The 53,242-nt window shown below is 54.1% G+C and carries 69 protein-coding genes, 1 tRNA gene, 1 other RNA gene and 1 pseudogene (2 of these 72 only partly in view); 8 read left to right on the top strand and 64 right to left on the bottom strand.

The window, feature by feature from the left end; translation table 11 throughout:
• From WBP50_RS05845 to WBP50_RS05875, 7 genes are all read right to left on the bottom strand, one after another.
• Positions 1–400, bottom strand: the 5' portion of a protein-coding gene (locus WBP50_RS05845) for a succinate dehydrogenase/fumarate reductase iron-sulfur subunit (RefSeq protein WP_423932380.1). Its footprint begins 374 nt before the window's first position; the window shows 400 of its 774 coding nt (coding positions 1–400); it begins with the start codon at positions 398–400; the stop codon falls past the left edge of the window.
• 11 nt (positions 401–411) lie between these two features.
• Positions 412–2,352 carry a fumarate reductase/succinate dehydrogenase flavoprotein subunit gene (locus tag WBP50_RS05850; RefSeq protein ID WP_423932381.1) on the bottom strand — a complete coding sequence of 647 codons (1,941 nt, stop codon included), beginning with the start codon at positions 2,350–2,352 and terminating at the stop codon, positions 412–414.
• A 49-nt stretch (positions 2,353–2,401) separates the two neighbouring features.
• A complete protein-coding gene (locus tag WBP50_RS05855; RefSeq protein ID WP_423932383.1) occupies positions 2,402–3,064 on the bottom strand; it encodes a succinate dehydrogenase cytochrome b subunit in 663 nt (220 codons plus the stop codon).
• Positions 3,065–3,163: 99 nt separating this feature from the next.
• Entirely contained in the window at positions 3,164–3,877 is a 714-nt protein-coding gene (locus WBP50_RS05860) for a cyclase family protein (protein WP_423932385.1), read from the bottom strand.
• A 115-nt stretch (positions 3,878–3,992) separates the two neighbouring features.
• Positions 3,993–5,504, bottom strand: a complete 1,512-nt coding sequence (locus tag WBP50_RS05865) for an alkaline phosphatase (RefSeq protein WP_423932387.1) — start codon at positions 5,502–5,504, stop codon at positions 3,993–3,995.
• Between the two features lie 64 nt (positions 5,505–5,568).
• On the bottom strand, positions 5,569–6,186 hold the full coding sequence (locus WBP50_RS05870; protein WP_423932388.1) for an acyloxyacyl hydrolase: 618 nt from the start codon (positions 6,184–6,186) through the stop codon (positions 5,569–5,571).
• 36 nt (positions 6,187–6,222) lie between these two features.
• On the bottom strand, positions 6,223–7,011 hold the full coding sequence (locus WBP50_RS05875) for an alpha/beta hydrolase (RefSeq protein ID WP_423932389.1): 789 nt from the start codon (positions 7,009–7,011) through the stop codon (positions 6,223–6,225).
• Between the two features lie 141 nt (positions 7,012–7,152).
• Here WBP50_RS05875 and WBP50_RS05880 point away from each other — a divergent pair, with 141 nt between their 5' ends.
• Positions 7,153–7,662, top strand: a complete 510-nt coding sequence (locus WBP50_RS05880) for a septal ring lytic transglycosylase RlpA family protein (protein WP_423932391.1) — start codon at positions 7,153–7,155, stop codon at positions 7,660–7,662.
• Positions 7,663–7,763: 101 nt separating this feature from the next.
• Here the strand turns inward: WBP50_RS05880 and WBP50_RS05885 are convergent, their stop codons facing one another.
• The 6 genes from WBP50_RS05885 to WBP50_RS05910 form a co-directional block, all read right to left on the bottom strand.
• Positions 7,764–8,648 carry a hypothetical protein gene (locus WBP50_RS05885; RefSeq protein ID WP_423932392.1) on the bottom strand — a complete coding sequence of 295 codons (885 nt, stop codon included), beginning with the start codon at positions 8,646–8,648 and terminating at the stop codon, positions 7,764–7,766.
• A 275-nt stretch (positions 8,649–8,923) separates the two neighbouring features.
• A complete protein-coding gene (locus tag WBP50_RS05890) occupies positions 8,924–9,331 on the bottom strand; it encodes a hypothetical protein (RefSeq protein ID WP_423932393.1) in 408 nt (135 codons plus the stop codon).
• Positions 9,332–9,781: 450 nt separating this feature from the next.
• Positions 9,782–10,294, bottom strand: coding sequence for a GNAT family N-acetyltransferase (locus WBP50_RS05895; protein ID WP_423932395.1), 513 nt, complete (start codon positions 10,292–10,294; stop codon positions 9,782–9,784).
• An 84-nt stretch (positions 10,295–10,378) separates the two neighbouring features.
• On the bottom strand, positions 10,379–10,870 hold the full coding sequence (locus tag WBP50_RS05900) for a DinB family protein (protein ID WP_423932397.1): 492 nt from the start codon (positions 10,868–10,870) through the stop codon (positions 10,379–10,381).
• Positions 10,871–10,975: 105 nt separating this feature from the next.
• Positions 10,976–11,941, bottom strand: a complete 966-nt coding sequence (locus WBP50_RS05905) for a transposase (protein ID WP_423932399.1) — start codon at positions 11,939–11,941, stop codon at positions 10,976–10,978.
• Complete coding sequence (locus WBP50_RS05910) at positions 11,893–12,351, bottom strand: tyrosine-type recombinase/integrase (RefSeq protein WP_423932401.1); 459 nt, start codon at positions 12,349–12,351, stop codon at positions 11,893–11,895. The genes WBP50_RS05905 and WBP50_RS05910 overlap by 49 nt, the downstream gene beginning before the upstream one ends.
• 288 nt (positions 12,352–12,639) lie before the next feature.
• Here WBP50_RS05910 and WBP50_RS05915 point away from each other — a divergent pair, with 288 nt between their 5' ends.
• A complete protein-coding gene (locus WBP50_RS05915; protein ID WP_423932402.1) occupies positions 12,640–13,038 on the top strand; it encodes a hypothetical protein in 399 nt (132 codons plus the stop codon).
• 59 nt (positions 13,039–13,097) lie between these two features.
• Complete coding sequence (locus WBP50_RS05920) at positions 13,098–13,832, top strand: endonuclease NucS domain-containing protein (RefSeq protein WP_423932403.1); 735 nt, start codon at positions 13,098–13,100, stop codon at positions 13,830–13,832.
• A 19-nt stretch (positions 13,833–13,851) separates the two neighbouring features.
• On the opposite strand, the gene WBP50_RS05925 is transcribed toward WBP50_RS05920, so the two are convergent.
• Positions 13,852–14,136, bottom strand: coding sequence for a zincin-like metallopeptidase domain-containing protein (locus WBP50_RS05925; RefSeq protein ID WP_423932494.1), 285 nt, complete (start codon positions 14,134–14,136; stop codon positions 13,852–13,854).
• On the opposite strand from WBP50_RS05925, the pseudogene WBP50_RS05930 reads away from it, so the two are divergent.
• Positions 14,026–14,307 (top strand): annotated as a pseudogene (locus WBP50_RS05930) (integrase core domain-containing protein); the annotation flags it as partial. The gene WBP50_RS05925 and the pseudogene WBP50_RS05930 sit on opposite strands and share 111 nt — an antisense overlap.
• Positions 14,308–14,327: 20 nt before the next feature.
• Here WBP50_RS05930 and WBP50_RS05935 read toward each other — a convergent pair.
• The 5 genes from WBP50_RS05935 to ffs form a co-directional block, all read right to left on the bottom strand.
• A complete protein-coding gene (locus WBP50_RS05935) occupies positions 14,328–14,549 on the bottom strand; it encodes a DUF4411 family protein (protein ID WP_423932404.1) in 222 nt (73 codons plus the stop codon).
• On the bottom strand, positions 14,477–15,628 hold the full coding sequence (locus WBP50_RS05940) for an ImmA/IrrE family metallo-endopeptidase (protein ID WP_423932406.1): 1,152 nt from the start codon (positions 15,626–15,628) through the stop codon (positions 14,477–14,479). Before WBP50_RS05940 ends, WBP50_RS05935 begins: the two co-directional genes overlap by 73 nt.
• 273 nt (positions 15,629–15,901) lie before the next feature.
• Positions 15,902–16,570, bottom strand: a complete 669-nt coding sequence (gene fsa / locus WBP50_RS05945) for a fructose-6-phosphate aldolase (RefSeq protein WP_423932408.1) — start codon at positions 16,568–16,570, stop codon at positions 15,902–15,904.
• 28 nt (positions 16,571–16,598) lie between these two features.
• A complete protein-coding gene (locus tag WBP50_RS05950; protein WP_423932410.1) occupies positions 16,599–17,648 on the bottom strand; it encodes a 1,9-bis(guanidino)-5-aza-nonane synthase in 1,050 nt (349 codons plus the stop codon).
• A gap of 37 nt (positions 17,649–17,685) precedes the next feature.
• Positions 17,686–17,784, bottom strand: an RNA gene (gene ffs / locus WBP50_RS05955) — signal recognition particle sRNA small type.
• Between the two features lie 254 nt (positions 17,785–18,038).
• On the opposite strand from ffs, the gene trpS reads away from it, so the two are divergent.
• The 3 genes from trpS to argS are packed head-to-tail and all read left to right on the top strand — an operon-like array spanning position 18,039 to position 21,477.
• On the top strand, positions 18,039–19,061 hold the full coding sequence (gene trpS, locus WBP50_RS05960; protein ID WP_423932412.1) for a tryptophan--tRNA ligase: 1,023 nt from the start codon (positions 18,039–18,041) through the stop codon (positions 19,059–19,061).
• 49 nt (positions 19,062–19,110) lie between these two features.
• Complete coding sequence (locus tag WBP50_RS05965; RefSeq protein ID WP_423932413.1) at positions 19,111–19,812, top strand: beta-phosphoglucomutase family hydrolase; 702 nt, start codon at positions 19,111–19,113, stop codon at positions 19,810–19,812.
• A 9-nt stretch (positions 19,813–19,821) separates the two neighbouring features.
• Positions 19,822–21,477, top strand: a complete 1,656-nt coding sequence (argS, locus tag WBP50_RS05970) for an arginine--tRNA ligase (RefSeq protein ID WP_423932414.1) — start codon at positions 19,822–19,824, stop codon at positions 21,475–21,477.
• 27 nt (positions 21,478–21,504) lie between these two features.
• Here the strand turns inward: argS and nadD are convergent, their stop codons facing one another.
• The 36 genes from nadD to WBP50_RS06150 form a co-directional block, all read right to left on the bottom strand.
• Positions 21,505–22,095 (bottom strand): nicotinate (nicotinamide) nucleotide adenylyltransferase, encoded by a 591-nt coding sequence (nadD, locus tag WBP50_RS05975; RefSeq protein ID WP_423932416.1) that lies wholly within the window; start codon positions 22,093–22,095, stop codon positions 21,505–21,507.
• A 10-nt stretch (positions 22,096–22,105) separates the two neighbouring features.
• Positions 22,106–22,966: an outer membrane protein assembly factor BamD gene (locus tag WBP50_RS05980; RefSeq protein WP_423932417.1), complete on the bottom strand. Its 861-nt coding sequence runs from the start codon at positions 22,964–22,966 to the stop codon at positions 22,106–22,108.
• Between the two features lie 380 nt (positions 22,967–23,346).
• Positions 23,347–23,820 (bottom strand): hypothetical protein, encoded by a 474-nt coding sequence (locus WBP50_RS05985; RefSeq protein WP_423932419.1) that lies wholly within the window; start codon positions 23,818–23,820, stop codon positions 23,347–23,349.
• Positions 23,821–24,260: 440 nt separating this feature from the next.
• On the bottom strand, positions 24,261–24,527 hold the full coding sequence (locus tag WBP50_RS05990; RefSeq protein WP_423932421.1) for a hypothetical protein: 267 nt from the start codon (positions 24,525–24,527) through the stop codon (positions 24,261–24,263).
• Positions 24,521–26,293, bottom strand: a complete 1,773-nt coding sequence (locus WBP50_RS05995) for a hypothetical protein (protein WP_423932422.1) — start codon at positions 26,291–26,293, stop codon at positions 24,521–24,523. The genes WBP50_RS05990 and WBP50_RS05995 overlap by 7 nt, the downstream gene beginning before the upstream one ends.
• Before the next feature lie 8 nt (positions 26,294–26,301).
• Positions 26,302–26,688, bottom strand: coding sequence for a hypothetical protein (locus WBP50_RS06000; RefSeq protein ID WP_423932424.1), 387 nt, complete (start codon positions 26,686–26,688; stop codon positions 26,302–26,304).
• Between the two features lie 9 nt (positions 26,689–26,697).
• Entirely contained in the window at positions 26,698–26,958 is a 261-nt protein-coding gene (locus WBP50_RS06005; RefSeq protein WP_423932425.1) for a hypothetical protein, read from the bottom strand.
• Entirely contained in the window at positions 26,955–27,314 is a 360-nt protein-coding gene (locus WBP50_RS06010; protein ID WP_423932427.1) for a hypothetical protein, read from the bottom strand. Before WBP50_RS06010 ends, WBP50_RS06005 begins: the two co-directional genes overlap by 4 nt.
• The gene (locus WBP50_RS06015) at positions 27,307–27,663 is read right to left on the bottom strand and encodes a hypothetical protein (RefSeq protein ID WP_423932428.1); all 357 of its coding nucleotides are present in this window, start codon (positions 27,661–27,663) and stop codon (positions 27,307–27,309) included. Before WBP50_RS06015 ends, WBP50_RS06010 begins: the two co-directional genes overlap by 8 nt.
• 23 nt (positions 27,664–27,686) lie before the next feature.
• Positions 27,687–28,574, bottom strand: a complete 888-nt coding sequence (locus WBP50_RS06020) for an N-acetylmuramidase domain-containing protein (RefSeq protein WP_423932429.1) — start codon at positions 28,572–28,574, stop codon at positions 27,687–27,689.
• A gap of 103 nt (positions 28,575–28,677) precedes the next feature.
• Positions 28,678–28,896: a hypothetical protein gene (locus WBP50_RS06025; RefSeq protein ID WP_423932431.1), complete on the bottom strand. Its 219-nt coding sequence runs from the start codon at positions 28,894–28,896 to the stop codon at positions 28,678–28,680.
• Complete coding sequence (locus WBP50_RS06030) at positions 28,896–29,492, bottom strand: hypothetical protein (RefSeq protein WP_423932433.1); 597 nt, start codon at positions 29,490–29,492, stop codon at positions 28,896–28,898. Before WBP50_RS06030 ends, WBP50_RS06025 begins: the two co-directional genes overlap by 1 nt.
• A gap of 14 nt (positions 29,493–29,506) precedes the next feature.
• Positions 29,507–30,358 carry a hypothetical protein gene (locus tag WBP50_RS06035; protein WP_423932435.1) on the bottom strand — a complete coding sequence of 284 codons (852 nt, stop codon included), beginning with the start codon at positions 30,356–30,358 and terminating at the stop codon, positions 29,507–29,509.
• Positions 30,359–31,201, bottom strand: coding sequence for a hypothetical protein (locus WBP50_RS06040; RefSeq protein WP_423932437.1), 843 nt, complete (start codon positions 31,199–31,201; stop codon positions 30,359–30,361).
• Positions 31,198–32,340 (bottom strand): hypothetical protein, encoded by a 1,143-nt coding sequence (locus tag WBP50_RS06045; protein WP_423932438.1) that lies wholly within the window; start codon positions 32,338–32,340, stop codon positions 31,198–31,200. The genes WBP50_RS06040 and WBP50_RS06045 overlap by 4 nt, the downstream gene beginning before the upstream one ends.
• On the bottom strand, positions 32,340–35,204 hold the full coding sequence (locus WBP50_RS06050; RefSeq protein ID WP_423932440.1) for a hypothetical protein: 2,865 nt from the start codon (positions 35,202–35,204) through the stop codon (positions 32,340–32,342). The genes WBP50_RS06045 and WBP50_RS06050 overlap by 1 nt, the downstream gene beginning before the upstream one ends.
• Positions 35,194–35,337, bottom strand: coding sequence for a hypothetical protein (locus tag WBP50_RS06055; protein WP_423932441.1), 144 nt, complete (start codon positions 35,335–35,337; stop codon positions 35,194–35,196). Before WBP50_RS06055 ends, WBP50_RS06050 begins: the two co-directional genes overlap by 11 nt.
• A 17-nt stretch (positions 35,338–35,354) precedes the next feature.
• Positions 35,355–35,699, bottom strand: a complete 345-nt coding sequence (locus WBP50_RS06060) for a hypothetical protein (protein ID WP_423932443.1) — start codon at positions 35,697–35,699, stop codon at positions 35,355–35,357.
• 46 nt (positions 35,700–35,745) lie between these two features.
• Positions 35,746–35,818 (bottom strand) — tRNA-Trp (locus WBP50_RS06065).
• Positions 35,819–35,827: 9 nt separating this feature from the next.
• On the bottom strand, positions 35,828–36,247 hold the full coding sequence (locus tag WBP50_RS06070) for a hypothetical protein (protein ID WP_423932445.1): 420 nt from the start codon (positions 36,245–36,247) through the stop codon (positions 35,828–35,830).
• Positions 36,248–36,393: 146 nt separating this feature from the next.
• Entirely contained in the window at positions 36,394–36,702 is a 309-nt protein-coding gene (locus WBP50_RS06075) for a hypothetical protein (RefSeq protein WP_423932447.1), read from the bottom strand.
• Between the two features lie 125 nt (positions 36,703–36,827).
• The gene (locus tag WBP50_RS06080) at positions 36,828–37,118 is read right to left on the bottom strand and encodes a head-tail joining protein (RefSeq protein ID WP_423932449.1); all 291 of its coding nucleotides are present in this window, start codon (positions 37,116–37,118) and stop codon (positions 36,828–36,830) included.
• The gene (locus WBP50_RS06085) at positions 37,118–37,336 is read right to left on the bottom strand and encodes a hypothetical protein (RefSeq protein WP_423932451.1); all 219 of its coding nucleotides are present in this window, start codon (positions 37,334–37,336) and stop codon (positions 37,118–37,120) included. Before WBP50_RS06085 ends, WBP50_RS06080 begins: the two co-directional genes overlap by 1 nt.
• A gap of 55 nt (positions 37,337–37,391) precedes the next feature.
• Positions 37,392–39,332, bottom strand: a complete 1,941-nt coding sequence (locus tag WBP50_RS06090) for a phage major capsid protein (RefSeq protein WP_423932452.1) — start codon at positions 39,330–39,332, stop codon at positions 37,392–37,394.
• Positions 39,319–40,953, bottom strand: a complete 1,635-nt coding sequence (locus WBP50_RS06095) for a phage portal protein (RefSeq protein ID WP_423932454.1) — start codon at positions 40,951–40,953, stop codon at positions 39,319–39,321. Before WBP50_RS06095 ends, WBP50_RS06090 begins: the two co-directional genes overlap by 14 nt.
• The gene (locus WBP50_RS06100) at positions 40,950–41,516 is read right to left on the bottom strand and encodes a hypothetical protein (protein ID WP_423932455.1); all 567 of its coding nucleotides are present in this window, start codon (positions 41,514–41,516) and stop codon (positions 40,950–40,952) included. The genes WBP50_RS06095 and WBP50_RS06100 overlap by 4 nt, the downstream gene beginning before the upstream one ends.
• Before the next feature lie 541 nt (positions 41,517–42,057).
• Entirely contained in the window at positions 42,058–42,744 is a 687-nt protein-coding gene (locus tag WBP50_RS06105) for a hypothetical protein (RefSeq protein ID WP_423932457.1), read from the bottom strand.
• Positions 42,744–43,061: a hypothetical protein gene (locus tag WBP50_RS06110; protein WP_423932459.1), complete on the bottom strand. Its 318-nt coding sequence runs from the start codon at positions 43,059–43,061 to the stop codon at positions 42,744–42,746. Before WBP50_RS06110 ends, WBP50_RS06105 begins: the two co-directional genes overlap by 1 nt.
• 2 nt (positions 43,062–43,063) lie before the next feature.
• Positions 43,064–43,357 carry an ASCH domain-containing protein gene (locus WBP50_RS06115; protein WP_423932461.1) on the bottom strand — a complete coding sequence of 98 codons (294 nt, stop codon included), beginning with the start codon at positions 43,355–43,357 and terminating at the stop codon, positions 43,064–43,066.
• Entirely contained in the window at positions 43,354–43,512 is a 159-nt protein-coding gene (locus WBP50_RS06120; protein WP_423932463.1) for a hypothetical protein, read from the bottom strand. Before WBP50_RS06120 ends, WBP50_RS06115 begins: the two co-directional genes overlap by 4 nt.
• Positions 43,509–44,237: a hypothetical protein gene (locus tag WBP50_RS06125; RefSeq protein WP_423932465.1), complete on the bottom strand. Its 729-nt coding sequence runs from the start codon at positions 44,235–44,237 to the stop codon at positions 43,509–43,511. Before WBP50_RS06125 ends, WBP50_RS06120 begins: the two co-directional genes overlap by 4 nt.
• A gap of 1 nt (position 44,238) precedes the next feature.
• A complete protein-coding gene (locus tag WBP50_RS06130; RefSeq protein ID WP_423932466.1) occupies positions 44,239–45,237 on the bottom strand; it encodes a phage Gp37/Gp68 family protein in 999 nt (332 codons plus the stop codon).
• 5 nt (positions 45,238–45,242) lie between these two features.
• On the bottom strand, positions 45,243–47,168 hold the full coding sequence (locus WBP50_RS06135; protein WP_423932467.1) for a phage terminase large subunit family protein: 1,926 nt from the start codon (positions 47,166–47,168) through the stop codon (positions 45,243–45,245).
• Between the two features lie 5 nt (positions 47,169–47,173).
• Complete coding sequence (locus tag WBP50_RS06140) at positions 47,174–47,413, bottom strand: hypothetical protein (protein WP_423932468.1); 240 nt, start codon at positions 47,411–47,413, stop codon at positions 47,174–47,176.
• Positions 47,389–47,721 carry a hypothetical protein gene (locus WBP50_RS06145; protein ID WP_423932470.1) on the bottom strand — a complete coding sequence of 111 codons (333 nt, stop codon included), beginning with the start codon at positions 47,719–47,721 and terminating at the stop codon, positions 47,389–47,391. Before WBP50_RS06145 ends, WBP50_RS06140 begins: the two co-directional genes overlap by 25 nt.
• Before the next feature lie 170 nt (positions 47,722–47,891).
• On the bottom strand, positions 47,892–48,353 hold the full coding sequence (locus WBP50_RS06150; RefSeq protein WP_423932471.1) for a hypothetical protein: 462 nt from the start codon (positions 48,351–48,353) through the stop codon (positions 47,892–47,894).
• Between the two features lie 149 nt (positions 48,354–48,502).
• On the opposite strand from WBP50_RS06150, the gene WBP50_RS06155 reads away from it, so the two are divergent.
• Positions 48,503–48,679, top strand: a complete 177-nt coding sequence (locus WBP50_RS06155; RefSeq protein WP_423932473.1) for a hypothetical protein — start codon at positions 48,503–48,505, stop codon at positions 48,677–48,679.
• 65 nt (positions 48,680–48,744) lie between these two features.
• Here the strand turns inward: WBP50_RS06155 and WBP50_RS06160 are convergent, their stop codons facing one another.
• From WBP50_RS06160 to WBP50_RS06200, 9 genes are all read right to left on the bottom strand, one after another.
• Positions 48,745–49,767: a DUF4373 domain-containing protein gene (locus tag WBP50_RS06160; RefSeq protein WP_423932474.1), complete on the bottom strand. Its 1,023-nt coding sequence runs from the start codon at positions 49,765–49,767 to the stop codon at positions 48,745–48,747.
• Positions 49,768–49,784: 17 nt separating this feature from the next.
• The gene (locus tag WBP50_RS06165; RefSeq protein WP_423932476.1) at positions 49,785–50,153 is read right to left on the bottom strand and encodes a DUF1064 domain-containing protein; all 369 of its coding nucleotides are present in this window, start codon (positions 50,151–50,153) and stop codon (positions 49,785–49,787) included.
• On the bottom strand, positions 50,150–51,691 hold the full coding sequence (locus WBP50_RS06170) for a DNA cytosine methyltransferase (RefSeq protein ID WP_423932477.1): 1,542 nt from the start codon (positions 51,689–51,691) through the stop codon (positions 50,150–50,152). The genes WBP50_RS06165 and WBP50_RS06170 overlap by 4 nt, the downstream gene beginning before the upstream one ends.
• A gap of 251 nt (positions 51,692–51,942) precedes the next feature.
• Entirely contained in the window at positions 51,943–52,122 is a 180-nt protein-coding gene (locus WBP50_RS06175; RefSeq protein WP_423932479.1) for a hypothetical protein, read from the bottom strand.
• Positions 52,123–52,287: 165 nt separating this feature from the next.
• Positions 52,288–52,437 (bottom strand): hypothetical protein, encoded by a 150-nt coding sequence (locus WBP50_RS06180; protein WP_423932481.1) that lies wholly within the window; start codon positions 52,435–52,437, stop codon positions 52,288–52,290.
• A 12-nt stretch (positions 52,438–52,449) separates the two neighbouring features.
• A complete protein-coding gene (locus WBP50_RS06185; RefSeq protein ID WP_423932483.1) occupies positions 52,450–52,797 on the bottom strand; it encodes a hypothetical protein in 348 nt (115 codons plus the stop codon).
• Complete coding sequence (locus WBP50_RS06190) at positions 52,794–53,006, bottom strand: hypothetical protein (RefSeq protein ID WP_423932485.1); 213 nt, start codon at positions 53,004–53,006, stop codon at positions 52,794–52,796. The genes WBP50_RS06185 and WBP50_RS06190 overlap by 4 nt, the downstream gene beginning before the upstream one ends.
• Positions 53,000–53,224 (bottom strand): hypothetical protein, encoded by a 225-nt coding sequence (locus WBP50_RS06195; protein WP_423932486.1) that lies wholly within the window; start codon positions 53,222–53,224, stop codon positions 53,000–53,002. Before WBP50_RS06195 ends, WBP50_RS06190 begins: the two co-directional genes overlap by 7 nt.
• On the bottom strand, positions 53,218–53,242 hold the end of the coding sequence (locus WBP50_RS06200; protein WP_423932487.1) for a helix-turn-helix transcriptional regulator. It continues 200 nt past the right edge of the window; 25 of the gene's 225 nt are visible here — the last part of the coding sequence; the start codon falls outside the window, past its right edge — the gene reads right to left on this strand; it ends in the stop codon at positions 53,218–53,220. The genes WBP50_RS06195 and WBP50_RS06200 overlap by 7 nt, the downstream gene beginning before the upstream one ends.

The raw sequence follows: 53,242 nt of genomic DNA on the forward strand, positions 1-53,242 counted from the left end.
AATTCACAGAAACATACCCGCCGGCCTGGATGATCCGGTCAAGAGCGCTTCTGTCAACCACAAGATCCCTTATGACAGGAAAAGCCTTCGCACGCCAGGGCTCTACATAGATGACATCTCCGTCGGCGAACGCCCGCATATGGAGCTGGCAGGTCGTAACGCCGCTGACCGGCCCGTGCGGGCGTCCGTTGATGTACAGACTGCAGGTGCCGCAGATGCCCTCCCGGCAGTCGTGGTCGAAAGCAACCGGATCTTCACCTTTCGAGATCAGCTGCTGGTTGAGAATATCAAGCATCTCGAAAAAAGAGATATCAGGCGAAATATCCCTGATCGAATAGGTGAGGATCTCCCCTCTTGCTGACGCATTTTTCTGTCGCCAGATCTTCAGCGTGAAATTCATAGTCCTGACTATTATTTATATGACCGTTGTGAAGGTTTGACCACATCGAAATGAAGTTCCTCGCGGTGCAGTTCCGCGGCCGTACCGCTCCCCTTGAACTCCCATGCGCCGGCAAACGAAAAATGCTCGTCATCACGCAGCGCCTCGCCGTCCGAAGTCTGGTACTCCTCCCTGAAATGACCACCGCAGGACTCGTTGCGCTGGAGGGCGTCGCGCACCATAAGTTCTCCGAGGTCGATGAAGTCGGCAACCCTGCACGCTTTCTCGAGTTCGGGATTGTACTCGTCCATACCCCCGGGAATGCGGACATTCCTGCCGTACTCATCCCTGAGATCGGCGATGAGGCCGAGCGCACGGTTGAGTCCCTGTTCGTTCCGGGCCATGCCGCAATACTCCCACATGATCTTTCCAAGACGACGGTGGAACTGATCTACCGACTCTCTGCCATTGGTATTTTTCAGCGCATGCAGCCTATCGGCAACCCCCTCGGCAGCGAGATCGAACTCGCTGCTGCCTGCGTCGAAACGAGGCGTGTGAATTTCGGCGGCGAGATAGTTGCTGATGGTATAGGGCAGAATGAAATACCCGTCCGCCAGACCCTGCATAAGCGCCGACGCGCCGAGCCGGTTCGCCCCGTGATCGGAAAAATTGCACTCGCCGATCGCGTACAGTCCTGGAACGGTTGTCATGAGATCGTAGTCGACCCAAAGCCCGCCCATGGTGTAGTGCACCGCAGGGTAGATCATCATCGGCGTTGCATAGGGGCTGTCGGCCACGATCTGTTCGTACATCTGGAAAAGATTTCCATAAAGCGCGTCGATGGTGTCGTGCCCTTTTCGCCTGATCGCGTCGGCGAAATCGAGAAATACGGCCGTACCGGTGCTGCTTACGCCGTAACCCGCATCGCACCGCTCCTTGGCGGCTCTCGAAGCCACATCGCGCGGCACGAGGTTGCCGAATGCCGGATAACGGCGCTCGAGATAGTAATCCCTGTCCTTGTCGGCTATATCCGAGGGTTTGATCTCGCCTTTCCGGAGACGGTCGACATCCTCCATGTTTGCCGGAACCCAGATGCGTCCGTCGTTGCGAAGACTCTCGCTCATCAGGGTGAGTTTCGACTGGAAATCTCCGTGAACCGGAATGCAGGTCGGATGAATCTGGGTAAATGCCGGGTTGGCGAACATCGCGCCTTTTCTGTAGGCGCTCCATGCCGGGGTAACGTTCGACCCCATGGCGTTTGTCGAAAGGTAAAACACGTTTCCGTACCCGCCGCTTGCAAGCACGACCGCATGGGCCGCGTGACGCTCGATTTCTCCGGTGACAAGGTTGCGGGCGATAATGCCGCGAGCCTTCCCGTCAACAAGAACGATATCGAGCACGTCCCGCCTGTTGCAGAGCGTAACGTTGCCTGCAGCAATCTGGCGGCTGAGTGAACTGTAGGCCCCGAGCAGCAGCTGCTGGCCGGTCTGGCCTCTGGCATAAAAGGTACGCGAAACCTGCGCGCCGCCGAATGAGCGGTTTGTAAGCAGCCCGCCGTACTCCCTTGCGAACGGGACTCCCTGGGCGACACAGAGATCGATGATCTGGTTGCTGACCTCTGCAAGACGATGGACATTCGCTTCGCGGGCCCGATAGTCTCCGCCCTTTATGGTGTCGTAAAAAAGCCTGTGAACGCTGTCCCCGTCGTTCGGATAGTTCTTGGCCGCGTTGATGCCTCCCTGTGCGGCGATACTGTGGGCGCGGCGAGGGGTATCCTGATAACAGAACACCTTGACGTTATAGCCGAGCTGGCCAAGCGTCGATGCAGCCGAAGCACCGGCAAGACCGGTACCGACAACGATAATGTCGAGCTTGCGTTTGTTGTTTGGATTTACCAGTCTGGAACCCGACTTGTAGGAAGTCCACTTTTCCGCTATCGGACCTTCAGGAATTCTGGCGTTGAGGCTTATCATTGAACGTGGTTTTTTTCAGTGAAAATCGCAGGGATTAGCAATTGTTAACCTATTTTATAAAGAGGAAATAGATCGGGATCACGCTGAAACCGACAGCGATCAGGACGGAATATGCCGTGCTGAAGAGTTTGATGGTGTCCATGTACTTGCTGTGGTTCCAGCCCATGGTCTGAAAAGCCGACTGGATGGCGTGGTTGAGATGAAAGCCGAGAAACGCGAAGCCGACGATGTAAACCAGGGAGTACCAGAAACTCGAGAACAGGTGAACGGTGATGGCGTAGAAATCGTGAGAGGAAATCCCGGCAGGAGGAGCGACAAGCCCGATCTTGACAAGGTAGTAATCGGCGAAGTGCAGCGCGAGAAAGACAAAGACGATGATGCCGCTGTGCAGCATGTACTTCGACAGAAAAGATGTTTCCGTCTTGTTTGGTATCGCATACGTGACCGGCCGGGAAACCCGGTTCTGCACGGAGACCAGCACTCCGTAGGCGATATGGAGAAGAAATCCCCCGAAAAGTACAATCTCGGAAACCCTGATGAGAGGATTCGTACCCATGAAGGCAGCCGCTTCGGAAAAAGCCCGGCCCCCGTCATTTTTGAGCAGCATCAGATTGATGCCGAGATGAACACAAAGAAAAGTTACCAGAAAAAGCCCTGCAAGCGCCATCATCACCTTTCTGGTGATTGACGAAAACAACAATAACTTGTTCATACTATGATTTTTCAGTGCACTGGAAAAGAACGCAAAAATACATCCATTGCCGCGTAAGGTAATACCATCTTTTTAGAAATGCAAACTAAAATCCATTCATCAATCCAGTAAGGCTACCGCCCTTACAGGAGAGGCTTCAGCCCCTTCGATCTTCAGAGGCAGACAGAAAAACTGAAAACCCGTCCCCAGCAGCCTCCGGTCCGGATAAACCAGATTCTCGACGATCAGCGTCCCGTTTGCAAGAAACAGGTTGTGCAGGGGATACTCCTCCGAATCGGAAGGATCGACCGAAACCATGTCAACCCCGATCCCTTTCAGCTGAAACCCGGCCAGCCAGGCAGCCGCTTCGGAGCTCAGTACGGGATAGCCGGAGAGGTATCGTTGTGTGCCCCAGTGCCGCCCCCATCCGGAATGCAGCAGCACGAAATCGGCACCCTCGATCAGGGGGCGGCTGGGCTGAATAAGGGCAAGAGGAATGATGCCTCCGGAAGCGCATGCCACATCGAGCGCCACGCCGCGGCCAATGAACCGCTCCGCACCGAAAGCATCAAGAGAGGGCGCACCGTCGGACATATGCAGGGGAAGATCGACATGGGTTCCGGTGTGGGAGGAAAAGGTGAGCAGCTGTTCGTTGAAGCCGTCGGCATCGATGGTTGCGAGCGAAACCGAGCCGGGCGGAGGAGTCCCCGGATAGCATGACATACCGGGGCCGATCGACCTCGTCAGGTCGACAACGCGCATGCCTTTTTCATGCATACGCGATATCTCCCGAAGCACCACAACCTGCAGCGCAATGCCGCTGCGGCGAAACACTCCCGACAGTCACAGCTCCCTCATATGATTTCATGATCAAGACCGGGCCGGATAAAAGAAACAACAACCGCAAATATAACGAACGTCCGGCGCAAAAACAGCCATGGATATCCCGTCACGGTCTTCCGCCAAAACGAGCCAGACGCATGATTTTTTCGGCAATGCCGGTATTGTCATAGCTGCCGCCGAACGCTTCAGCACCGGCGCCAGCCGCAAAAACCGGAACCGGAACCGCCGTATGGGCGTTGCTTGTCCAGCCGATGCCTGCCCTTGCATTCAGCATGCCGGTAACGGCCGAAGCAAAACGCTCCGCTCCGGGTCCGGAGTCCTCAGGCGTTGCGGGATAGGCCCCCCTGAGCATTTTCCGCTCCTGCACAGAAATCGCCAGTGCGGAATCGGGAGCCGCGTCGCCCAGACCGTAATACACCTTCACGCTGTCGAGCGCCATGGCAAAGGAGACGCTGCGGGTTTTCGTCCATGAAGCAACCATCTCGGAAAATCGCTGCCGCGAAACCTTCTGACGGCGCAGGAGCTGCAACCGGGATTCGTAACCCTGGGAAGCGTTGCCGAGCGAAAGACCGCCGCACTCATGATCGGCGGTCACCACAATGAGGGTCTCTGACGGGTGAACCCGGTAAAAAGCTACCGCCTCGGCAATGGCCTCATCGAAAGCCGCAACATCATGCGCAGCGGCGGCGGCGTCGTTGGCATGGCATGCCCAGTCGATCTTTCCTCCCTCGACCATCATGAAAAATCCGGCAGGGTTGTCGAGCAGCCTGATGCCCTGGCGGGTAAACTCGGCCAGAGAAAGATCCTCTTTCCGTCGATCCATGGCATAGCTCATCGCCGCCTTGCCGTCAAAACCGGTATATGCCCAGCAGGGTGTCCCCGGCAGCACGGAGAGCAGCTCATCCCGGCCTGTCGTCACCCGATAGCCGGCGGCTTTCATGACCGAAGGAATGTCCGGTTTGGCCGCCCCGCCCCTGAGCCGGTTATGCAAAAAATCGCCCTCGGCATAGCCTCCCCCGAAATAATCGAAACCGCTTGTTGCCATCTGCACGGCGATATCGTGGTAATTGCCTCTTCCGGCATTATGGGCGTAAAAACAGGCCGGGGTAGCATTGTCGATACCGACGCTGGACAGGATGCCCACCCGCATGCCTTTCTGTTTCGCCATCTCTGCGACGGTACGCAGGGTATCCCTGTGGTTGCTCCTCATCGAAATGGTGCCGATGGAGGTCTTGAATCCGGTCGAAAGAGCCGTTCCCGCAGCGCCGGAATCGGTGATGTAGCGATTTTCGGCATGGGTCGCGGTAATGCCGGTTACCGGCAAGCCTCCCATGGCAAGGCCTTTGTCCGGATCGAGTACCCCGTCGGAGAGCTTTACCTGCGCCAGGCCCATACCGTCTCCGATAAAGAGGAAAATGTATTTCGGGCGGGCGGAATAAGCACCCTTGTCGGGTACATGCACCAGCCCGGCGCTGCCTGTACATCCTGATCCCGAACCAATCAGAACCAGCATGAGCAGAACCAGAAGTTTCTGGAAAATCGCGGATGGTGATGTTCCGGGACGCGGCGCAATCATGGTTGTGTCCTGATTGGTTGAAAAGATGCAGAAAGGCGGCATTGACGCCGCCTTTCAACATAAGAAATCCCGCTGTTACGAATCGGTTACATCGACACGCCAAGTGTCAATAAAGCCACGAAAAACCCAGGACAAGTGCATTGGTGTTGATCCCGTCATTGGAACGGTCCGCAAGATCCGCATGGGAAAGATGTCTGAACCGGTACCCGCCGAACACCGCCATTGCCGGCGCAACCCGGTACTGCAGTCCGGCCCCGAACTGGTCGAGAAAATTGAATCCGGCCGCGCCCTGCTCCACGGTATCGATGCTGTAGTACATCGGCGCGACGCTGGCCTCAAGATAGAGCGCCAGAGGGCTTGCGATTTCGTGAAGGTAGCGCACACCCAGAGCGCATCCTGCCTCGACACCATCCTCAGGCCCGGAAACGGCATTGAGAAAGGGCTCGATCGTCAGCTGCAGGGTATTCCGGGAGCTCTTTATGCCCACCAGGCTGTTGGCGCTGAAACCAAGTCTCACGAATGCCGGGTAGACGGATATGTCCCCGGATTCACCTTTCAGAGAGCCCCATGCATAACCGGTTCCAATACCGATTTCATTGAGGCAGAGGCCGTTTTTCCCTTCATGCTGCACTATTTCAGCTGAAGCGGACGCCGGAACGGCCGCTGCGGATGAAAGAAAAAAAACCAGGAGAAGAGGGAAAAAAGAAGCGATACGGCAGTTCATGGTACAACGTTTTTTCGGGTTTAGGGTAGCTGACGGTTAACTGATACGTCCGGCATGCGGCGAATCGTGCTTCAGCCTGCCGGAAACAAAGGCAAGAATGGCTCTGAGGGCCTCTTCGCGCTCGCAGTCACAGAATATCTGATGCTCAGAGCGCTCCAGCCAGATGACCGATCGCTCTGCGTGGCTGGTGCCTATACGATTGAACAGCATTGCAACGCTTTCCGACCGTACCGTTGTCTCTCGCCGGTTCTGCAGGAGTATCACCGGAACGGTAACGCTCCCGAGCAGCGGCAGTGTCGCGCCGATCAGTTCGAACAGGGAGAGTATGGCATCGGTCGGCACCCATGCATACTGGGCGACACTGCCAAGATAGTCGGGTCCGGTGAAAACCGGTTTGATATCCCACCGTTTTATCACCCTGGCCAGCGGAGCCGCAGCAAAGTGGAAAGGCCTTCCGGGGGCGAGCAGGGAGGCAAGCCTGAGGGCGGGAGCAGCAAGAACAAGCGAATCAACCGTTCCGGCGAACTGAGCGGCAAGCCGGAGAGCAATCAGGCCGCCCATGCTGTGACCCACGATGATGATTTTATCGGCCTTTTCGGCAAGCGCCTGAAATGCCCGACAGGCATCAGCAATCCAGTCATGAAAGGTCACCCCCCTGAGCGCTTCGGGGGAAGAAGCTCCGTGACCGGAAAGAAGCGGCAGGCTTACCGGCAGACCGAGAGCCCGCAATGGTTTTTCAAGTATGGCGACACTCTCGGGCGTTGCGCTGAATCCGTGGATGATCAGGACGCCGACAGGAGCTTTCGCATGCTGTTGTTCAGCCATAACAGTGGAAAAAAGCCGGAAGAAAGGGTCTGTGCAAGCAAAGTGCTTTTTTAATTGAACGAAGAATATACGCCCGGAGCGGGAATTTTCCTGTGAAATAGCTATTATTTAAGAATAACCCATGCAAGAGGAGACGAATCAATGATGCGCAAAATCCTTTTTACGGCACTCATGGCGGCTGCCGTAGGGCTCAGCTCCTGCTCGACAAGCCGGGGTACTTTTTCATCGGGAAGCGGACGGCTGCTTTCACCGGAAGAGGCTTACCGTCTGGGAAAACTCAAGAACAAGCCCTATGTGATCGACGGCAAACGCTATGTCCCGATGGATTACAGGGAAACCAGCGGCTACCAGGAAATCGGCATCGCATCCTGGTACGGCCAGGAAACCCTCGATCAGCACAACAACCAGCCGACGGCCTACGGCGAAATCTTCCGCCCCGACAAACCCAGCGCCGCCCATAAATACCTCCCGCTTCCGGCAATTGTGCGCGTCACCAATCTCGAAAACAACTCGTCGATCATCGTGCGCGTGAACGACCGGGGTCCGTTCGTCGACGACAGGGTGATAGACCTCTCCGCTGAAGCCGCCAAACGGCTCGGATTCTTCGGCAAAGGCACGGCAAAGGTCAAGCTCGAAGTGCTCTCGAAATGAACTCCCGGAGGGGCATACGCTCCTCATTGCATTAAAAACAGCAGCCGGCACCGGAGACCCGGCCAGAGACGCTTCGTCCGCCACTCCAAGCCACCTTGTTATCAGTGTGACAACGAACTCTTCGCTGTACCGGCGGATTGCCGTGCTGTTTTTTCAAACCGGTTGTACGCTATGGTAATGCCGATGGCGAACACCATGGCACCTGCGCCAAGCAGGACGTTGAGATACAGCGGAGCGGTCAGGGCAAGCCTGATGACCACGGTTGCGACGGCAAAGCCGGAGTTGCGGAACAGGATGGGATAACTTGAGCTGTAGCGCAGGGAGATCAGCACCAGCAGTACATCGCTGAACACAAGCACGGTGTAGAAAATCGAGAAGAAATCGTAAACCGTTTGGCCCTGCAGGAAATAATAACCCTGGAGCACACCTATGCAGCTGACGACCAGAAGCAGAAACAGCGACACGATCTTCTTCGAGGCGATGAACTCTGCGGTGGCTACGGCGGTCTGCGTAATGACGCGGTGGCGCTGCAGCCGGTAATAGATCCCGAGCAGAAAGAATATCAGGAGTCCCCCGCCGGCGTTGGAGAGAATGTGCAGCACCGGCTTTGACGCCTGCTCCCAGACAAGCGGCTCGTTGAAGTAAATAAACTCCTTGAAAGAGTGGCGCAGCAGGATGAGCGAGAGGATTTCGAACTGCTTGCCCACCGAAACGGAAACCGAGTTCGCCAGGCTGAACACCAGTCCGAAAACCTCGATCCCGAGCAGCATGGAAAATGCAACGTTGATGGCATAGAAATGGCTTTTGGGCAGCAGCACGGCAACGGTTTCGGGCAACCACCCCTGACGGGCCAGCTCGATCAGCGCAAGCGAACCGAGAAAGGCCGCAATCAGGAGATTGGCGGCAGCGCGTTCAGTTCGCTTGTGCTCCCAGATATGCTCCAGAGAATCGTACACCGCAACAACCCGTCTGAAAAAGCCGATCATATCGTTCCCCTGTGGTTAAGCCTCTCTCTCCGCACCGCGTGAGCTTACACGCCGTATCGTTTTTCCGCAAAATACACTATCGCACGAAAAGATAACGCCCGGAAAACAACATTTAACCGGATTGCAGCACCCGTTGTTGCCGCTTGCCTGTTAATGCACGGGATTCACCGTTTCCTTTGCCGCTCCGAACCGCGTTCCGAGCGCAAATGCGTTTTAATGGAATGCCCGCCATGGCTCCGCGATAAAGCTGCATGGCCGGCATTCCTGCAGGCGGACTATACGGTGAAACTGTAGTCGCTCCACCATATCCTTTTGATGGCGGGCTTTTCGCTGTTGTAGCGAACGGTATGCACCGACCGGGTGCTGCTGTATATCGACAGGTAGTAGGTATCCCCCGACTCATCGGTAAATGCCAGATACATGCTGCCGCTTCCGAAGCCGTGAGGACCCTGTGCATCGACATTGACAACGAAGTCATAGATACCGGGAGAACCCGTCAGGGTTATGCCGTACACCATAGCCCCATTGTTGGCGCGCATGCAGGTACTCAGATCCGTGTTTCCCTGAATACTGGCAGCTTCGTTGCATTGCAGGCCCTTGACTGACCCAACACTGTTCGGCCGCCCTTGCTGCGAGCTCTCCCCGCAATCGCCCTGAAAGTCGGTGATAGGATAGTTGCTCATTGTCTGCTCCTGTTGTTTGATTGGAAAAAACAAACCTGAGATTGATCCGGCCTCGCCGCAAACATGGCGACGGAGCTGTTTTACGCCATCCCCTCTCCTGTTCAAACCGGGTATAATGCGGTAACAAAAGACAAGCGAGGATTCCGGATTGAACTCCGGAATTTTGAGGAAAGGAAACCTTGAAAAAAGGTCTGCGCGACAATGCTGAAGCATTGCATCGGGATGGGGGGCATGTTTTTCCGAGTTTGGGGGTTGTACCCAGCAAAACACTTGTCTTTCACATGTTAGCAAACAGGAAACGAATTCACAAGCCTTTTCTACGCCAGCCGGTCACGCAAAAAAAACGCCGGAAAAACAGGAGGACCGGTTCGGCGGAAGCGCACGGTTTGTCTCGAAGCAGGTTGAGAGTTCGCCTGTTTTCATCAACTCCCGAGTATAGCATTGACCATCTCAGGCGCGCGCCATGAATGCATCATGAAACATGGCGCTCCCGTTAGGGGTGTCTCCATCGAAAGCAAGCGAGAAAAACACCTCCGAAGGCACTCCCTCTATCGCAAGCCCCCCGTAATTGCTGAACCCGAACTGCCGGTAGTACTCCGGATGCCCCACAAGGCAGCAGCCCCGGGCGCCCAGCGCTTTCATGCGCTGAAGCCCCTCCTGTATGAGGGCCTTGCCGATTCCCTGCCGCTGCAGCTCCGGAAACACCGATACCGGCCCGAGGCCGTACCAGCCGGTGGTGCCGTCCGACATGGTTACAGGCGAAAATACGATATGGCCCACCACACGACCGTCGAGCTCCGCCACAAGGGAGAGCGTGAGCGCTCCGGCGGCGCGCAGCGCCTCGATCACGAACTGTTCCGTGTGGTTGCTGACTTCCAGCGTTTTGAATGCCTCGATGGTGAGATCGGTTATCGCTGCTGCATCGCCGGATTGCTCGTCCCTGATTGCTATTCCTGAATTCATGGTTATCCCTGTGTTCTGTTATGCACTGCAATAGAGATAATATAGGCCGGTCTGTCGGGATTTCAGGCGGATAATCCGCCCCCTTTACCGGACGTTGAGATCCCTGCCCCTGTAAAAATCGATATCCCCGTGGAACAGGTATTTGCAGAACCAGGCAAACTGGCCGGTATGGTAACTGAAATGTTCGGAGACCTGCAGGAGAATGTCGAAGCCCGTCCGCTCGCTGCCCTGAACGGCATATATCCGCTCCAGATCTTCCTCTCCAAGCCCGCCGATAACCGCAATACACTGGTCGACGCGCTCCAGCAGCATGGCCTTGAGCGCGTCCCGGTCTTTTGATGGCTTGTCTGAAAACTCACCGGCCCGGTCACGCAGGCTGGGGCTCCCTCCGAGCGTCCGGAGCACGTACTGGCCGAGATTGCCCGCAAGATGCAGCACGAGGTTTCCGGGGCTTGCGAGGTTCGGGGCAAAATCAACCCACAGGCGATCTTCGTCAACCGTATCGATGCAGACCGCAAGGCGTTCAGCGCTTGTTGAGAGGTGCCTGATAACCGATGTACAGAATGGATGTGTCATACGCAGCGGGAAATGATCTGTTGTTGAAAATCCGGATACGAAATTCATCCATGGGAACCAGTGCAAAACAGAACCATCGCAATCATGGAATTCGGACAACAGGCCTCATTGCCGCTTCAACATATAGCTGACGGCGCTCGGCGTCACCCCGAGCCGCCGTGCAATTTCGGCAAGAGGCAGGCCGATTTCGAACGCGCCCTTTTTGGCAAGCTGTTTCCGCAGAGAGGGCAGCTGGCCGCTCCTGCTCCCCGAGCGCAGGAACGTTACGGTTACTCCTTCCGCCTGGCATGCCTGTTCGGCAGCTTTGTCAAACAACTGCAGCCGTTCGTGTTCCGACAACGGAACCTCTTTCCCGTCAGCCGCCTCTTTCAATATCCCTTTGACGAACTCCTCACCGCCGAGAATCCGCTCGTCGCCGAGGGCTTTCCGGCCCCGTTTCCGCATGGACTGCACCCTCGACCAGCCGCCCTGGGAGCGCACGAGGCCGCCTCCCGACAGCTCCTGTTCACGGTCGATATGCATCTCATCCTCGAGAAATGCGAGATACGCCGTTCCTGCAACTCCCGCACTGCCGCCGAAAAAGCGCAGCACATAGTCGCGATCCATCCAGTCGTACTTCACCCTGTCCAGGAGCACCGCGTGGCCGCTCCACGGATAAAGCGCCAGTTGATCGAGCGATTCGACCAGTCCGGCACGCAAAGGTTTGAGGTGGATGTACGCCACGAGTTTATCGAAGTACGCCTCCTCCTCGCAGACGATGGACTGGTACCGGTTCCGGAAGAGGTGCCCGACCCGCTGGTGACGCCGGTTGAAGTACGGCGCGTACCCTGAAAGCAGACGGCGCATGAAGGAGGACAGTCCGTCCGGGCCGCTTTTCAGGAGGATATGCGCGTGGTTCGGCATAAGCGCAAAGGCGCAGATGCTCGTGCCCGAGCCTTTGGCAAGCAACCCCATCCGGTCCAGAAAGGCTTTCCGGTCCGTATCGTCCCGGAAGATGCTCCCGTCTTCGATCCCCCTGATGATCACATGATGCAGGGTTCCCGGCGCATCAAGTCTCGCTCCTCGCGGCATGGGGGTTGGGTTTTTTTATTGGCGTAACCGCAAGCATGACAAAGCATGTGCGGGTGGCCTGGCAGGGGAAGCCCGGCCTGTTCTCCATAATTGCGGATTGCCAACCAAGCCATTTTGAGGCTTAACGCTCCCCGTCGATTGCTAAGAAAAAAATCATCGGTGGTATCCGCCTTCATCTTCGTTCGGATCGTTAGACATGCTTTGATCGCCTTGATTTCATCAAGCCGGAGGGGGTGCGTGGTGGATAATCCTTTTTTCAGCCATGTAACGTGCAAGATACGACTTTCAATATCGACTTGGGACAATTGCAGGGCGCAAGCCTCCGACACGCGCAAGCCATGACGAAACATCAGCAACAAAAAACAGCGGTCACGTACGCGCTGCGTTGCGTCCTCCCTTGGTGGCGTCAATGAGCCTCTCAACCTCGGCTGAAACAAGATGTTTTCGTTCGCTCATCTTTTTGTCTAGTTTTAGCCTTTTCTGACCTCCATGAAAACATGGGTTTGATGGCTTGTTATGAATCCATAACTAAAAATAATAATGCATTTCGTCTAGTTCATCACACCACGAGACAAAAAAATATTTGAGGGGAATAATGTAATATTGCAAGGAATTTAAAAAGTATTTGCAACCTGCTAGGCATCTCATACGGTCTATGTGCGAAGCGCTTCATTTTGCTAAAAATAAATCTTACTAAGATGGACTATTACATTAACAACACTAACCTCAGCAACGGGAAAGCGGATCATGAAGAGATGCTGCTCAATGGAAAGGCTTCTGCAAATGATGATCCATGGAAATTCAAGATCGAGCGTATATTGCAAGATGATATTGTTTTCTTATACCAAAATGAAGTTGGTATCGTAGCACTAGGGGAAGCTGATGGAACGCTCATAAAAGAACTTTACGAAGGTGACCCTGAGGGGAAATACTCTATGAACCTTCAACGATTCCACCATGTAAAACCACCATTGTCAGCGGGAGAAATCAAAAGCATCACTGGCATTGAATATCCCTTCCGTCACACGTTGTTTAAGCTTGATGGGGCAAGCGGCAAAGCCATTAAAGACTTAATCTACATATCTGGACGGGCATAGGGCTAACCCTATAATTAAGTTAGACCCAGACAAAAAACCATTCTAGAAAAGAGGAGATTATGCGTCAAGATTACCAAAAGTGGCTTTCCGAACAACAATACGCTGATAACACGCAGGTCGTTCAGATTAATAGAGTAAAAAAAGTTGAAGAATGCTATGGTAATTTTGATGACCATTTTAGAAATGGCACTTATGAAAACGTAATAAATGATCTTACATATTCAACAAATGATGAGAACGCAAAAAAACCGAATCCCTCAAAAATAAAGTTTGTGGGCAACACTCGAAACAACCTTCAATCATACAAAAGTGCTGTAGTACGTTATAAAAAATTTCTTAACGATGCCGGATACTCTCTGGCAGCTTCAAAAATTGAGCCCTCTGAAGAAAATTTTGACACCCCTTCGACAGAAGAATCAATCCAACAAAGATTCACTCTTGAGCGTGATATGCAGGCAGCATTGCGACTAAATATTTGTAGTCTTGATCCGCATTTAAAAATTATTGATGACGGTGCCGAACGTGCCGTTAATTCCGGTTTCATTGATATTACTTGCGATGATGGAAACTCTCTGGTTGTAGTTGAACTTAAAGCAGGCAAGGCCGACAGTCGCGCCATAGGTCAGATATTGGGCTATATGGGTGATTTGCAAGAAGAAGAAGGCGGAAAAACAGTATGCGGAATACTGGTTGCTCAAGAATTTGACAAGCGCACTAAAGCTGCTGCTCGTGTTGTTCCTGCCCTGTCATTAAAAAAATATTCGATAGAATTTAAGTTTACCCAAGAAGACTAAGTATCAATTTTTACTAACGTTACTGAGAAATGGGCTGAAAACCATGCAAATAATCAGTCGCCCGTTGCGCATGGAAAGAAGCCATAAAAACCGTTTTCTTGTCGTTCTTCAATGCCTTCAACCATGACGCAATATAGGCGGCATGATCTTCTCTTGGTTCCAATATAACTTCCAGATCGGCGCAAAGAAACGCCGAGTCGATAATGGCAGCGAGTTTATCTCGAAAGAAATGGATCGTTGGGCTTATGAGAATAAGGTGGTCCTGGACTTCTCCCGACCGGGCAAACCGACTGATAACCCGTATATTGAATCATTCAACGGGAAGTTCCGTGATGAATGCCTGTCAGTGAACTGGTTTCTGGATCTTGACGATGCGAGGCAGAAAATCGAAGCTTGGCGGAGAGAGTACAACGAGGTTCGACCGCACTATTCCTTGAGTCACCTGACGCCCATGGAATTCATTGAACAGCAATAAAATAGGCCGGGAAACTCTAATTATGCCGGTCCAGTTAAGGGGGTTGACGCACCATCTCCTGCTTTTCGGTCTAAAGCTGACCAGAAGCCTGGGGCAATATCGAAGGCGTAATACTGGCGAGCGGCGGTCATCAGGACGTTCGAATCGAGAAGAAAAGGTTGAGCGGAGTTCATACGCTTCTCCCGAATATCTTTTGTGCGTATTCCTGGAAGGTATTCTTCTTCAGGCCTGTCAACCGCCATGCATCAGTATACAGCGTCGTTCCAGCCTGGACCGATCGGGTCAGCAAATCGCCGAACCTGTTGCCTATACGGATATTCTGACTGGCATAAAAATCACCACCGCCATCATCACCGGTTTTTTTGGCAAGTCGCTGTTCTTGATCCTGCCACGCTCTGTAAAATTTCATGAATTCTGCACGAGCAATAAACCCCATATCGAGCAATCGCCGTGCCGCCACGATTTCACTGACCTTGAAGCGTTTAGCAAGCAACTGAAAAGAATTATCTCTCCCACGAACCTGCGGCCAGAATTCTGCAAGAACGGTAGAAGGGACAAGAAATTCTGCCGCTATAAGGTTGCATGCCCGTTCGTTATCATTGTCTGCCGGCTGCAAATCCCGCAAATCGAAAGCGGCGCTGACGCCAATCCAGATGTGGGCAAGCTCATGCGCAAGTGTGAACATTCGGGCAGCTTTTCCATCCGCACCATTGAGGAACACAAGCGGAGCATAATCGTCAACAAGCACAAAACCGCGAAATTCCTGCGGATCGAGTTTCCGATGCGTGTTGTTCTCGACGATCCCGTTGGACATGACCAGGATACCGGCATTTTCGACTTTTCCAATCAACGCTCTCAAAGCCTCACCCCAGTTTGGCTGATTGGCTGCCCAGCTCTCGTCAATACCAAGAACAGTCCTGATATTGCGGGCAATTTCGGCAGGCTCAGTGTCAATCCGGCGGGAACCCACAAATGGCAGACGGTCATGCCCTTCAGCGATGAGATACTCTCTCATCCAGACCTGCCTGCGTTGCATTGCCTGAATGGTATCGATCAGTTCGGGACTTAACCCGGATCCGGATTCAGCCGACACTGTCCGGAAATTGGCGACAGGCAATTGCTCGGCAGGAGGTTTCTGCAAAAGGAGATAGCCAAACGGTACGGCAGCCGCTTTCGCAAAATCCTGCAATTGCCGGAAAGTCGGCAATGCATCTCCATCCCGCCAGCCGGATAGCTTCGGAAATTTCCGTTCCAGACTTTCTCTTCGCCGGGAACGGTCTAACGCCCATTCAAGGACATGTGCATTAACAGCAACCTTCATTGCTCATTCATAGTGTGGTCGTCTTTATAATAACCGATTTAATGAACCAATGATATGCAGTGGGAAAAAAATCTCAGTATGGCTGAACTTGCTGTAAAAATACAAAAATCCATACACAAAAATCTGTTTCATAGTTTACCGGCAGCCAACATTCGGGTAAAGATCGATGCCGTGACCACAGCATCGAAAAGTCACAGTGATTATCCTCCCTAACAAAAAAAGCCGGAGATGCAGGGCATTCCGGCTTGAGAGAACTATGGGTGCCTGGAGCAGTTACTTCTTCATCACCGCCGCATCATCCATGAACTTTTTCAGCCCCGCGTCGGTGAGCGGGTGGTTGGCGAGCTGTTTGATGACGCCGTAGGGGATGGTGGCGATATCGGCTCCCATCATGGCTGCGGTGACCACATGCTGCGGATGGCGGACGCTGGCCACGATCACCTCTGTCGGGTAGCCGTAGTTGTCGTAGATGGTAACGATCTGCTCGACAAGCTCCATGCCGTCGGTACTGATGTCGTCGAGCCGGCCCACGAAGGGGCTCACGTAGTCCGCGCCGGCCTTGGCCGCCAGCAGCGCCTGGTTCGGCGAGAATACCAGCGTAGCGTTGGTGCGGATGCCGTTCGCGGAGAAGTGCTTGATGGCCTTCAGGCCGTCGATGGTGAGCGGGCACTTGACCACCACGTTCTCGTGGATCGCCGAAAGATCCTCTCCCTGGGCGATCATCTCCTCGGCCTTGAGGCAGGTGACCTCGGCGCTGACCGGACCGTCAACGATGTCGCAGATGCGCCGGATGTGCGCCTTGAAGTCGCTGTAGGTGAAGTTCGACGGATCGCCGACGATCTTCGCGATGAGCGACGGATTGGTGGTGACGCCGTCCAGCACGCCGAGTTCGGCGGCTGAGCGGATTTCGTCGAGGTTGGCGGTATCGATGAAAAATTTCATGCAGCCCCCTTTACTTCGTTATGAACGGTTATGCGCCGACGCTCTCTTTGTCGAGCATGGCGTTGAAGTTTTTGGCCTTGCGACCTTCCCAGTTGCGCTTGTGGTAGGCATAGCCTGCGATAAGCGGCATGGCGACGGTAGCTTCGGCAAACACCATCTGCTCGTAGACGGTATCGACCTTGCCCCATGAGCTGGCCTCCTTGAGGGTGGAGCCGGAAAGCGCGCCGTCGCGCTCGTCGGCAACGGTGATCTGCACGGCGTAGGTGTGCATGGAGACATCCTCGTAACCGAGCACTTCGGCCGCCACCACGATGTCCTGCGTGAAGTTCTTCGGTACGCCGCCGCCGATCATGAAGATGCCGGTCCTGTCGTTCTCGATCTTGACCTTGGTCAGTTCGCGGAAATCCTTCACGGAGTCGATGGCCACGTGGTTATCGGGGTTGTGCCACTGGTGGTGCACCAGACCGAAGCCCGCCGAGCAGTCGCTGAATGCCGGGCAGAAAATCGGTACGCCCTTTTCGTAGGCTTTATAGACGATGGAGTTTTTGTCGAGGTTGTTCCGCTCGATATATTTTGCCATTTCGATGATGAACTCGCGCGAGGAGTATGCTCCGGGCTGCATGGAGTCGGCGATTTTGCCCGTAGTTTCGTCGCAGACGCGCAGATCGTCCTCGTCGATATAGGTGTCGTAGATGCGGTCCACGTGCAGGTCGCGCAGGATGGCGTCGTCGATGAACGGGGTGCCTTTGTAGTGTTTGAAGCCGAGCGCTTCGAAAAAGTCCTGATCGACGATGTTGGCGCCGGTGGAGACGATGGCGTCAACCATGTGGTTGTCGAGCATGTCGATGATGACCTGCTTCAGTCCGGCGCTGATGAGCGAACCGGCAAGCGTGAGGATGACGGCGCACTCCCGGTCCTGCTGCATGAGGTCCACGATAGACGCGGCTCTGGCGAGATTGCGGGCCTGAAAGGCGGTATCGGCCATCTGGTCTATAAGCGGTACTATGTTGAGCTGTTTGATATCGATATGCCTGACCGGCGCGTTGAGCAGTTCCTCTTTTCTGATCCCCGATTCCATAGTTGCCTTCCGTAGAGTTATAATTGTTCAAAAAAAAAGAGAGTAAGCTTACTATATCACACATTCGAATTGCCGGATGCTGCTTCCTTCCGGATCTGACATGGTTGGGCAACCGAATGTTGTATAGGACTTACTCTCTAAATATAGCTGTTTCAGTACTCTTTTTGTGTCAAGAAATCGAAACAAGTGGCTCAATATAGTGTAATGAAAACAAAAAACAAACAAAGGTCTTTTATCTTTCTTGCAACTGTTATAACTTCATAGGCACCCGGGCACGCTGCAGCAGTTTTACAAGCGGTACCGGTTCACGATAACGGCAAACTACTGCGACAGCGCCGCAAGGGGCAGTTTTTTATCTATCTATCAATACCGGCGGCGGACATCTTTTTTATGGGTACTCTTCGCATTTTAAGCGGGATGCGGCCAACCGGCAAACTGCACCTCGGACACTTCACCGGCGCACTTGAAAACTGGATTCACTACCAGAACCTGCTCGCAGAGGACGGTTCAAGAGTCTATGAAACCTGGTTTCTCATCGCGGACTACCACATCCTGACCACGTCGCTTGAAACCTCCGGCGCATACCTGAACACCATCGAAATGCTGCTCGACTGGCTTGCCGCCGGCATCGATCCCGATAAAAGTCCCGTTTTCCGCCAGTCGCAGGTGAAGGAGCACGCCGAACTGTTCCTGCTATTCGCCATGCTGATCACCTCCGCCCGGCTCGAACGCAATCCGACGCTGAAGGAGCAGGTTCGCGACCTGAACATGGAATCGCTGACCTACGGCCATCTCGGCTATCCGGTGCTGCAGGCGGCCGACATCCTGCTCTACAAGGGCAATGTCGTGCCGGTAGGCGAAGACCAGATTCCGCACGTGGAAATAACCCGCGAAATCGCACGAAAATTCAACTTCCACTACCCGCATCCCGCACTCGGAGAGGTATTCCCCGAACCTGAACCGAAAATCACCAAATTTTCGCGACTGGTGGGGCTCGACGGCAAGGCGAAGATGTCGAAGTCGCTCGGCAACACGATATTCCTTTCAGACCCGCCCGAAGAGGTATTCAAAAAGGTCCGCAACGCGGTGACCGATACCCTGAAAGTCCGGAGAAACGATCCGGGACGCCCTGAAGTGTGCACCGTGTTCAGCTATCACAAACGCTTTATCCCAACGCCGGAGCTTGCGGAAATCGAAGCTGGCTGCCGTTCCGGCTCTCTGGGCTGTGTCGACTGCAAGAAACTCTGCGCGGCCGCCATATCGGCGGAGCTGGAGCCGCTGCTTGAAAAACGCCGCTACTATGAGGCCCACATAGACCTGGTAAAGGATATCCTGCTCGAAGGGGAGAAAAAAGCCAGGGCCCGGGCATCGCAAACCATGCAGGAAGTCCGGACCGCCATGGAGCTCGGCTGAAACGAGACCCGCTTCCGGCATCAGTAACACAACCCGATCGAGAGACCCGATGACACTACCAGCAAGGAGACAGGCATTTATTTTCGACATGGACGGCGTTCTTACCGACAACATGCGCTTTCATGCCGAGTCATGGGTCGAACTTTTCCGGGACTACGGCCTCGAAGGCCTCGATCCCGAACGCTATCTCGTAGAGACCGCGGGCATGAAGGGGCCGGATGTGCTCCGCTATTTTCTCGACCCCGACATAAGCGATCCCGATGCCGAGCGGCTGACGGAGCTGAAGGATTTTCTCTACCGGGTAAACTCGCGGGGGCGCATCACCGCCATGCCGGGACTGCACCCTTTTCTTGAAAAAGCGCGACAGGCGGGAATCCTGCTCGGCGTAGGAACCGGCTCGGGCGCCAAAAACACCGCCTACGTGCTCGACCTTATCGGCGTCTCTCACTTTTTTCAGGCCGTGGTGGGCTCCCATCAGGTCAAAGAGGGAAAGCCCGCTCCCGATATCTTTCTCAGGGCAGCCGAACTGCTCGGGGCTGATCCGGCAGACTGCATCGTCTTCGAGGACGCCATTCCGGGCATAGAGGCTGCGGCAAGGGCTGGCATGAACTGCGTGGCCGTTACCACAACGAACAGCGGAGAGGCTTTCGCTCCCTACAGCAACATTCTCGACGTCATCGACGATTTCCTGCAGGTGAATCCTGTCAGCCTGTTTGACCGGCTTCACGAATCCCGTACTGCAACCCTATAACCTATTGAGATGCAAGAGTTCCTTCTTCCTGCCATCAGGAGCGCCCTGCTGGCGGCAGCGATAACGACGGAAAAACCCGTTCTGCTCGAAAAACCAGCCGATAAAAAAAATGGCGACTATTCCACCAATATTGCGCTCCTGCTCTCGAAAGAGTGCCGCAGAAACCCGAAAGAGCTGGCTGCGGAGCTGATCGAACGCATGAGCTTTCCCGAGGGAACCGTGGACAGGATAACCGTGGCCGGGCCGGGCTTCATCAACTTTTATCTGGCCCCCTCCTTCATCATGCAGTCGGTGGAGCATGTCCTCGTCGAAGGAAAGGGGTACGGCTCCTCATGCTCCGGAAAGGGGCAGAAGGCAATTGTGGAATATGTCAGCGCCAACCCGACCGGGCCGCTCACCATCGGCAGGGGCCGGGGCGGCGTGCTGGGCGACTGCATCGCGAACCTGCTTGAAACACAGGGGTATGCCGTCACCAGGGAGTACTATTTCAACGATGCCGGCCGTCAGATGCAGATTCTCGGCGAATCGGTCCGGTACCGCTACCTCGAACGGTGCGGGCAGGGCTCGGCTTTCCCCGATACCCACTATCAGGGCGACTATATCCGGGATATTGCCGAAACCCTCTTCGCCGAACACGGCAGCACCCTCAAGGACCGCACCGATCTGGGGATTTTCAAGGACAGCGCGGAATCGATCATTTTCAGCTCCATCAGAAAAACCCTCGAGCGGATCGATATCCGCCACGACTCGTTTTTCAATGAACACACCCTCTACACCCCTAAGGAAAACGGGAAATCCGCCAATGATGAGGTGCTTGAGCTGCTCCAGTCGAAAGGGTTCATCGACCGCTACGACGGAGCGACCTGGTTTCTGACGACAAAGCTCGGACAGGAAAAAGACAAGGTTCTGGTAAAATCCTCCGGAGAACCCAGCTACCGCCTGCCCGACATCGCCTACCATCTCGACAAGTACCGCAGATCATTCGATCTTATCGTCAACGTCTTCGGGGCCGACCATATCGACGAGTACCCCGACGTTGTGGAGGCATTGCGTATCCTCGGCCACGATACCTCGAAAATGAGGGTCGCCATCAACCAGTTCGTCACCACCACGGTGAACGGCGAAACCGTCAAAATGTCCACCCGCAAAGGCAACGCCGACCTGCTCGACGAGCTGATCGACGATGTGGGCGCCGACGCGACACGCCTGTTCTTCATCATGCGCGGCAAGGACTCCCACCTGAACTTCGACATCGAACTGGCAAAAAAACAGTCGAAGGACAACCCGGTCTTCTACCTGCAGTATGCCCATGCGCGCATCTGCAGCCTCCTGAGGATGGCCGCCGAAGAGACCGGATTCAAGCCGGACGGAACCGGAAGGCATCTGATGCAGAAACTCACGACGGAACCGGAAGTCCAGCTGGGATTCGCGCTGCTCGATTACCCCGAAGTGATCCGCTCCGCCGTTCGGATTCTGGAACCGCAGAAAATGGTGGAATACCTGCACTCCATTGCGGAACTCTACCACAAATTCTACCAGGAGTGCCCGATCCTGAAAGCGGAACCTGAAACGTGCATGGCAAGGCTCTTCCTCTCGCTTGCGACGCGTCAGGTGCTGCAGAACGGGTTCAGGATTCTGGGCATATCGGCTCCGGAATCCATGTAACGACGCCCCGTTGCCGCGGGAGTCTGACTACGCGGTGCGGTAGAGGCCATGCTCTGCGATGTAATGCCTGATCGATGAGGGGAGAAGGACTGTAACCGGAAGCCCTGAGGCAACAGCCTGGCGGACTGCGGTTGACGAATGCGGACAGTCGAAATCGATGAAGCGGATCGAATCCGGAGGAAAAACCTCCGGCGCCATGATATCCGTGCATGAACTCCTTCCGAATACCGCTATCCGGCAGAGCGAAAAAAGACTCTGCCATGATTTCCATGAGGTGATTTCGCGAAAACTGTCTTCGCCGATCAGCAGGGTCAGCGAATCGGGAGAATAGACCGAATGGATATAGCGGACAAGATCGACCGTATACGAGGGCTGCCTTTTCTCCAGTTCCCAACCGCTCACCTCTGCAGAAACGCCTACACGGCCAAGCTCATCGGCAAGCAGCTGCGCCATTCGCTTCCGGTCCGCGTCCGGAGCAAGGTATCCGCCCTTGAACGGATTGTTGGAAACTGAAATAACCAGCCGATCCACCCTGAGCAGCTCTGCGGCAAAAAGGCAGAGCGCCAGATGCCCGTTATGCGGAGGATCGAACGATCCTCCGTATAGAGCCAGATGCACCCTGAAAGGCTCAGCTGTTGTTGAAATTCTTCATGATCTCGTCGCGGGTATCCTGCATCTGGGAGGCTTTATCCGGGTAGAGCTGCAGATAGCGGTCGAGAGCCTGACCGGCATCAAACCATTTCTTTCGTTTGATCAGCACATCGATTCTGGACTGCCACGCCTGCTCGAGAAAGATCGTATCGGGGTAGCGCCTGATCACCTCATCGAAGTAGATACCTGCGGCCTTGTACTTCTTCAGCTGGATATACTGCCGTCCGATATAGTAGACGTTTTTGGCAAGCTTTTCGCGGAGGGCGGCGATGGCCTTCTCGGCATAGGCCTGCGACTGGCCGCTTTCAAGCTCGGCCTGAGACGCCAGGTACCGTTCCCGGTACGCATCGTTGGAGGGGTTGACTTTCACCATCTCCCGATACATATCGACATCAGCGGCTGCCTGTGCGGAATCCCTTCCCGGATACATATCCAGATAAACGGCGAACTGCTGAATGGCTTTCAGGGTATGCTCATGATCGAGTTCGAAATGAGTGGAGAGCTTTTCATGCGACTGCGCCAGCTGAAACTGTGCCTGACGGGCATATGCCGAAGAGGGCACCTGCTGCAGGAGACGGGTGAACATATCGACGGCAAGCAGATACTGCTTGGATTTATAGTAGGACTGCCCGAGCAGGAAGAGAACGTCGTCTTCGAGTGCCGTTGCGCGGGAGGTGAACATTACCGGTTCGAGCGTCAGAGCGACATCTTCATAATCTTCCTTGCCGTAGTAGCCGAGGGCCTTTTCATAACTGCCTTCGACAGCAGCGGACGAATCGAGCGACACCTTCGAAGATGAGCAGGCTGAGAACAGAAGCGCGGAAACAGGAACTATCATCAGGGCTGAACGCAGGGTCAATCTGGGACGAAACATAGTAACTCCGTTAGGCCATTGGGTTTGAATTAAACAGCATAATACAAAATAAACAGAAAACAGGATGGGCCTGTACAGGAATGAACCTGAATATGAATTTACAACCTGCCTGCGTGATTATCAATCCGAAGCATCATTTTTCAGTAATTCGCTGAATGCCGAGCCCTGCAGATGGCTGAGCACACAGAACAATCCCGATAATGGCGGCTGGCAGAAATCCTGAATCGCCCGTGAAACACGAAGGGAGGGAGAACTGCCGATGAAGGCGGGGATTGCGGAGGACAGGACGGATATCGACAGGCGCCTCAACCATGAGGCGCCTGAAAAAAGAAGGACTACCGCTGTCAGAAAGTAAAGAGCCTGATGCCTTCGGCACGAAGTTTCTGGGCGATAACAGGAGGCTTGGCAACAGTCACTCCCTTGATGAGATCCGCCTCCGTTTTCCCCCTGTTCGGCAGATAGAGCGGACAGACCTCGACCGGCACCCCTTTGGCCATAAGATCCCCCATAAGCATTTGAGGGGATTTGTTCAGGGGCTTCATCATAACCTCACGGCTTTTCTGCAGCGCCAGATCGCCGGCGGGACCGCACAGAAGAATCTGCACGCTTTTGCCCTGCAATACCGTTTCCTTTGCAAGCACCAGCGCCATCATCTGGGTCATGGGATCGGCATCCGCAATCACAACGAACAGGCCTTTCGTATTATCGGGGACAGCCTCTGTTTTGGGAGCTTTTGTCGGAACCGGCTCCATGGCTCCGACAGAGAGGGGGAAGAGCAATGCGGCAAGCAGGGCCATCGCGGCAATGTTTTTTTTCATGTGTTTCATAGCTTCATCTCCTGAGCGTTTTTTTCGTGAGGGTATAAGTAAAAGATTCGCCGCCTCCAGAAGGATGCGGTATAGCACTGCAGCATACATGCCGTCGAATATAGCTCCGAATTTCCGGGCGGGCAACGCTTAACAATTATTACGTGAATTTTTCTCGAACGGAAGGAGAAACCATCAACGGAGTCGAGCAGGCAACGGGGTATTTTCTGAAACGGGAGCGCGGCTATGGAGAAAGCGCCATGCGGGAACCGGCCCCACACAAAAAAGTCGCTGGGCGAGGTTGCCGTTTGTGCTTCCGCTGTGGAGCTTAGGGGAGTCATATTGGCGCAGATCAAAACTGTATCCCATTGGATTTTTACGATGTATACCAACGCCTGCACCAATAAAAAAACCCCGGACGAGCCGGGGCAAAAAAGACGATGGAGCGGCACCTATTCCAACTCAAACTCAGTTTCTTCTGGGGAAGCGAATACTCCTGCGGACGTTTTCGTTATGGCTTTATAAACGCCTTTCCGGTCCGTCTCGTTGGTCTGGTGTACATAAAAAAATGAGTCACCCGATACGTTTGCCGCTGCTCCGGTAATCACATCGTCCCCTTGAGGCCCCACGATTGTCACCGTCACGCCGGACACAGTATCCGCGCCATCAATAATAATTTTACCGGATATTTTTACCGGTTTTCCGCGCAAAATCAGCATGATGGCTCCACGTTTATGATTTGTCTGATGTACTCAGACACCTCAAGAGTTGTTATAATATAAGGCGTTGCGCGGACTCCGCAAAACGCAAGGAATGTTGGCTCACCGCCGCCAACCACAACCCCGATCACGGACACAATTGCTCCGATGCCTGGCAGATCTGCAAGCGCCCCAGAGTTGGTTCCGACACCGTAGACCTCAGCCCCTACGGACGAAAGCCCCGAAAGAGTGCCGGACGACAAGCCTGCAGCGACGACGTCGGCCGATACTGTCGGCAAGATCGAAATCTCCCCGGAAATCTGCCCGAGCCCTGAAACGACAGCGTACATCTGCGGGCCTTCGGGCTCCGGTTGCTCGACCGTCATATACCCGGTCACGGTGCCGATACCGACAACCTCTCCGGACATGGTGACAAGCAGGGCCGCCGATCCAGTAGCAGTCCCGACACCAAGAACCTCGGAGCTGATTGCCGGTAAACTTGCCAGCGCGCCGGAGGGTTGCCCTGTACACTCTATCGTGCTTGATGCTTGAGGCAGATCGGAAAGTGTGGCGGAGGAGGTTCCTATCACTTCAGACGCCCCGGACGCCGGAGGGAGAGCCAACAAAACTCCCGAAGGCGTCCCAATGCCCGGTACTTCTGCAGACGCTTGCGCGAGTGGCCCAGCTGTAGCCGACGGAGTGCCGATACCGGTTACCAGTGACGACATCTCTGGGCCTGATCCGCCCGTATCGACGTCATAGTCCAGCTTCATCACATATACATACCCAGACAGGATCGATCCCGGATTTGGCACAGGGCTTGTCGGGCTGTCATAGTACCCGGAGATCGGCCCGGTGGCATAGATCAGCGCTTGGCCGGACGCGTCGCGGAATTTGAACCCGGCATTGCCATTTGTGACAAAGCCGATAAAATAAGTCCCAGCTGAAACAGTGCCCGGTATCACAAAAGGCGTCCAGCCAAGCGAGCCAAGCGCGACAGCGGATGAGCTTCCGAGCAGTGTCCCGTAGACTCCTCCTGCGCCATCGGCAGCCGCAAGCAACCCCTTACCGGAAACTCCACTGCCACTGCAGTAGACCTGCACGACAAGGTTTTTTGCGGGCTCCGGCAGTGAGATTCGCAGAAATGACGGCCAGTTCGCGGCAGCAGTCACATCGATAAGACCGATAAGGGTTGTATAACCGACGGTTGGATCAACCCTGATCGGCAAAGCCGCCGCCGCAAGAAAATCCGCCGGGGCAATGACGGTCAGGACGTCGCCAATAATCTCGACCTCGCCCAACACTGATGCCCCCGTCGCGTCCACAATACAGGGCCTTTTGACGTCAAAAATCGGGATGCCGTCGGAGCCAACAGCAAGCAAAGACCCGACAGAATCCTCCGGCACGACAGCGCCGCGAGCAACCAGTTCCGCCGGCATCTCGGCCATCCGCTCCCAAATCGAAACTCCTTTTGACCGAATCGAAAAGTCGAAGCGATTTGACGCGGGGCGCTTGTTGAGCACGACCTCAATCTCAAAAGACCCGGATTCCGGCTTGTCGAAAAACTCGACAGTCGCATCGTCAACCTTAGCGGTCACAACCCCGTCAGCTTCAGCATGCCCGGACACAGACCCTCCGAGATACCGAAGGCTCAGGTTCGCGGCATTTCCGTCCCGTATGACCTTTGCCTGCGGGAAAAAATCCACAGTCTTGCTGTCGCCGATCTCGACAGACGCGCTTTCGGCAAGGTCGGCGACGTACGCGGTTATGGCGGGATTGTAAATCACGTTATACTTTACGCCGGGTCGGCGATTGAGGTTCTCAGAGTGTGCGCGCTGAAAACCGGAGGATCACCGTTGACGGCGTAGGTCGCCGGAGCAGCAAGAGGGCCATGCATCACCCGTGATGTACCATTCGCCTTGAAAAGGCTGAAATGCGTCAGCTGGATGTTCCCTCCACCTGTACGGACTCCGAGAACCTGCGGGTTGTCGTTGTCGATGTACAAGCCATTCACACTGAACGCTACGCCGGTCAGATGAGCGTATCCGTTTCCTGGTGCAAGAAGGTTTGCTGTTCCGGCTGCCCCAGGGTCGCCGGTGTGCATACGAAGGATGCCTCCGTCTGCGATAAAGGCTTCACCGCCAGCAAGCATGGCGGCTTTGAATTCGTCTGAAAGTGGCATGTTTTCTCCTTACTTTGTTTTGGTGAATAATAATCTCTGCTCATCGTACCAGCGGTTCCACGCCCGGAGCTTTGCGCTCACTACATGGTATTGCCCGTAGTTCTGCGTGGCGTTCTGCAGGAGATCGCTCATCATGGCGCCGTCCCGCAGGGGCGTGAGGGGCGGAGGATCCTGCAGGTCAACGGGCGGCTGTGGAAACTTCGGCACGGCCGGGATTGTTGTTGCGCACGCGCCGAGCGTGAGCATGAGCATTACAGCGATTTTTTTCATTTTGCCCCCCTTACGGCTTCGTTGTAGAGATCGATTGCCGGTTTCGGCATCGGGCCGGAGACGTTGATCGCCGGTTTTTGCGCCTCGATCTTTCCGGCAAGCGCGGCGGTATGGCTCTGTGCGGCCGCAATTTCGGCTGCTGCGGCTTTCTGGCGGTAGTATGCCAGGCTGTCGCTCTCCACCTCGAGGGCATCGATCTTGTGCTGCACCGCCACCATGCGGGCTTCCCAGCGGGCACGTTCGGCATGCTTGCCGTCGGCTCGGCCCTTTACATAGATCCCTGAGAGGATCAGCACCACCGCGCCGGCGGTGATTGCCCATTTGTAGGGGATGAGTTTGGCTATGAGGCTAATCATGCTGGTATTCAATTTTGAGCGCCGTGAAAATATATTTAATGAGGTAGCTGTAGCCTACCTCGGCAAGCAGAAAGCTTGGGATGGCCTGCCGGAGCGTCATCCACCCGGCCTGCACAAAAAGCACTCCCGCGCCAGCGCCGATGGCAACGGTAACCCACTTTTTCCAGTCCTGCTTGATGACGGCGAAAAGTGGATTTTTTGACGCCACAACCCAGGCTGAAATCCTGGCCGGGGTCAGCGCCGGAACGTATCGCTCGAGCACCTTGGAGACACCGTAGACGCCAAAAACGACGACGATGATGTAGTAGGGGTCGAAAATGCTGATGATTGATGCAATAATCTGGTCCATAAATCAACTTATAGGTTAAGTTTTCAGGAGTATTTCCGGTAAGCCTGTTCGAGCCGGGTGTGATAGCCGTGCTTGGCGTAGCCAGCCCCGTTCCAGCGGAGGGCAATTCCTTTGAAATCGTGCGCCTTGATTGCCGCCAGCATTCCCGGTATGGTAGCCATCAGCCTGAGCGCGGCGACAAGCTGGTTTTTCTCGCTTTGGCGCATTGCCTCGACGAACGCATGAATGCTGGCGTACCCGCAGGCCTTGAAATGAAACCCCATCACCTGTAAGAGTCCCCAACTTGCGGACTGCATAGCCGCGCCCTGGTCAACCTCTGCAGCAATTCCGAGACGCTGCCATTCACCCGCTCCGCCGACGTAGAAGCTGCTCACCCACTTGGGATAAAGTATCCCTTGCGGTAGCGTAAGAGATATCTTCTGAGGAGACTTGCCCACTTTTTCAAGCTGAGACCAGAACACGTGCCCTTCGAACAAAATGATCGGATCTCCGGTGGGCAGGAATCCACGGCCACGGCTCTCTACCGATGTGATGGCTTTTACCATGGCAAGCTCGATACCGGCATTGCGGGACGCTTCGGCAAAGTCCTGCTCAGAAAGGATTGTGCCGGGCTTGCGCGCCGGAACCGGCTGAGCTATCGTCCTGCAGATATGCTTTACCGCATCGGCGGTTTTTTGTCCGTACCATCCGTCTACCGGACCGGAATCGAGGCCAAGCGTAAGGGCGTAGTCCTGCACGAACATGATTGCATACTCTTCAGCCCGCTGCTTGTCGGGAATGAGCCCGTATTTTTTGCCGATGGCCGCCACTGCGGCATCGTGGGTTTTCTTTCCGGCAAGGCCGTCGATCGGCCCGGCATAAAATCCACGGTCTTTCAGGAGTTCCTGTGCTATTCTGATTACGTCGCTCATGGTCCGTTTCTTTTTTTCAGTTTTTCGCGGATGTCGCGCCAAGCAGCCAGAAGCCCTGCGGACAGGGCAAGTACGGCATAAATGGCCAGTTCGACATTGGGGCTCATTTTGGCACCATGCCCGATATTTTCAGCAGGAGCCCAAGCGCCGCAATAAGTAGCAAGGTTTCGCTGAAAAACAGGCCTATGAGCCAGCGAGTGTTGCTTTCGAGCTTGTCGCAGAGTTTTTCAATGGATGTTTCGCCTTTTGACATCCGCTCTTCTATCCCCTTCAACCGTTCGTCCTGCCGGACGATGTCCGTGCAACAAATTTCCTCTGCCATTATGATGCGGGTGTGATTATTACCTTCAATTCTTCCGGAGACCCGGCCGCGTCGATATTCGCTTGCATAGCGGCATACTTTTGCCTCACGGTCTCCCGCTGGGCCTCGATAGTCGCAAAATCGGTGCCGGGGATTTGCTTTGCTATCACATCGTCAAGCGGGACGAATTCGGCATCACGCAGTCGGCGGCGGATGGAGTGGGCAATCTCCCGCGCCTTTTCGAGGTTGATGGTTATTGCGGCACCGTTCGGCTGCGCGGGCTCAGTGGTAGTTTTCCGTACGCTCGCTGCTGACCGGAACGCGGTTGCGGCTCCATTCGACTGATCCCGAAATTTGCGCGCCGCGCCGCTTTTGTCGTAGCCGACTACAGCCAGATGACTACCGACTCCCCAATCTGCTCCGAATCCGGCTGGAACTGAAAAGTCTGCCTCCCACGCCTCCCGAAACGTCCTATCCGGAACGTCAGTATCTGCTACAATTATGTACGGGAGCCCAGGCGGAACATCTTTCAGCGCAATTTCAGTAATTGGATACCCCCCGCTCAATGTTGGGGTGATGACTGCAATGCCGTTTTCTGTCTGGTAAATAATGGCCATTTTATCTGTGGTTGTCATGTTATAATAGCGAGTGTCACATAACCGACGTCCTGCTTGCTTGCGCCGGAATTTGCAGTGCAGACATAAACCTGCGATGTCGATGCGATGTAACTTGTTGGGCAACGATCAGCCTCGCCTCCATCGCCGCGACACCCAGCAATCGCGGCGGCATTGGTGTCAGGCAGCGCAACTGCAAGATTTGCCGTGTACAGGCCTGTTCCGCGGTCGGTAATGCTGGTTACGTTACCGGCCCCTAAAATCGCCACTGTCCCGGAGCCGTTAAAGCTTACCCATGCCCGAGGAGCGAAAATCGGGGCTTCCCCGATCGCGTTGAGCGCTGATTTCACAAACGGCGAGTTTGCCGCGCCGACAGCAGCTGCGACACCGGAAGGAGTGGCAGGCTTGTTGTCAACCGTACCAGCAATATGCTCCGCCGAGCTTGCGGGGTTGAGCGCGAGCAACGTTGCAGTATTTGCCGCATTACGTACAACCGGCGGCTTTGAGTCATCACCCTGGTAAATCCAGAGACCGTGCGTCGCTGACGGGCGCATTTGAGACCCGTCCCCAAAAACAATTCCGTCTGCTCCGTCTTCAAAAGTGAGATTCCCCTGCACAACAGGTGCTGACAAATACTTAATCCTCTGCAACAGCCACCGGCCTGCGGTGCCGGATGATTGGCCGTACGGAATGATTACCGTCAGCCCGTCTGCAGTTGCAAGGCTGGACCCGCTGAACCGGTAGCCGTAAAGCGCGTTCGAAATTGACGCCCAGCAGTAGGAGCCGTCTACCTTCATGCCCGACACATTTCTGTCTACTGCCGTGAGTCCGCCACCCGTGAGGGAGGTTTTAAAATTCAGATTTGCCATTTACAGTTTTTCCCTCAATTTTATGCTTACGAGTTTGTAATCAAGCCCGTGGGCGACTTCGGAAGGCATTTCGTCGAGCCCAGCAAAAATATTGGTAAGATTCCCGTTCTGGCTGAGCTTCCACGCCAGAGGAGTTTTACCCAGTGGCCGGATGATTTTTTCGTCAAAATCCTTGTATGTCGCGTATCCGGCAGGGTCTGGCCCGGTTATTCCGCTGTGCATCACAACGTGACCTTCCGGGGCTCGCTGCACCATGCCCGGTTTGTACCATATCGATCCGTCGTGCAACTCAATCTCGGTGCCGTTGTCGAGATACCCTCCTTTATAGCTGCTGTGGCGAAAATCCCGAAAGGAAAGGGATTTACCGATTACCAGTAATCCTGCGCTCACGTAGCTGTGATCCAGCGCGGTGAGGGTGATATCGATCGTGCGAGTTCCAGACGTTAGCAGTGCGGGAAACTCGGCAAAAAAGAAACCGGTTTCGCCGTCGAAATTGTCAAACTCCTGCTCCCATGTCTCCACCTCATCCGATTCGTCAACCCACGCAATAGTCGCACCGGTTTCGTCCTGCCCGGCCGTAATGATAGCCCCGGCTTCGGACTCACCCCATTCGTAAGTCATGGCAATAACGGCCGCCACCGAAACCGAACTTGCATTAGTAAGCACAATGGCGCAAGCCGTGGCGATTCCCGGCTCAACCACCCGAATGACACAGCTCGGCGTCGTCGTCCTGAACGGCTTGCGCGGGTGGCCATTCTGAAGGTTCGTCAAAGGGTATTCCGCGTCGACCGTGCCGCTTACAAGCGTGATCGATTCGATGGTATCGGTGTAGATCACTTTCATGCAATCACCCCCTCGCCGATCAGTGTTGTTTTTTTCGACTGGAGATCGTACTGAACGCTTCTCATCCACATTTCGGCGCCCACTTCAACCGGGGTTCTCGACTCAATGAAGGAGGCTTTCCTCCCGCACTGAAACACGCCAAAACTCTCCGGAACGGTAAACTCGATCTGTTGCTTCGCCAGATAATCGGCAATTTTTTTCAGATACCGGTTATCAGTGGCGTATAGGCCCTGCCCGGCCGAAACCTCCTGCCCGAACGTCGATTCTCCCACCGTATACACAAACCCCGTCCCGTCGCTGACGGTGTTTACCGGCACCATGTCGGTATAAACTGGCGTGCGGACAAAGTCGAACCGGCCGTAATCGATCGGGGTGCCGGTTTCAGCTACGTTGTCGACCAGGTGTAGCGTCATGCTTTCAGGGTCGATCCAGAAGAAAAGCCCAAAGTAGGCTGCAACGGCGTCTGCTACGTCGAGCAGCAGCGAGTTTCCCGAAACGGTGCCGGTTATTACCGGCGGGCTCGCCATGGCATGAGTGCTGTCGAGCGTGAGCCCGAGCTCCGTGCAAAGTCTGGTAAAGAACCCTGTAACCAGGTTGGTTGTCGGTCCCCAGCTTGCCAAAGGCGTTCCCCCGGGCATGACAAACTGAACGCTACCGCTCCATGTGGCCCCGTCGGTTGATGTGCGAAGGTAGAGGTCGCCGTCCTGGTAGCTGCTGTGCCAGCTCGATTTATTTGCCGAGTACTGAACGCTGAGCTCTTCCCCCGCGCCGGGAATTGGAAGGTACGGGTTGCTGTAGAGGGTATACACAATTTCCTTTTCGCTCCACCGGGTGCGGACCAGTGTTCCACTACAGAGCGTTTCGGCGGATGCTTCGTCCGAATCCGTCGCCGCGACCACCGCAAGCAGAGTTTTCGGTGGAGGAAAAACCGAAATGAGGCCCTCTGCGGGGTCGAACAGCGCCGGAGTAAAACTGACCGTCGGCATCGATACCCTGAGGTACCCGCCGTAGTCGTAGTTTGACCGGACAATAATGGGATCGATTCGGCTCACCACGCCGTGCCACTGATGTTCCAGCGGCCGGGTTTCAGTGCTGCAGCGCACCGTTTCCCCTGAGTGGTTGATGGTAAGCAGCAGCATCAGTACACCGTCCTTGCCGTTCGGTTGCCGGTAACGGAAATCCTGCTCTCGCGCTTTACGGCCTGCTCGTCGAGATAGGCATTGAATTCCCGGTCGCCTATCTGGACTTTTATGGTTGCGGGCATTACCACCTGCACCGATCCGGACCCGCTTCCAGGGACTTCCGGAAAAATGTACCCGTCCGATCCTGGAACAAAAACTTCAGCTTGGCGGCGGTCACCTACAATATACGACTGTCCTGCCGTTACCGGCCCGCCGTAAGCCCGGGCCTCGATTGGTGTTCCGGAATACACGTACCGGTTCAGCGAAACGGAATCGAACACGTTGTACAGTTCACTGATGACCGGGGCGATTGTGGCGGCCAGCGTTTGGGCCTGCGAGGCAAAAGCTGAAAGATCGGCAGACGTCATGTCTCCGCTGATCATACCTTCAACAATGGTTTTCATCGCCGGCTGCAGCTGGCTCATAACGACCTCATCAACCATCTGTGCAACCGCCATATTTTTCAGCGATGTCACCAGCTGGGCCTCAAAGCCTTCGGCAAATATCCGCGCCGCCTGGTCGCTGTTTGTTGCAAGAGCAATTGAGTTCAGCATAAGCTCCGCAACGCTGTCAGCGTTGATGCCCGTAACCGTGCTGATCACGGAATCCCAATATGCAGCTGTAGCTTGAGACAAAGACCCGACTTCCGCCACGGTATACTCGAGGAGCACTTGGGCTGAATCAAGATCATTTATCAACCCGGGACGCATAAAGTCATTAATCGTTTTCCCTGCCTGGTCAAGTACGTTCAGCACCGTCTGAAGGGTCTGCAGCTCACCGACACCGCGATCTTCAAACAACCGCTCTGATGTATCCCGCTTGATGCCCTTATACCCAGGGTCCTGATAGTTTTTCACCTTATCGTAGGTGTACCCGGATGCCCGCAGGATTTTCAGCGACTCCGTGCCGCCGGAAAGCGCAGACTGCACCATATTGTCATATATCTGCTGGCGTATCTGGTCGCGGTTGGCTTTTGCCTCTTTCTCGTTGCTTCCGCCGCCAAAAATCGACGAAACCAGTCCGGCTACACCACCGATAACCGCGCCGATTGGCCCAGCAACCGAAAAACCTGCAAGCGCCAAACTTGCCGTCGAACTGATTGCGTTGCCGACTCCTCCGCCAACCATCTGACCAATCCCTTGAATGGCCGAGCCGATGCTCTTGAATAGAGCCCCTCCGGCTCCTTCCCCGCCGTCGAGCTTTTGATATTCGTTGTACTGCTCATAAGCGGTAACAAACGAATCCCACCCCTTGATTTTTATGCCGCTCTGCTCCATGGCATACCCGAGATCCTGCAAGCCCGAAACCGTTCCCTCAACGCCATTTTTAATATCGTCTCCAAACAGGTCCGGCAGGGCGCCGATCAGCTTGTCCATATCGGGAGACGCGTTCTGAGCGTTCAGCGAAAACTTTTTAAGGGCAAGATTGGCAAATTCAAGCTGGCGAATTTCCTCGGCTTTGGTGATTATGTGCTCCTGCTCGAGGAGTACAAGCATTGCAGTAATGTCGACTGCCTTTTTCTGTGCTTCATACTGACCCTCGACGGTCTCCGTTGCTTTACCATACCACTCCGTCGCCTTCTCTACCGCCACGGCATGTTCCTCATACGCCTTTTGCGCCTCACGCGCCGCCTTGTCGACCGAAGAAGTCCCCCCGCGCCCGCCGCCGGCAACACGCGCCGCTTTTTCGGAATCTTTGCCGGCCTGCTTTCCTATTTCGGATTGTTTTACCGCTATATCGAGGTTGACCTTATTCGTTGCCAAAAGCTTTCGGGCCGAATCTTCGGACATTTTAAGGTATGTGGTCAGCATCCTGACATCTTCGCCTTCACCAAGCGACATTTTCCCTGCGGCAATTTGCCGGGCTGTGTTCGAATAAAAAGCCGATTGAGCTTTCCGAGACTGATAATACTCCGCTCCCGGAGTGTAATACTGACCGTACACCATGCCACCTACTAACCGCTGCAAACCTGACGGAGTACTTGCTTTTACTCTGGCGTCTGCGGCTGATGAACCTTCGAGGTACGCCTTTTTTGCTATCAGCTGGTCCAGCTCCGCCTTGAGCCGGGCAATGCCTTCGAGTCCGGCGATTTTGATGGTGAGGTCGAAGTCCTGGTACTGCTGGATGCCTTCGAGTTGCTTTTTCAGACCCTCTATCCCTGCAGACCCTCCGTTTATCGCTTTCATGAGGTCATCCCCAAACGCGACAGCAAGCGCAGTCACCACAGGGACGCCAACCATAAGCAGGCCGCTTGGCCCGGCAAGACTGCCGATCAGCGCAGTGAGAGCGCCTTTTGCTGAGCCGGTTTCGGCTTTTGCGACCGCCCAGGACGAGGCCAGTTGCTCAACATTGTTCGCAACACCCATCACGCCATACGGCATATCCGCAATCACGCGGCCGAGGTTCATGGCAAGCGTCGACGACGAACCCAAGCCTTTTCCTACGCGAGAAAACCCGCCCTCAACGGCTTTTATCGGCCCTTGTGCGGCAGCCAGTTCCGAGCGGAAATGCGTTGCTGCAGCCGCGTATGCATTGAATTTTGAGCTCCCTACCGGCATGTTGGCCATTTCAGCGGTAACCCGCTTCAAGGAAGCCTGCAAATCGTTTATGGACCCGATTGCCGGTTTTGTGTCGGCGGCAATGTCTTTCCCGAAATGGACACTGGCAACACCGTTCAGCGCCTGCTTTACCGTGTTCATCTCGCCGGCAAGGCTCTTCAGCGCCCGCTCGGAATTGCTTACGTCGCCGAGAAACGCACGAAACGCGGCCTGGGAATCGTTTTCCGCCCGGACTTTAAATTTGATGTCCTGACTACTTCCCACGCCGCGCCTCCTTCAGTCTATCGTTTTTGATCTTGAAAAATGCCTGCCAGTGCCGGAACTCCTGCAGCGAAATTTCTCGCTGCGCCCTTGCTACCGGCATCTTCAGTTCATGCGCCAGCCCGAACCAGTCCATCAGGCCCGGGCTGGATGTCAGTTTCCCTCAGCACCCTCTATGGTCGGGGTTTTAACCATCGCATTTGCCAGGCGATTGACCACATTGATAAACCCCTTTTTGGAAAGCCGTTCCGCGTCGCCGTTTACAAAAAGCCTCTTTCCTTCGGAATCGAGAGCTTTCAGAATCACCAGCTGGACGTTAAAGCGCGAGCCTTTTGCGTTTTCGGGGATCTCTTTGGTTACAAGCTCAAGCTCGTACTGTGTCGCTGGCTTGTAATGGACGAAAACCTCACCGGTTTCTGCGGTTTCCCATTCAGGTACCGGAAGTTTTTCAAGCGGCAGGCTATCATAGATAGCTTCGATCTGGTCGATAAAAGACATGTTTCCTCCAAAACATTGATTGAAAATACTCCTCCCAACAAATTTGCTGACGGGGAAGGGCTCGAACCCTCAACCGGCGGTTTTGGAGACCGCTGCTCTACCTGTTGAGCTACCCGCCAAACTCCGGCCTACGCCGAAACCGTCCCTGGCGTCATGTTTCCGGTAACGCGAAGCGAAAACTCGTATCCCGGTATTTTTCCGTTTTCAAAGCTGATCGCGCCGGGCTTCTGCACATATGCAGTGTAGCTCCATGATTCGTTTCCGACTGTATGGCCTTCAGGGTAAACGACAGCTGTAACGGTTGTCGCTGCCCGAAAAGCCGCAATCAGCGCGAGCTGTCCATTGGTATCGGCCGCATCGCGTTCAACCAGCACTCTCAGCCCGATGCTGGAAAGTTTGCCGACAAAAGTGTCGGGGCGGTCGTCGACGCTGAGTTCCTCGCTTTCAACAAAGTTCCGCTCTCCCTCGTCGACCTCAATCATTTTCACGCCGGCAACCTTATGCGTTCCCACATAGAATTCCGCGCTGTTTCCTAAGGTTTTAGCCATGGTCCTGCTCCCTGGATGGTTTTACTTGTTTTGGTTTCTTCTCTTTACACTCTTTCCATCCTCTCTGGGCCATAAACTCGACCATCGAAAGGATCACATCCCGGATATCGCCTTTCGGCCCCTGCATCCGGACGGTTTTTTCTGGTTCAGACGGCATTTTCCGGGTCTCCATCTTCAATCACGTACTCTACGGCAAAAATGTTGCGCTGTATGCCGAAAGGTTTTGCCGCATCAGCCGGGTAAACGGTCGCCATGCTTCGGAAGTAGATTCCCCTTGTCAGCCCGCCCATTGCCGGAACAGCAAACAGCGCGGTTTCAATTTCGGCGGATATCTCGTTGAGGGTATCGTCGGCATCCTGTCCGGAAACATACGCGTCGATCACCACCTCAAGAGTCCGTCCGCTGCAGTTGAGCGGAACGTCATTCTCGCTTCCGGATTCCTTTCCAAGGTACACGCAAAGGCATGGCATCAACTCGTTTGGCACCGGCAACACCCGTGACGGGTAAACCTTTGTGCCTGTTGTCGCGAGCCCTGTGAGCTCTGCAACAACGTATTCCCTGATCTGCTGCCTTACGTGCATTACGCCTCCTGAAGAATGAGTACCATAACCCCGGTTCCGTCCGGCTGCACGTCGGCCACGGAATAAGCCGTACCGTCAACCGTTATGGAATCGCCCTGCTCGATACCGGCAACATCCTGAGCCCTGCACGTTACCATCGGCTGAGAGGTCGAAATATCGGCCCCTTCACCAGACGCTGCGTAGTGCTCGTCATCGAATAGCACCGATATCGCAGTGCTGTTGAACACTGCCGATACTGCCGCGCCGCTCTTCGCATCAAAAAACAGCGATATGTCCTCCTGAAAGGACATCAGCGTTTCGCTATTTTTGCCCTTAGCGAGTCCTCACGGTTCTCGACCTTTACGGCCGGTTCATCGAATTCACCTACCAGCTCGACCTTCACCGTCGGTTCATCCGCCGGCTCGGCACGTTTGGCGGCAATCTGCTGCCGGCCGAACCTGTCCCCCACCTCGACAACGGCCCCCGGGTTCTCCGGGGACACGGTGCCGTTTTTGAGGAGGACGTTCATCCCTTTAATCAGTGTGATCCACATGTTTCGTTATGTCCTTGTGGTTAAGCGCCGGTTACGCCGGGTTTGTGGTGTAAACGAACGATGCCGGATGCCTTACCTGTGTGTCGAGGTCCTGGAACGCCGTCAGCACGGTAATGCCTTTCTCGCTGTGCTTGTAGGGGTTCACAATCAGCTCAAGACCGCCCCACATGCCAACCATCAGCTCGTTCCAGTTGCCGAAAATGGTTTCTTTCACGGCGCCCTTGAGAGCGTTGGTGCTCCTCAGGATCGGGTACCCGTTGCACTGGTCGCCTTCCACGATAAACCCGCTCACGCCCGAAGCCTTCAGCGTCTGCTTCATGGTGCCGACAGGTGTCGGGTGGGCAATGTATGCCAGCGAGCCCTTCAGTGCGTTCGCTTCGGCAACGGTGGTTTCCATGTTCACCACGTCGCTCCACAGAGGAGAGTTCGCCGTTGCGAGCGCCTCGGTTCCGACGGATGATGTGTACATCACGCCGGTAGGCTGGCTGTTTGAACCGGTTCCGGCAAGGCCGGCAAGGTCGATTGCATCGGCAAGACTCTGGTAGAGGTCCCCGCGAACAATCGATTCAACATCGTAGGAGGAGGTCTGCTTCTGCATCTGTCGGGTAATTCCCTGCGATGCGGCCACGGTGTGAATCAGGAACTGGAGAAGGTCGAGGTCCATGGCGGACGTGGTAACGTCATCTCCGGCCTCGGTCTTTTCGCCTACCCAGTACGATGTGGTTCCCACACCGATCTTTGCCATGTCGAATTTTCCGACCAGACCGCTGAGAAAGCGGGCGCCTGCCCGGCCGAGAACGGCCAGAGGACGGAGGTACTCGATAACCTCGCCGCTGCCGAACTCCTCAACAACGCCCGATCCGGTGCCGGAGCTGATGATTGCCGCGCGTGATGCACGGGGAGGAATGGCTTCCAGAGGCACAATAATGCCGCCGCGCTGGCTGGAAATGCCGCGCTGCTTGCAGTATTCGCCGGAAATCTCACGTTCAAACCCGATATCGTTCATCCCCACTTCCGGGCAGTTCGGATCAAGCGCCTGGCTGAGCCTGAGCAGGCTGAACCGCTCCTTGTCCTTGGCGGTCATACCGATCTGCAGGGTTGCCTGCTTTTTCTGGTAATCGAGCAGCGCCGGCTGGAACTCCTTCCAGAATTCATCCGAGGTTTTACGCTCGGCAATCGCCTGAGCGGCAAGTTCACGGCCTGCGGGGAAAACTTCCCGGTTAAGGTCGGCAATTTTGTGAATGCGAGAGGCATCCGATTCGACTTCGCCGACTTTCACGTCGATTGTCTGAGGAGCGGGATTCTGGTTCCCGCGTTCGGCGTCTTTTTCAGGGTCCATGGTCCCTTCTCCGTTTGGGTTTGTAAGGCTTCTTTTGCGATAAACAATCATTTCGAAATCCTGCTCCTTCGAGCGCATGCCGACGGTCTCATCTGCGGGAATCGATACGCTCGAAACCTCGTAAGGCTTCCAGCGGGTAACGTGGTATACTCCTGGAGTGTCGCGTTTCGGGGCCTCGGCCTCAACCACCTCCATAATCACGTACCCCACGCTGACGTTTTTCCTCACGCCGTCGTCAATGTCGGCTTTCAGGTCCTGCCCCAGCTGCGACCGGCTGAACTTCAGCCCGGTTATTTTTCCTTTTCTTGCGCTTTCATCAATCTCCGCGCCAAGAATAACGCCTGCCTGTTCGCTCATGCGATGGCCTTTGAGGAACGGGGCGTTTCCGCTGGCAATCCAGCTCATATCCACGTTTTCCTTCCCGTGCAGCAGAACCTCAGTGCCGCACACATAGCGCTCCTGAGCTTCCACCCACATCCAGCGATTCGAAACACCGTCCTCCGATGAGAAATAGAACTCATAAGTAGGCTCTTCACCTTCTCCGGCTGCACGGACGGTTATCTCGGCGTTCCGGTAATGGACTCCGGTTTTCATCCGGACGGGCTCAAAATCTTTCAGGTCAATCTTTGGCATATGCGTGGCCATTAAGCTTTTTCGTTACACTCCGTTCTCCGGCCTCCTCTATTGCCGACTCAAGCGCCTCTATTCGCGCCTTCAGGCTTCTCGCTTCATCTGCCGCGCCGCCTTTTGTCGGCACCCCGAATATTGAAGACATGTCGATACCTACCGATTCTGCATACTCCTTCTCTTTCGCCAGGCTGTCGATTACCTCCTCGAACTCTACGCCACGGTCCTGGCACACCTCTCCCAGGCTCTTTGCCCGTAACGCCACAGCCTCCCGATTCCCGACGGCCTCCTTCTGCGGGTCAACCCACGCCCACGAACGGGGTATCCACGAAACCGCCGCAACAAACTCCTCAAACCGCGAGAACGGCAGCTTTATCTTGCCGGCAGCCATCGCCATCTTCATCCACTCGGGGAACAGCGGCTCATGAACCCACTCGGTAAGCCACTGCTGCTTTTCCTGCCAGTTGTCCCGCACTTCCAGCATGCCGATTCTTGCGCTGCTGTAATTCACATCGCTCAGGTCGTTGGCAAGGCTGGTATAGTTCACATCTCCGGCCGATGCAATACCACGGAGCAGCTTTGTCGAGAAATCAGCAAACGCCGTTGTGGGGTGTGTCGGGTCATACTGCTGGAACTCAAACCCCGGAGGCAAAACGCCAAACGTCGCCGCCTCACTGTCGAGAAACTCTATTTCGGAAGATCCCTCTTCATCGTCTCCGGCGTAATCGTCCGCATCCGGAACGGACTGCTTGAAAAACCCGCCCTTTTCGGCCGCAAGCCGTGCCGTAGCAACCTCGGCGGCCTCATACTTGTCAAGCATATGCACACGCTGCATTGCTGTTGCCATCCACGGCCAGCCGCGTTTCTGCTCTGCCTCGCTGGGGAAAAAAATGTGCTCAATGTACTTCGCCTCGGTGCGAATGGCGGTTTCGCCAGTGTAATCGCTCCGCATGCCTTTTTTCAGTATCCAGTACGCTACCGGAACCTTGTCGGCGTCGTATTCGATGCCGTTTATGATCTCCGCTCCGTCCCGAAGAATCCGGTTTATCTGTGTCGAAACCCTCATCGGGTCGATCAGCTCTATCTGAAACCCGAACGGACCGGAGCCGTACCGTTTCCGAAGGAAAACCTCCCCATCGCGAACCACATTCCACACAATCGCCCTCTCAAGATCCCGGCGGGTCCACTGCGACCCGAAAAGCGGCACACCCTTCTTGCTCCACTGAGCCCAGGCGGTTTCTATCGCCGTATTGGCAAGCTTATCAAACCGCTTTGCGTCCAGCTTCACTTTTGCATCGATCTTTACGCCTTTCGGCCCGACGATGTTCTGCACGTTCAGCCGTAAATACCGTTTGTAATACCCGTTATTCGATGCCAGCCATCGGCTGCGACCTCGGAGTTTCTGCAAATCGCGCCCGACAACCTCATCCGCCGACAGATTCACCGTCGGCCAATCCATTGTCAACCGATCAACCGTCGCCGCGCCGAACTGCCGGCGACCATGCTTCGGCATAATCCCCGAAGCACCGGTCACCACCCGCGAAACCGGAGCCGATCTGATTCCCGTTCCCGTTGCAGGCTCCTTCAGCATTTCCAGAAGCCGGCCGTTCTGCAGAAGCTCGCTCACGTGAACCTCACCTTAACGGCCTTGAACAAACTGCCGCCCTTTTTCCGCCTGCGCTCCAGCGCATGCTCACGCTGAACCTCGGCACGTAGCTTGTCCCTCGATGCCAAAAGCTCCGGAATAGGAGCAAACCTCATGTTTCGATCCTTGATTGTGTACTCCAGATGCGGCTGAGAAGTGCGGATAAGAATCACGCTCTCCAACGCCGCCAGCGCCTTGGCCGCCAAACTCCGGTTATCCAGCCCGGAGGACTGCGCGGTAAAATCCGGAGCAATAACAATCGTGCCGGTTTCAACCACAAACCGGTCATTGCCTGATGTTACATATGCCTGGTAAGAATAGGTTCCAGCCGTCCAGTCGGCCGAGGTTGCTGCTGGAATAGAAATGAGATGGTCTGCCGAGCTGCCCGACTGCTCCCCGGTAACCCTGATGGACTCTCCGGACATAACGAACGCATAGCTCAATGCCCAGCCGGGAGCCGGGTACTCAGCAAACGAACGCGTCCAACGGACGGAATCGCCAACCGTGATCTTTGAAGGAGTAGACGTAAGCGCCATGGCAAACATGTTTTAAACAGTTTACCATGGCAAGAAGGTTATGTAAATAGCAGCAAAAAAAAGTCTTTCTATATAGAAGATTTATTTGATTGGAAGTGGTTTTTCCTGACGATGCGGGTAATAAAATCCTTCCCACGCTGTTCTTTCAGCGCCGAGATCATAATCAATTTTTGCAGGACCAATCCCGCAAAAATCATCAAACTTATTTGAGTTTAGCCTCAATTTGCACGGATATCACTGTTGACTTCAATCCTAAAGGTCTGTCACGAAGAAGATCGATGCACGTAATCTCAACGCCAGGAAAATTACATTCAAGGCTTTGGAGGTGCCTGAGCATGATTAGCTCAATAGCCGTTTTGGTTTCTATGAAATCCTCCATTGCATTACGAAGATTTTCAATTGCCAGAATAACGTCCTCTTTACATCAGTATCCAGGCTTAGTGAATACAGCACCTGTGACGCTCTGTCAAGGTCCCTCTTTTTCAGGTTTAGCGTATCATTGTGATCCATAATTCCTCCAATTACATTTAGCCATTAAATAAAAAACCTTTTAGCCGCGCCGGGCAAGCTGCTCCTGCAGCCGTTTTCTGAAATTATCACTGAACCGCGCCTGAAAATACTTTGTAGCATAAGCATGAAAATCCCACCGCTCCTGGTAATGCGTTGCGGCCTCCCACGACAATTCAAGCCGCAACCGCCCCTTTGTTCTGCGACCGGTCTTTTTGCTGACCTTGGTTGCCGACCGGCGCCACACTCCAGCCGGAGAACTCGCCCACTTCGCCCCCTTCGGTTTTCCCGAAAAATACATTTTATCGTTCAGCGCAGCTTTCCACGTCTTTTTCAATCCTCCGTGAGAAGCCTTCATTTTCCCTCCGGACGTCGGAACCGGGATCCCGCGTTTCTTCGGGTACTCCGTCCCACCATACACCTGAAACCGCATATACTCCGCCTGCAAGGGCTTCATTTTGATCATGCCAACCAAAGCATACTTCTGAGCCTTCTCCACGTCCCACGCATACGGCGATTTCGTAAAAGCTACCGGTTTGTCAAACTCCGACTCCACAACCCCAGGCAACTCCTGCCGCATCTGGAAAAACGTGTCATTAATCCCCTCTTTAATCGCAAAAGGGATACTCAAATTCGATATCCGGTCAAACTCCGAAAGCACCTCCTTCACATTCGACTCAACAGAAATATTCATGATGGGTTTTTCTACAGTTTCCTGAAATTTACTCATTATTCCCCGAATAAATCTAACTGCTCAGCCACTACCTCCTCCCCAGCAACCAATAACCCCATTCTCCTGATATCGCCGGAATCACCAACCAGAATCGGCCTGGTCGTCAACTCATCCGAAACAACCCTGTCCGGTCCGCTCAACCAATCACCCCAAACCATAAACCGGCACGCAGCCGCAACCCTTTCCGAAACACGCTCCTCATCAAGAAAAAACCGCCCATTACTCTCAACAACCGGAACCCCATCAGGCAACAACCCTCGAACCCGCTCAGCAACCCCGCTCAACTGGTCCCCATTTGCCCACTGCAGCACCATGTTCAAAAAAGTGCCTCCTGGGCCTTCATAAGATTTATTGCAAAAACCGTCACTGGTAAATCTCCGAAATGCGGGTGTGTGATAACCCGGCTCGACCATCCCGTCCAAGGAAAAGATATTCGTCGATCATCGTCTCCCGCTTTCGGATACCCGCAGCATATCACAACTGAGTCGTATTGCTGGCCAATAATGCGTTTTTGCCAGTAATGATTTGCCGCCCGGTATTCCTCCGTCTTTTCGCCGGATTTGATCTGCTCGAAATATTCCTTCTTGACGTGCAAAATGAGGTCTTTCATGCGTCATCCTCCGTTATGATTACCCCGTATTTATCCGCAAGCTTGCAAAGTTTTTCTTTCTTGACCTGCCTCTCTGCTTTTGGCCCTGCAATAAAAATATCATAGAGGACAATTGCGGATATAAACATAAGCCCGAATATTGGAACTATTATCACGCCTCCCCCTTGTGCTTTTTCTTCTTTTTTGCTACTACCTGCTTATCAGCGGGGAACGCTCGTAGCTTTCCATCGATCATTTCATAAACATCCATTCGAAGTCCGCAAGAATGGTACTGCGTGACGATGTGCGCTTGCAGCTCCGCCTTGTCCGCCAGGAGCTGCGTGATTTGTTGCTTACGACCTCTCATATCCTCTTCTTGCTGCTCTTTCATCTTTTGTATGCGTACTGCTTTTGATTCGTTGGCATGGCGATAGGAGTCAACACGAGCTTCAAGTTCTGCGCATTTATTCGCAAGCTCACGATAACCTTCAAGCCGATTTTCTGCCGCAATATCGACCATTTCCTGTATGTATTTTTCCAGTTCCGCAATCCTCGCCAGTGCTGCCGACATGGCGCGGTTGTGGGCGGAGGCGAGGCGGTCGATGATTTTGTTATGATCCGAAACAATTCTCGCCTCTTCTTGCTCTGGCTCATCCTGCACTTCCCATTTGCTTCCAGCTTTAACCAACCGCTCAAACTCGCCCTGCTCCGGCACTGCGGACGGTGGCGTTACGGGCCTCCAGCATGGTGCTGGGGTATCAGCGCTTACGTTCCCTCCACATTCACCGTAATCCGGGCATTCCCCGCACTTCGCTGGTTTATCTCCGGGCCTGTCGCCCTTCATCGGCTTTGCTGGCTGCACAGAGCCGTGCAGCTGGTCGGCTTCAAATTGTTCGCTCATTTTAGTTCTCCCAATTAATTGTTCCGTTATGCTCCTCACCGTCAAGCAGCCGCCCGGCCGCTTTTTTGCCAACCAAATAAATGAAAATTGAATTGCAAATATCTTCTCCAAATCCAAGCTCGGCAACGTGGCCAGCTTGTGATAACCATCGTGCATGACGAAGTTCAACTAATCTTTCCTCACTGAATCCTATCGGCTCTTCGTGCCACTCGCCCCACTGCTTAAAGTGGAAAGGCGCCCCTGCTTCCTTACACTGATCCCGCATCGATCTGGCCCAGTCAGGGTGCATGGGCCGCGCATTCGGGCCGCTCTCACCGCCCATTATTACGAGATCGAGACCCGTAAGCCATTCAGGTCGTATCTTTACCGGCCCGAGCGCAGGTTCATAGCTCACAAAGCGCCGGGCTGCAGGAATCTGCAAAAGCATCGATATCCGGTAAGCGGCCGTTGCCTGATCCTCGATTGACACTCCGATGGCGAGGTGCTTCCAGAAAGGCCCAAATGATGATACCGGAACGCGGTTCAGCGACGGGTTTCTATGCCTGTATTTAGCTGTCTCACAAACGACCCTTGCATAGGTTCCCGGATCGCTTATATATGCAAACATCCGTGCTGGTCTTTTTGTCAGCAACATATACCGGTGATGTGGGGATAGAGCAATTACCGCCATAACGTCATCAATCCATTCATCCGGTACGCTTTCATGAAACAGGTCACCCATTGAGCAGACAAAAATCGTCCTCGGTTTCCGAGCTGTCAGCGGGTTGAATTTCGGTTGCTTTCGCACAGTCTCACCACTCCATACCCAGCGGAAATGATCGTTGTAGTGCATCACGTCATAGTACGGCCCTTTGATCCCTTCTTTTCCGTTTCTGCAGAGCACAAACCTTGCCGCTATCTTCTCAGCATAGCAATTCGCACACCCTGCCGACACCTTGGAACAGCCAACTATAGGGTTCCATGTCGCATCGCACCAGTTGATTTCCGTTTTTGCACCCATAACCTCTACCTCCTCCGTCTGAATGTTAATTTTCGAACCCGCTTCAAACTTTTTTTCTTTTTCTCCTCAACCGGATCCTCATACGGAACATCCTGAACCGGATTTTGCCCCGAAACGGCCTCATCAGGAGCTTTTCGGCGCCGAATCTTCCCCCACTTCGGTTTCAGCACCAATAACGCCGCATACGCATACACACGGGTATCCACGGCCTCGTTTCGTTCCCTTATCTTCGCCCACTGCATGATGCCGCCCACTTTCTTCTTCTCCTCAGCCGTCAGCATCATAAAATAGTTCTTGTCCCGGTCATGGGGGAAATGAGCGCTACCCGGGTTCCCTGCCTCAATCTCCAGCCTCCTCAGAACAACATCCTTCACCTGGTTACCGTCAACCAGCCAAAGCTTCTGCCGGCTTTTACCAACCCTCGATTCCTTCACTACCCCCTCAACACGCTGGGACGCACCTTTCATCGAAATAATCTTGTGCACCCGCGCCGCTTGGCGAACCCACCGATAAACCACATGCGAATCAACTCCCTCCGTGTTCTTCTTCTCCTTGGGGTTATATCCAGTATCCACCGCCATCATATCCACAGGAATCACCACCCCGTCCTCACGGACCCAGTGCTGATCCATTACGGAAAAAAGCTGGTCAAACGTCGAAATCAGCTCCGTGTTTCCCCGGAGAACCGAATACTCCAAGGACCAGTTTTCTCCATCCGAAGCCCAGGCGATAACCTCAACCTCCAGCCGATCACCCTGCACGTCAACACCGCAGGTAATAATTTCAGCCTTCAGCGGCAACCGCGCGGGGAACCGTTCCCTGCGGCCCATGAGCGGTTCATCGTCAATTCTTCCGCCCTTCTCCTCCCACAACTCTGCCAGAGCCGTATTCGTGAAAACCTGCATCCGATCCGGATACCCTACCGAATGCAAAAACTCTGCGGCCGTCTCTGCCCAGGTAACGAAAGGCGAGTAAGCCTGCCACATGTGAAACCCCTGTCTTTCCCGGATTTTCGGGTACTTCGCCCGCCACTCCCCGGCCTGCACCATCTCATGTTTCCAGTCATGCTCAATCAAAGCCCCACACAACTCGCAAACGAAATACGCATGAATGTGGGCAGCAATCGCCTTCCGCTTATAATCAAACTCCTCGTCACCGTCAGCCGTCAAGGCCTGTATAGCCTCCTTGTCGTACTCAAACTTCAGGTTCGGAAACTTCAAGGTCTGCATGCCGTTGCAATGTGGGCAAGGAACGAACCGGCGCTTCTGGTTTGTTTCCATGTACGCCGGGTAAATCCTCGATGCGCCCCTCGTCGTCGGAGAGCTCACCAAAATGATTTTCCGGTCCGAATAGCTTGTCGTTCTCTTCCGCGCCAACATCAGGATATCACCCTCACCCCTTATCAGCTTACCCCACCGGTCTATTTCATCGCCAACCAGAATCCGTATCGGGTAGCTGCTCAGCGATGCCGGAGAATTCGCGCCGGCAAGAATGATGAACCCGCCAGGAATCCGCTTGAACCGCATTGAGTTATCAGCGTTTCGTGTCCCGTGCCTCCCAAGAAGCGGCTGTAACGGCGGAGTCTTTTCAAACATCGGGTCCAAGCGGCCCTTGCTCATGTTATTCGCCATCTCGATCATTGGAAGCACCCACATCATATGGCAAGGCTCCCGATGAGCAAACCGTCCAAGAGTATTCAAGATCAACTCCGTTTTTCCGGTCTGCACGGACCACATCAGAACAACCTCTTCCACGAATGGATCAGAAATGGCGTCCATCGGCTCCCGCTGGTACTCAGCCATCGAAACGTAATACTTCCCCCTCTCCGTGTACCTATGCTCATCAGTCCACTCAGAAACCGTTTCGAGCGGAGGAGGAAGCAAATCAAGCAACAACTCCCCAGCCCGAGCATCAATCGCGGCGGCACTCAAATAACTCACGCATCCTCCTTCAAATCAAAAAGCCTGCATTGCGCCATGTGTCGGTCAACACGCGACTTTCCGGCGGCAAAGTAGTCCGGATCAAGCTCGCATAGGTCAAGATCAAACCCCATGTCGTGACAGGCGATTGCAATACTCATGCTCCCCCCGTGCGTTTCAAGTATGCGGTCGCCGGGCTTTGCGTAGTTCTTTAGCAGCCATTTGTAGAGAGCTACCGGTTTTTGAATGACGTCCATGCAAGTTCCGCTTCACTCATCATTGTTAAATCAGCGTCTCTGTTTTTGTCCCAAACAACCCAGCCATTTACAGAAGGAAGATATTCTGAGTAATAATTACCACCCCATATTATTTGGTTTTTTGATACCCTCATTAACTCGTTGAAATACTCTGCGCTTGGTGCTTCTCGATTATCATACTCATATAAAGCGCCTTGCTTGTAAAACCGATCTTTCCGAGATTTCGACCAAACTTCACTTATCCCATAAGGTGGGTCAACAATCGCCAACTGATACGCCTTGTCCGGCAAGCCGAGCATGAAATCCATGCAATTGATGTGGTGCAGAGTGATCATTTTGAACCATCAATACGTTACAAAAGCCGTTAAAGCCGCAGCCGAAAGCCAATACCCGCATTTTCTCCAATCTCCGGAAGCGTGATACACTGCGGCTGCCGCCACATCCAAAACAATCAAAACCGTAGGAAAAAATCTTGGGCTCATTCTTCCCTTCCTTCGTTCTCTTCGCTTTTTGCAAGCTCTGTCAGTGCATCATTCATTTCTCGGCGATAAATAATTTCCTTCTCTCGAGGTTCATGAGGCAGCTTTATCAGCGACAATCTCCGTGGAAGCCGCAAAAGCTTTTCCCGCATGTTCAGTACCCTGTCACGATACTTCTCATGCATCACCTCCATTTCTCCATATCGACCCTGGGCAACAGCCAGTTTATGTTCTGCCATATCTGCCTGAGCCCGCTTCAATCGCAGCTCTTCATGATCGATCGAATTCAATTCTTCCTGTTTTGATCGGATCATAAAGTCGATATAAGCCTGCACGTTTTCAGCAACCGGATAAGCCCCTCGTTTCGCCTTCAAAAACACCCCATCGGTAACCAACTGCTGAACCCTACGGGAAGATATCCCTATGATATCAGCAAGCTCTTTAACCGTTACCTCTTTCATTACAAAACGATAAAGTGAAACCGAAACACTCCGAAAACAATGTCACGCTAAAAAAACCGCGCGGCACGAAACCATTCACACCCCTAAGGGGCTAGGAAGGACCCGCGCGCCATGTATCACAATGAGACATATTAGAGAGGGAGAAGCCTTTGAACAGCTTCGACGATCTTCCTGGTTCCGGAGTCCTGAAGGTGTTCGATGATGGCGGACTTGCGCTGCAGCTGGTTCTTGAGTTCAGCGCGGTCTTTTTGCAGCCTGTAGATCTCGCGTTGAAAATCGATAACTTTCTGCTTAAGCTGCTCCGTCGTCATCAGATCAATCTCTGAGGCTTTAACCGTTGTAGCCAAACACGCTGTTCCTCTTGTTTTGCTCATGGTGATGATGTATGAGATTACGCAATATGCTCTCGAACCTGTAGCCCGAACCGCTCAACGTCGGCTCGGGTGCTGTACCACTCTTCGCCCTCCTTTCCATCGCGGATGACGGATATCCAGTCTTTGAAGTCGGTAATCTGTACCCGTAATGAGAACGTCGGTCGGTCATGATCGGTTGATTTATTCCCCTTCTTTTGCTCGGCTTCGTAGTCCGCCGTCAGACGATCGATGTACATCCGGCCCTGATCATCCTTCTCTCGCAATTTGATGGGCGTCAGGAAATTCCTGCTCCAAAATTCATCAGTCCTTGCCCATGAGATAACCTCCTTCATATGCTCCTTGTCCCGCTTGTCAAGCTCTCGGAGCTTGTACCACGTGAGCGCCCACTGAGTTATCATGCTTACTGTAGGCTTAATGTCGGAAGGGCATAGTTTGTCATTGAACCAATCCGCGAATTTGATTGACTCATCCTTAAAAACAGAATTATGAAAGGTCTGAGGGAGAGAAGCGAATGCGCTCTCCCGATCTTGATGTTTGCCTCCGACATTCCTCTTTTTCTTTTCTTCTCTTCCTTTCTCTTCCTCTCCTATCCTATCCTCTCTATTCGCTATACTTGTGCTTAGCATCTGCTTAGCATCTGCTTCGTTTGTGCTAAGCAGATGATTTATATCCGCTTCAAGCGCCGCCTTTTTTCGCCCTCCAATGGCTCCGGCAGTGCGCTTCTTTGCAATAAGAGCATCATACTCTCCCATACGCTTCAGCAACTGTGGTGATGCAAATGTTCCGTCGTCCTCATCAATGACAAAAAGATCATAACCAGTGACGACAGCTTTCATCTTCTCGGCACTCGTGTTGTATTTTCGAGCCAAAATAGGGATCATGCTCATCGGAGCACGATATCCATCCTGATCTCTCAGCGTCTCGATGAGTATCCAGAATATCCCGTATCCCTCACACCCAAGCTGATCGATCAACATCATGCACTTAAAATCGTCCTTCGCGTTGCTATCATGCCGGAACCAGTATGCCGCGTTTGCCATCGTTACAGATTAAAGATTCATAGAAAAGTCATACTGTCAGAGAAATTCCGGTACTCCCATCCGCCCCCCTTTCTTGGCCATGTCATGATCATTCGAAATGGATATCTGCTGGCAACAACCTTGGCCTTTAGCAAAGCCTTTTCCTCAATCACACCAAGAGCGCCTTTGACTTCATGCAGTTCAAGTATCCCATCAAACCGCTGAACCATGAAATCAACCTTGTAATAAGCGCCATCCGCGATCTTGACATTGAAAGGCTCTTCCCAGTATTCGACGATCTCGCCGGCCTGCTTCATTGCTGCAAGATGTAGACTGTACCGTATCTGGGTTTTCGTCTGACGACCAGTCCGGTTCAGTGCCCTTGCGTAGTATCGCTCACGGCTCATGCAACACAACTCCTTTCCACGGCCATCTCAGGCACGTTCTCCGCAACCAGCGCAGAGGCGAGAGGAGGGGAAACGCTGTTCCCACACATGCGCACCTGAGCGGTTTTCGTCAAAATCAGCCCCTGCTCCGGGCGGTCTCCGATGATGTAATCATCCGGAAACCCCTGCGCCCGAAAAAGCTCCCTCGGCGCAAGCATCCTCATCCCTATATCAGTGATTGAATATTCTTGCCCATCAACCGTTACCAGCCCGAACCGGTCACGCGACGTGACGGTATGCAGAGGCTCAGAGAGCTCCACACCGTCCTGCTCGTTGCCGTAATACTTGACCAGAAACGCTCTGACCTCTGCGAAGTGAGTTCCTCCTGCGCTGATTGTTCGCAGCGGCTCATCTGTCGCCTGTCCGACGTTATTGCCGCGCATCTTGATCAAATTGTGCTGGTAACCAATGCAGACTTTCCTCCGCCTCCGGCTGTAATCAACACCCGTCACCGTACCGATTGGACTTTCCAGAGAAGATCCAATTACCCCGCCGTAATGCTTTGCAAGAAACGCCGTGACAAGAGCATGATGCCCTCCTTTCGTTTGAGCGCAAATAGTCCGCAGCGGCTCATCAGCTGTCATACACCTCGGACTGCTGGCATTCGCGCACTCCGTAAAAACGGGAGCTACAAGCGCGCCTTGAGACCCTTGAGCAGTTATTGTCCATGCCGGATCATTAATGCTTCGGACTCTTGGCTTTTGCCCGCTCTTCTCCCCGTTGCGGGTATTGATGATAAAAGGCTCTGCAGCATTGACCACGTACCGCATGATTCCCTTTGCTATCCTGCGGCAAGTAGCTTCAGCAAGAGGCCTCTGCCGCTCGAAAATGGACGGACAAGGTAATGACCAGTCTATGCATTCAGCAGCCGTACGATAAGGCTTCAGGCCTGGCCCATGGGTAGGCTCCGGCCACACAATCGGCATCCCGTCGCGCCTGGCTATGAGAAAAAGACGTTTCCGGATTGTCGGCGCCCCGTAGTCGCATGCGCGCAATTCGCGCCATTCGACCTGATAACCTTGGCGATTCAGCGCGTTTCTGAACGCCTTAAACTCACGACCTTTGTTTTTTTTGCACGGCCGCCCGTCAGGGCCTATGGGCCCCCACGTTAAAAACTCCTCGACGTTCTCAAGCATGATCACTCTCGGCTGCCTCGTTGCAGCCCACCGCAGAGCAACCCACGCAAGCCCCCTGATGCCTTTTTCGACCGGTTTCCCGCCCTTTGCCTTTGAGAAATGCTTGCAGTCCGGTGACAGCCAAAGCAAACCAATCGGTCTGCCCGGCTTTACGTCTCTGGGATTTACATCCCATACTGATTCACAGTAATGCTCCGTTTCAGGATGGTTTGCCGTGTGCATGGCGATAGCTTCCGGATCGTGATTGATCGCCACAGTCACGCGACGGCCAAGAGCAAGTTCTATACCCGTTGATGCACCACCGCCGCCGGCAAAATTGTCAATAATGATTTCGGGCTCTATATCAAGACGTAGCTGCTTCATGCTTTATCAAGATTTTGTCCTAAATACCGCAGTACCGAATCGTATACAGCCTCAAATGAGCCGAAACCATCAAACTCGATTTTTCGGCCAATCACCTGAGCCGACCAGATTTGCCGGCCGTGCCTCAGTCGGCACTCGAAAACAGCAAATTCATCTCCAATAGCCCGGCCTCCCTCATTCTCCCGAAACTTCCGGGCGCGGTGCCGGTCGCTCACGCACTCTACCTCAATGCTCAGGCGAGGCGAGATATCTCAGCCAAGCGCCGCGCCGAAAGCTGCAGGGTTGTCCTTGATGTCGACGCCTCCGATGTTCGGATTTTCATCAAGCACTACGCCGGCCTCCGCCAGGAAGTAATCGGGGATGATGTCGGCAGATGCAGGCTGAGCGGTAAAAAGAGCCGCGCCAAGGGCGGCCAGAAGAAATGTTAACAATGGTCCCGCGCAATTTCCCGGCATAAAAAACGCTTATCCCTTCGTCGTTTAATTGGCTTATTTTCCTTACAGTTATACGCCTCGCCGTAGCATAGTAGACCGTTTTTTCTTTTCGTCGCTGGAGAACCGCCGCGAGATCGTAATCATGTATATGCGATGAGTGCATCACTGCTCACCTCCATTGCTCAGCCCGTTATACCGGCTACGCTGCGCCTCAACAATGCCCCATATCGTTGCCACAGCGCCGAAGGCAAAAACCGTCCACGGAACAAGGCTGTTCAGCACCTGCCCGAATGCTACTGCATATTCTCCCATGACATCCGCCGTTTAAGTGAAAAGTTTCGTCTGATCATTCTTCTCGAGTACCAGGGCGCCCGACAACAGGCCATCCCCTACGTTGATCCTGCACGGCATATTGAGTTGCCCATCCGTCAGACCGCCGGATCGATACTCAATCTCCTGCCACACCTCCACGCTCACCGTCGCCACCGTTTTCGCATCAAGCCGCGCCTTGTCAAGCTGAAAAATCCCTTCTCCCGGCTTCCGGCTTTCATGAACCACAATCACCGGAACCCCCTCCGGAAGCAGCCGGCGAATCCGTTCTCGCTGCGCCGAACTGCCGCAGTCAGGCCCCCATCTCAACCAGCCCCTTACCGACCTGCACCGCGCATTCATCGCATCCACTGTTTCACCTCATCGATTGCGTCAAGCAGGTTCCGCAGCGTATCGTGCACCAGGTGAGTGAAAAACCACCACACACGGATAATTCCGTAAATAATCGCGCCGCCTGCTCCGAACAGCCAGCCAAACAGCTTCCCCTCATGCATCGCCGGATCCTCGTACCAATCCGCGCCCCATATAAATGTTTTCAGCTTGTTCAGCATGATGTATTCTCCTTCACTCCGGCAATCGCGGATTGACGAGCGAGAACAACCTCAACAAGCGCTTTGCATGCAGCAACTATCGGTTTGTCGCCCTGGCTGATAAAACGCCGGTACAAGCCCTGAGAAACGGAATCCTGAGGGATGTAATCGCTATAATCAGTTATGTCGGCAGCCGCCTCATGCTCTCCGGTACGGAAATTCTTGAGTTGGTTCAGCATGCATCCTCCTTCGCGTTC

It is taken from the genome of Chlorobium sp., assembly GCF_049593655.1.
Taxonomy (GTDB): Bacteria; Bacteroidota; Chlorobiia; order Chlorobiales; family Chlorobiaceae; genus Chlorobium.

What these genes read in the sequence shown, in the direction of transcription:
- WBP50_RS05875 (WP_423932389.1), bottom strand. Translation starts at nt 7,011, where the DNA reads ATGGCTGAACAACAGCATGCGAAAGCTCCTGTCGGCGTCCTGATCATC.
- WBP50_RS05920 (WP_423932403.1), top strand. Translation starts at nt 13,098, where the DNA reads ATGCGTCAAGATTACCAAAAGTGGCTTTCCGAACAACAATACGCTGAT.
- WBP50_RS06160 (WP_423932474.1), bottom strand. Translation starts at nt 49,767, where the DNA reads ATGGCAAACGCGGCATACTGGTTCCGGCATGATAGCAACGCGAAGGAC.
- WBP50_RS05880 (WP_423932391.1), top strand. Translation starts at nt 7,153, where the DNA reads ATGATGCGCAAAATCCTTTTTACGGCACTCATGGCGGCTGCCGTAGGG.
- WBP50_RS06140 (WP_423932468.1), bottom strand. Translation starts at nt 47,413, where the DNA reads ATGGACGTCATTCAAAAACCGGTAGCTCTCTACAAATGGCTGCTAAAG.
- WBP50_RS05985 (WP_423932419.1), bottom strand. Translation starts at nt 23,820, where the DNA reads ATGAAAAAAAACATTGCCGCGATGGCCCTGCTTGCCGCATTGCTCTTC.
- trpS (WP_423932412.1), top strand. Translation starts at nt 18,039, where the DNA reads ATGGGTACTCTTCGCATTTTAAGCGGGATGCGGCCAACCGGCAAACTG.
- WBP50_RS06190 (WP_423932485.1), bottom strand. Translation starts at nt 53,006, where the DNA reads ATGCTGAACAAGCTGAAAACATTTATATGGGGCGCGGATTGGTACGAG.
- WBP50_RS06085 (WP_423932451.1), bottom strand. Translation starts at nt 37,336, where the DNA reads ATGAACGTCCTCCTCAAAAACGGCACCGTGTCCCCGGAGAACCCGGGG.
- WBP50_RS05900 (WP_423932397.1), bottom strand. Translation starts at nt 10,870, where the DNA reads ATGACACATCCATTCTGTACATCGGTTATCAGGCACCTCTCAACAAGC.
- WBP50_RS06145 (WP_423932470.1), bottom strand. Translation starts at nt 47,721, where the DNA reads ATGGATTTCATGCTCGGCTTGCCGGACAAGGCGTATCAGTTGGCGATT.
- WBP50_RS06005 (WP_423932425.1), bottom strand. Translation starts at nt 26,958, where the DNA reads ATGAAAAAAATCGCTGTAATGCTCATGCTCACGCTCGGCGCGTGCGCA.
- WBP50_RS06080 (WP_423932449.1), bottom strand. Translation starts at nt 37,118, where the DNA reads ATGTCCTTTCAGGAGGACATATCGCTGTTTTTTGATGCGAAGAGCGGC.
- WBP50_RS06010 (WP_423932427.1), bottom strand. Translation starts at nt 27,314, where the DNA reads ATGATTAGCCTCATAGCCAAACTCATCCCCTACAAATGGGCAATCACC.
- WBP50_RS05905 (WP_423932399.1), bottom strand. Translation starts at nt 11,941, where the DNA reads ATGCCGCGAGGAGCGAGACTTGATGCGCCGGGAACCCTGCATCATGTG.
- argS (WP_423932414.1), top strand. Translation starts at nt 19,822, where the DNA reads ATGCAAGAGTTCCTTCTTCCTGCCATCAGGAGCGCCCTGCTGGCGGCA.
- WBP50_RS06130 (WP_423932466.1), bottom strand. Translation starts at nt 45,237, where the DNA reads ATGGGTGCAAAAACGGAAATCAACTGGTGCGATGCGACATGGAACCCT.
- WBP50_RS05850 (WP_423932381.1), bottom strand. Translation starts at nt 2,352, where the DNA reads ATGATAAGCCTCAACGCCAGAATTCCTGAAGGTCCGATAGCGGAAAAG.
- WBP50_RS05950 (WP_423932410.1), bottom strand. Translation starts at nt 17,648, where the DNA reads ATGGAATCGGGGATCAGAAAAGAGGAACTGCTCAACGCGCCGGTCAGG.
- WBP50_RS06030 (WP_423932433.1), bottom strand. Translation starts at nt 29,492, where the DNA reads ATGGCCATTATTTACCAGACAGAAAACGGCATTGCAGTCATCACCCCA.
- WBP50_RS06180 (WP_423932481.1), bottom strand. Translation starts at nt 52,437, where the DNA reads ATGGGAGAATATGCAGTAGCATTCGGGCAGGTGCTGAACAGCCTTGTT.
- WBP50_RS05865 (WP_423932387.1), bottom strand. Translation starts at nt 5,504, where the DNA reads ATGCCGCCTTTCTGCATCTTTTCAACCAATCAGGACACAACCATGATT.
- WBP50_RS06115 (WP_423932461.1), bottom strand. Translation starts at nt 43,357, where the DNA reads ATGAAAGACCTCATTTTGCACGTCAAGAAGGAATATTTCGAGCAGATC.
- WBP50_RS06020 (WP_423932429.1), bottom strand. Translation starts at nt 28,574, where the DNA reads ATGAGCGACGTAATCAGAATAGCACAGGAACTCCTGAAAGACCGTGGA.
- WBP50_RS06150 (WP_423932471.1), bottom strand. Translation starts at nt 48,353, where the DNA reads ATGAAAGAGGTAACGGTTAAAGAGCTTGCTGATATCATAGGGATATCT.
- WBP50_RS06105 (WP_423932457.1), bottom strand. Translation starts at nt 42,744, where the DNA reads ATGAGTAAATTTCAGGAAACTGTAGAAAAACCCATCATGAATATTTCT.
- WBP50_RS05885 (WP_423932392.1), bottom strand. Translation starts at nt 8,648, where the DNA reads ATGATCGGCTTTTTCAGACGGGTTGTTGCGGTGTACGATTCTCTGGAG.
- WBP50_RS06000 (WP_423932424.1), bottom strand. Translation starts at nt 26,688, where the DNA reads ATGCCACTTTCAGACGAATTCAAAGCCGCCATGCTTGCTGGCGGTGAA.
- fsa (WP_423932408.1), bottom strand. Translation starts at nt 16,570, where the DNA reads ATGAAATTTTTCATCGATACCGCCAACCTCGACGAAATCCGCTCAGCC.
- WBP50_RS06125 (WP_423932465.1), bottom strand. Translation starts at nt 44,237, where the DNA reads ATGAGCGAACAATTTGAAGCCGACCAGCTGCACGGCTCTGTGCAGCCA.
- WBP50_RS06110 (WP_423932459.1), bottom strand. Translation starts at nt 43,061, where the DNA reads ATGGTGCTGCAGTGGGCAAATGGGGACCAGTTGAGCGGGGTTGCTGAG.
- WBP50_RS06025 (WP_423932431.1), bottom strand. Translation starts at nt 28,896, where the DNA reads ATGGCAGAGGAAATTTGTTGCACGGACATCGTCCGGCAGGACGAACGG.
- WBP50_RS05980 (WP_423932417.1), bottom strand. Translation starts at nt 22,966, where the DNA reads ATGATAGTTCCTGTTTCCGCGCTTCTGTTCTCAGCCTGCTCATCTTCG.
- WBP50_RS05855 (WP_423932383.1), bottom strand. Translation starts at nt 3,064, where the DNA reads ATGAACAAGTTATTGTTGTTTTCGTCAATCACCAGAAAGGTGATGATG.
- WBP50_RS06035 (WP_423932435.1), bottom strand. Translation starts at nt 30,358, where the DNA reads ATGGCAAATCTGAATTTTAAAACCTCCCTCACGGGTGGCGGACTCACG.
- WBP50_RS06015 (WP_423932428.1), bottom strand. Translation starts at nt 27,663, where the DNA reads ATGGACCAGATTATTGCATCAATCATCAGCATTTTCGACCCCTACTAC.
- WBP50_RS06070 (WP_423932445.1), bottom strand. Translation starts at nt 36,247, where the DNA reads ATGGCTAAAACCTTAGGAAACAGCGCGGAATTCTATGTGGGAACGCAT.
- WBP50_RS06040 (WP_423932437.1), bottom strand. Translation starts at nt 31,201, where the DNA reads ATGAAAGTGATCTACACCGATACCATCGAATCGATCACGCTTGTAAGC.
- WBP50_RS06165 (WP_423932476.1), bottom strand. Translation starts at nt 50,153, where the DNA reads ATGAGCCGTGAGCGATACTACGCAAGGGCACTGAACCGGACTGGTCGT.
- WBP50_RS05935 (WP_423932404.1), bottom strand. Translation starts at nt 14,549, where the DNA reads ATGGCGGTTGACAGGCCTGAAGAAGAATACCTTCCAGGAATACGCACA.
- WBP50_RS05895 (WP_423932395.1), bottom strand. Translation starts at nt 10,294, where the DNA reads ATGAATTCAGGAATAGCAATCAGGGACGAGCAATCCGGCGATGCAGCA.
- WBP50_RS06055 (WP_423932441.1), bottom strand. Translation starts at nt 35,337, where the DNA reads ATGGACTGGTTCGGGCTGGCGCATGAACTGAAGATGCCGGTAGCAAGG.
- WBP50_RS06100 (WP_423932455.1), bottom strand. Translation starts at nt 41,516, where the DNA reads ATGTTTGCCATGGCGCTTACGTCTACTCCTTCAAAGATCACGGTTGGC.
- WBP50_RS06045 (WP_423932438.1), bottom strand. Translation starts at nt 32,340, where the DNA reads ATGCTGCTGCTTACCATCAACCACTCAGGGGAAACGGTGCGCTGCAGC.
- WBP50_RS06090 (WP_423932452.1), bottom strand. Translation starts at nt 39,332, where the DNA reads ATGCCAAAGATTGACCTGAAAGATTTTGAGCCCGTCCGGATGAAAACC.
- WBP50_RS05965 (WP_423932413.1), top strand. Translation starts at nt 19,111, where the DNA reads ATGACACTACCAGCAAGGAGACAGGCATTTATTTTCGACATGGACGGC.
- WBP50_RS05940 (WP_423932406.1), bottom strand. Translation starts at nt 15,628, where the DNA reads ATGAAGGTTGCTGTTAATGCACATGTCCTTGAATGGGCGTTAGACCGT.
- WBP50_RS06060 (WP_423932443.1), bottom strand. Translation starts at nt 35,699, where the DNA reads ATGTCTTTTATCGACCAGATCGAAGCTATCTATGATAGCCTGCCGCTT.
- WBP50_RS05915 (WP_423932402.1), top strand. Translation starts at nt 12,640, where the DNA reads ATGGACTATTACATTAACAACACTAACCTCAGCAACGGGAAAGCGGAT.
- WBP50_RS06185 (WP_423932483.1), bottom strand. Translation starts at nt 52,797, where the DNA reads ATGAATGCGCGGTGCAGGTCGGTAAGGGGCTGGTTGAGATGGGGGCCT.
- WBP50_RS05990 (WP_423932421.1), bottom strand. Translation starts at nt 24,527, where the DNA reads ATGCTGATTTTGCGCGGAAAACCGGTAAAAATATCCGGTAAAATTATT.
- WBP50_RS06170 (WP_423932477.1), bottom strand. Translation starts at nt 51,691, where the DNA reads ATGAAGCAGCTACGTCTTGATATAGAGCCCGAAATCATTATTGACAAT.
- WBP50_RS05890 (WP_423932393.1), bottom strand. Translation starts at nt 9,331, where the DNA reads ATGAGCAACTATCCTATCACCGACTTTCAGGGCGATTGCGGGGAGAGC.
- WBP50_RS05870 (WP_423932388.1), bottom strand. Translation starts at nt 6,186, where the DNA reads ATGAACTGCCGTATCGCTTCTTTTTTCCCTCTTCTCCTGGTTTTTTTT.
- WBP50_RS06195 (WP_423932486.1), bottom strand. Translation starts at nt 53,224, where the DNA reads ATGCTGAACCAACTCAAGAATTTCCGTACCGGAGAGCATGAGGCGGCT.